This window comes from Paraburkholderia sediminicola (assembly GCF_046026855.1).
GTDB classification, from domain to species: Bacteria; Pseudomonadota; Gammaproteobacteria; order Burkholderiales; family Burkholderiaceae; genus Paraburkholderia; species Paraburkholderia sediminicola_A.
Genome location: NZ_JAQQET010000036.1, coordinates 1 through 57,671 on the forward strand (window position 1 = coordinate 1; position 57,671 = coordinate 57,671).

Annotated in this window: 24 protein-coding genes (1 of these 24 running past the window's edge); 8 read left to right on the forward strand and 16 right to left on the reverse strand. The window is 63.7% G+C overall.

The genetic code is table 11. From position 1 onward, the window contains the following. Positions 1–667: 667 nt before the first annotated feature. Both PQR40_RS31110 and PQR40_RS31115 read left to right on the forward strand, forming a co-directional pair. A complete protein-coding gene (locus tag PQR40_RS31110; RefSeq protein WP_408510552.1) occupies positions 668–1,747 on the forward strand; it encodes a porin in 1,080 nt (359 codons plus the stop codon). A gap of 191 nt (positions 1,748–1,938) precedes the next feature. After that, the gene (locus PQR40_RS31115) at positions 1,939–2,949 is read left to right on the forward strand and encodes an AraC family transcriptional regulator (protein WP_408510553.1); all 1,011 of its coding nucleotides are present in this window, start codon (positions 1,939–1,941) and stop codon (positions 2,947–2,949) included. Here PQR40_RS31115 and PQR40_RS31120 read toward each other — a convergent pair. Together PQR40_RS31120 and PQR40_RS31125 are read right to left on the reverse strand one after the other, a co-directional pair. Further along, entirely contained in the window at positions 2,904–3,890 is a 987-nt protein-coding gene (locus PQR40_RS31120; RefSeq protein WP_408510554.1) for an alpha/beta hydrolase, read from the reverse strand. The two genes, PQR40_RS31115 and PQR40_RS31120, sit on opposite strands and share 46 nt — an antisense overlap. 42 nt (positions 3,891–3,932) lie before the next feature. Next, entirely contained in the window at positions 3,933–5,303 is a 1,371-nt protein-coding gene (locus PQR40_RS31125) for an MFS transporter (protein WP_408510555.1), read from the reverse strand. A gap of 228 nt (positions 5,304–5,531) precedes the next feature. Between PQR40_RS31125 and PQR40_RS31130 the strand changes: the two genes are divergently transcribed. The 3 genes from PQR40_RS31130 to PQR40_RS31140 all read left to right on the forward strand — a co-directional run bounded on the left by PQR40_RS31130 (position 5,532) and on the right by PQR40_RS31140 (position 8,064). Continuing rightward, positions 5,532–6,245 (forward strand): aspartate/glutamate racemase family protein, encoded by a 714-nt coding sequence (locus tag PQR40_RS31130; protein WP_408510556.1) that lies wholly within the window; start codon positions 5,532–5,534, stop codon positions 6,243–6,245. A gap of 198 nt (positions 6,246–6,443) precedes the next feature. Further along, positions 6,444–6,818, forward strand: coding sequence for a RidA family protein (locus PQR40_RS31135; protein ID WP_408510557.1), 375 nt, complete (start codon positions 6,444–6,446; stop codon positions 6,816–6,818). Positions 6,819–6,963: 145 nt separating this feature from the next. Continuing rightward, entirely contained in the window at positions 6,964–8,064 is a 1,101-nt protein-coding gene (locus tag PQR40_RS31140) for an IS5 family transposase (protein WP_408510605.1), read from the forward strand. Positions 8,065–8,227: 163 nt separating this feature from the next. Here PQR40_RS31140 and PQR40_RS31145 read toward each other — a convergent pair whose 3' ends face one another. The 3 genes from PQR40_RS31145 to PQR40_RS31155 form a co-directional block, all read right to left on the reverse strand. Further along, entirely contained in the window at positions 8,228–8,944 is a 717-nt protein-coding gene (locus PQR40_RS31145) for an aldolase (RefSeq protein ID WP_408510558.1), read from the reverse strand. Between the two features lie 4 nt (positions 8,945–8,948). Further along, positions 8,949–10,292 (reverse strand): MFS transporter, encoded by a 1,344-nt coding sequence (locus PQR40_RS31150; protein ID WP_408510559.1) that lies wholly within the window; start codon positions 10,290–10,292, stop codon positions 8,949–8,951. A gap of 101 nt (positions 10,293–10,393) precedes the next feature. Continuing rightward, entirely contained in the window at positions 10,394–11,281 is an 888-nt protein-coding gene (locus tag PQR40_RS31155; RefSeq protein WP_408510560.1) for a LysR family transcriptional regulator, read from the reverse strand. 318 nt (positions 11,282–11,599) lie between these two features. Between PQR40_RS31155 and PQR40_RS31160 the strand changes: the two genes are divergently transcribed. Continuing rightward, positions 11,600–11,797 (forward strand): hypothetical protein, encoded by a 198-nt coding sequence (locus PQR40_RS31160; protein WP_408510561.1) that lies wholly within the window; start codon positions 11,600–11,602, stop codon positions 11,795–11,797. Positions 11,798–12,092: 295 nt separating this feature from the next. Here PQR40_RS31160 and PQR40_RS31165 read toward each other — a convergent pair whose 3' ends face one another. Further along, entirely contained in the window at positions 12,093–12,572 is a 480-nt protein-coding gene (locus PQR40_RS31165; RefSeq protein ID WP_408510606.1) for a helix-turn-helix transcriptional regulator, read from the reverse strand. Between the two features lie 298 nt (positions 12,573–12,870). Between PQR40_RS31165 and PQR40_RS31170 the strand changes: the two genes are divergently transcribed. Further along, positions 12,871–13,293: a hypothetical protein gene (locus PQR40_RS31170; RefSeq protein ID WP_408510562.1), complete on the forward strand. Its 423-nt coding sequence runs from the start codon at positions 12,871–12,873 to the stop codon at positions 13,291–13,293. Positions 13,294–13,796: 503 nt separating this feature from the next. Here the strand turns inward: PQR40_RS31170 and PQR40_RS31175 are convergent. From PQR40_RS31175 to PQR40_RS31205, 7 genes are all read right to left on the reverse strand, one after another. Beyond that, on the reverse strand, positions 13,797–14,621 hold the full coding sequence (locus tag PQR40_RS31175) for a 4'-phosphopantetheinyl transferase family protein (RefSeq protein ID WP_408510563.1): 825 nt from the start codon (positions 14,619–14,621) through the stop codon (positions 13,797–13,799). A 30-nt stretch (positions 14,622–14,651) separates the two neighbouring features. After that, the gene (locus tag PQR40_RS31180) at positions 14,652–17,111 is read right to left on the reverse strand and encodes a penicillin acylase family protein (RefSeq protein ID WP_408510564.1); all 2,460 of its coding nucleotides are present in this window, start codon (positions 17,109–17,111) and stop codon (positions 14,652–14,654) included. Between the two features lie 55 nt (positions 17,112–17,166). Then, entirely contained in the window at positions 17,167–18,897 is a 1,731-nt protein-coding gene (locus PQR40_RS31185; protein ID WP_408510565.1) for a cyclic peptide export ABC transporter, read from the reverse strand. Between the two features lie 65 nt (positions 18,898–18,962). Continuing rightward, a complete protein-coding gene (gene fhuB / locus PQR40_RS31190) occupies positions 18,963–20,981 on the reverse strand; it encodes a Fe(3+)-hydroxamate ABC transporter permease FhuB (protein ID WP_408510566.1) in 2,019 nt (672 codons plus the stop codon). Continuing rightward, a complete protein-coding gene (locus PQR40_RS31195) occupies positions 20,978–21,931 on the reverse strand; it encodes an ABC transporter substrate-binding protein (RefSeq protein ID WP_408510567.1) in 954 nt (317 codons plus the stop codon). The genes fhuB and PQR40_RS31195 overlap by 4 nt, the downstream gene beginning before the upstream one ends. Position 21,932: 1 nt before the next feature. Further along, positions 21,933–22,787, reverse strand: a complete 855-nt coding sequence (locus PQR40_RS31200; RefSeq protein WP_408510568.1) for an ATP-binding cassette domain-containing protein — start codon at positions 22,785–22,787, stop codon at positions 21,933–21,935. 18 nt (positions 22,788–22,805) lie between these two features. After that, on the reverse strand, positions 22,806–25,004 hold the full coding sequence (locus PQR40_RS31205) for a TonB-dependent siderophore receptor (protein WP_408510569.1): 2,199 nt from the start codon (positions 25,002–25,004) through the stop codon (positions 22,806–22,808). 256 nt (positions 25,005–25,260) lie between these two features. Between PQR40_RS31205 and PQR40_RS31210 the strand changes: the two genes are divergently transcribed. Further along, the gene (locus tag PQR40_RS31210; RefSeq protein WP_408510570.1) at positions 25,261–26,070 is read left to right on the forward strand and encodes an AraC family transcriptional regulator; all 810 of its coding nucleotides are present in this window, start codon (positions 25,261–25,263) and stop codon (positions 26,068–26,070) included. A 68-nt stretch (positions 26,071–26,138) separates the two neighbouring features. Here PQR40_RS31210 and PQR40_RS31215 read toward each other — a convergent pair whose 3' ends face one another. The 3 genes in view from PQR40_RS31215 to PQR40_RS31225 are tightly spaced (at most 45 nt apart) and all read right to left on the reverse strand, a layout consistent with a single transcriptional unit that may run on beyond the window. After that, positions 26,139–31,691 (reverse strand): non-ribosomal peptide synthetase, encoded by a 5,553-nt coding sequence (locus PQR40_RS31215; protein ID WP_408510571.1) that lies wholly within the window; start codon positions 31,689–31,691, stop codon positions 26,139–26,141. A gap of 16 nt (positions 31,692–31,707) precedes the next feature. Continuing rightward, positions 31,708–43,077 carry a non-ribosomal peptide synthetase gene (locus tag PQR40_RS31220; RefSeq protein WP_408510572.1) on the reverse strand — a complete coding sequence of 3,790 codons (11,370 nt, stop codon included), beginning with the start codon at positions 43,075–43,077 and terminating at the stop codon, positions 31,708–31,710. Between the two features lie 45 nt (positions 43,078–43,122). Further along, positions 43,123–57,671: the 3' portion of a non-ribosomal peptide synthetase gene (locus PQR40_RS31225; RefSeq protein WP_408510573.1), read on the reverse strand. It continues 2,866 nt past the right edge of the window; only the last 14,549 of its 17,415 coding nucleotides appear in the window; the start codon falls outside the window, past its right edge; it ends in the stop codon at positions 43,123–43,125.

Genomic DNA, 57,671 nt, shown 5'->3' on the forward strand with positions numbered 1-57,671 from the left:
ACATACTCGCCCACATCGCGAGCCATCAGATCAACCCCGTGCATAGAGTTGCCGCCGTGATGTGTCAATGTCTTACTGCGTCTGGCGCCAACCCGACCCAGACGCGCGTCGTAAAGTGTTGTCAATGAAGGTGCTCGACGCACCGGATTCTCTCAAACCGGCCACGCCGGTGACGAGTAGTAACTGCACTGAACAAGCTTTTACCTCACCGGCGGCATAGAGGCGTTGGCAGAGTCGCCTTGAGTTCGGTGTTGGGCGAAAACAAAGCGTGCTGGTTTATCCGTCTCCTTAAGCGCTCCGTAAAAATCTGACACGTGCGTTACTCAGCGCGTCCAGTTCCTCTACTCACTCGCAGCAAAAAAATGACTCGGCGTAGCGTGACTCGACAGTTCGATTTGTCTCGCTGCACAGGCGCTTGATTGGGTGTTACCTGCCAGAAAACGATGCTCTTCATACAGGTGCGCGAGTCACTAGCGCATGTTGACCAAGCTCGCCCTAGGGAAAACGTGCGTCACATCATGCAGCCTGGTTATATCCATGTGCTTTCCTACACACGGATCAGGATATTTGCCTTTGTAACCTGAGTTGGAGCATCCGTGGCAACGGAACTCGCACCTCGGCGCAATACTTACATCCTCAAAGCTAATAATTAAGGAAGGCAAGCAAGATGAAAAAGACGCTGGCGGTCTTGTTGTTATCCATACCGGCCTGTCATGTGTACGCACAGAGCTCCGTCACCCTGTATGGGATTGTCGACGAAGGTCTTACATACGTGAGCAATGTTAAGGGTCACTCGAATTACGTTCTTGACTCCGGAATCATACAGGGAAACCGATTCGGCCTTCGCACGGTGGAGGATCTGGGTGGGGGTCTATCCACTATCGCCGATATCGAATTTGGTTTCAATCTGGGAACGGGTGTGCAGGCAAGTGCATTTCGCCAGAGTTACGTCGGGTTGGTCAGCCAGAAATGGGGGCAAGTTAGCTTGGGTCGGCAATACGATCCAATGGCGGAGTTCATCGTCAATGATTCCTCGATTCCATATATCGGCATCTATACATCGACTGCGCTTGATATCGACCGGCTTGCCGGCGAGGCGATTCCTAACACGATAAAATATGTGTCTCCTGAGTGGGTTGGTGCGAAGATCGGCGCCATCTACGGGTTTAGCAATGCCGCAGGAGCCTTCGGCGGGACCACTAACGCTCCCCGCTGGGTGGGCGCCGCAGTGAGCTTCGACAACCATCAGAGCTTTGGTATCGCGACTGGCTTCACCAACGTCAACGGTTCTGGCGGGAGCCTGGCTCAAGCACTGACCGGTGCCAATGCACAAAAAGTATTTGACGTTGGCGCTCATTACACATTTGAGGCCGTTACGATCATGGGGACGTATACTCGCGCCAGTCTGGACGGCGTTCCGAAGCTGGGGACGATGCGGGCAACGGAATACAAAGGAATGGTTCTGTACCAATACAGGCCAGATACTGCGTTCGGCGTCGGTTACAACCATTCGGTATGGACGCAAGGGCGTTGGGGAACGTTTGTGGCGAACGTCGACTATCTTCTGTCAAAACGAACGGATGTGTACGTCATGGCCGCTTATCAGAAAAGCTACAGCGCAAATATCCACCCATCGATCATTGACGTGAATGGGGCCATTGGTGCTCCGGGTGCGCAGAACGAAGCAGGCGCGTCCTCCAACGGACGACAACTCGTCACCCAAATTGGTATTCGGACAAAGTTCTAAGTGATTGTGTTTGCCTATCTTCTGAGAAAAATTTGACCCAATTCCAACAGCATTTGCCTGGGAGTGAACCGTTCTCTGTGATCAGAGTGAACACGGCACCCTGAATCGATTTTGTCGAAGTAGAAATGTTTTCGTTCGACGCGATACTTATCTACGTACCAGCGTCACGAATGGAAGATAGAGGGGACGCCATGATTACACATCAGTTCGTTTCGCAATTGCCGTACGCACCGCAATTTCGTTCGCTGTTTTTGCCGTCGGGTTCAAGTTGGCCATGCGCTGAATTTTCATCATGCTCGATCGCGGACGGTAGTTTGTACGATGAAAATCAGTCGTTTCGCGGCATGACCGATGTCCTGTCATTCTCTCGGTTGATCGGAGGCGGTGCGATTGGTATTGCCCGCGCTGCGGCGCAGCAAATTGCGCACAATCCGGTGTCAGTTGACGCCGTTGGTGAGACAGATGTACTCGCCTTGGTAGTGCTGCAGGGCAGCGGATCCTTCACTCAAGACGGCATAGTCATGCAGGCAGGTCCGGGGGACATTGTCTTCCGGCATACGCGTGGACCGTCTTGTGCCCGGATAGACTCCACAATGAAAGCGCTCATTCTACGCATTCCGGATCACAGGTTATTTGGTGCTTATGTGGGGAGTCGCAAGCGCTGCGAACCCAAATTGATCTCACGTGATGCTCCGAGTGCTGCGTTAGCAGCAAGCGTCGCGTTGACCTCACTACGTCGGTTATCGATGATGTCGGTCTCAGAAATATACTTCACGGAGCAGGCAGTAATACGACTGTTTTCTGCCGCATACGTTAGCGTTTCGTCGGCAGTGGACTCGTGCAAGGAGGTGCCGCGTCGGTGGGATCATATGATCGGCCTGATTGACGCGGAAGCCTGTGACCCAGAGTTAACGCTCAAGCGAGTAGCGGAGAAAGTCGGCATCTCAAAACGTTTTGTCCATAAGCTTTTTCAACAGAATGGCGACCGTTTCGGTAACTACCTGCTGGCCTGTCGTCTTGAGCGCGCACGCGCTGAACTGGAGAACCCCCATCTCAATCACTTGAACGTCTCGGAAATCGCGTATCGCTCCGGTTTCAATGATCCCAGTCACTTTAGTCGAACATTCCGAATCCGGTTCGATGTCTCTCCGAGCACCTATCGGGGACGATTATTTGTACAGGAATCCCGAACAAAACAGTGAATCCGGTGATTTGCAGATTCCGCAAGCGGAGTTCCAACAAGGTTGAATCCGTGGAAACCACCTGGATAGATGTTCATCTCAGCGTCGACATTTGCGCAAAGTAGTCTCATATACAGGAACATATTGTCGTCGATTAAAGGGTCGATCGTGCCAACGGTTATGTGTGATCGAGGAAGTCGTCGCAAATCGGCATAGAGTGGATTTGACTGCAGGTCATGGCGTTGACTGCTATCGCGAAAGAGCCGTCCCATATGTAGCAAGAAGGTTGGGCGATCCAGGACCAGCGTGTCATCGGCATTCTGCATGCTTGGCGTCATGCGCAGATCGTAGCCCCCTTGGGAAAGGTTCAGACCAGCAAGACTTTCAAATCCGTGTCGATCACGCAGGCGTAAAGCGGTAGTCAGTGTCAAGTATGCTCCAGCGGATTCACCACCGAGTACGATTTGACTGGTGCCAAACTCTGCAGCGCATTGCTTGACGAGCCACCAGGCAGCGGCTTCCCCATCCGCAAGTCCTGCGGGATAGGGATTTTCTGGAGCTAGGCGATAGTCTAGGCTGAGCACGACAACACCCGCCTCGTGTGCCAGATTGCTCAGCAATCCATCCTGCCCCGCGGACGAACCAAGGCAGAATCCGCCGCCGTGAAAGTGAAGGTAGATACCGATTGGATCCGCATTTTGTTTTGGAATTAGCTTCCGAACGGTCAAGTCGCCCGCGGGGCCAGGAATCGAGAAGGTCGATATCTCGGTTGGCTTGTCACTCTGCGCGATTTTCAGCTTGCCGTTCCCAACAAGCCGGGTCCGCTCGATTTCGAGAGGAATTTCGGTACGGGCGGGTGCTTCACTGGATGCTGCGCGCAGGTCTTGATTGAATCTGACGATCCGAGGATCGGCAAACGTAGGATCAAAAGGGCGCGAGGGGAAGTGGATCGGTTCAATCATGGCGAGTCCGGTTGAGTTGAGAGCGTTCAGGGAGTGGTGTTTCTAGCTGTTAGTACGGATCTTTGCGCACATTGGATTAGACTGGTTACCCACTATCGCGTGTCGCGCAAAGATGAAGAGAACCGCCGCAATCACGGCGAATAAAGAGCATGTTGCGGAGAGCGAAGCGCTTACGGCAGTTTGTTGATGGAATACGTGATCCGCCAACCAGCCGACGGAGAGTGGGCCACCACTACCGCCGAGCAGGCTGGAAACAAGGGCGAACAGACTTACTGCCTTGCCGCGCATCCGATTTGGCACACCGAGTTGCAATGGAACTGACAGCGCGGCAGTAACGATGCTGGATAACGCAATCAATACGGCGTAACAAGCAAGCATCTGCGAAACGTTGTTTGCGCACGCCAGCAGCAAGGAGACGGGGAGCATAAGAATGCTGGCCCCTGCCATGATCGTAAGCACCCGTAGGTTCACGGCATCGTCCGAGAGACCGGAAACCAGTAGTTGCGAAAGTAACGTGCCAACTATTCCCGCACCCATCAGGACAGGACCAGAAAGATGTCCTGCAACAGACGGAGTCAAGTGAAACTGACGCACAAGAGACGTTGGAAACCAAGTCGCACATGCGTAGAACATTCCGACTACAAAAACGAATGCTGTGAAATAAAGAGGGAAAAATGCCGATTTCGTAAGCAGAAAGCGGATCGTTTCCCCCATGGTCGGCAATTCTGTGTAATCAGGCGCGCTGTCCGGCGTACCGCCATCGGATTGGAACAACGTGGGTTCGCGACGAGCGGGTTCCTTGAGGACAAGAAGTACCATGATGGAGAGGAGAAGGCCCGGTGCGCCAATGGCTACGAACACCGCCTGCCATGGGAGTAGCCCAACTGTCGAAAGCCAGGGCGATGACGAGAAGAATCCAAGCACGCTTCCGGTTATAACCAATGCCAAGCCGCCGCCAAGGTACGGTGCCAGCACGAAGATTGCACTAACTCTCGGCAACATGCGTGGTGGGAAAAAGTCACCGAAGAGCGATACTGCCGCAGGCGGCAGGCCTGCTTCTGCGACAGCCGTTCCTGCTCGAGCGACGAGTAGTTGACCAAACGATGAAGCAGCACCGCATAGCGCAGTCGCACAGCCCCAGACGAGTACGCAAGCAGCAGTGACCTTAACGCGGCTGCTGCGATCGACTAGCCATGCTAATGGCAAACCCGCTACGGCATAGCAGAGCGCGAACGCAAAACCTTGGAGAAGACCGATCTGCGTGTCGCTTAAGTGCATGGTTTGCTTCATCGGTTCGACCAGTACGCTCAAACTCAATCGATCAACGTACGAGAACATGTAGCAGAGCAGCAGGAGGGAAACTGCGATCCAACCACCTCGCAACGTCGGATGTTGTTTGGAATCGTGGCGCATTGACATTGTGAGGTGAGCCGAGAGGGTAGGTGATGCAAAGAATAAAACTGTTATTGTGAAATCGACTTGACTGATATGTCCGCGTTTTGACTGAGAGCGTACTTCAATCGAAATCGCATTCCGTGCGCATAAGACATAGTCGGGTTCGTTTGTGTGCTATCCATCTCGCTCAACGTCTCGTAGCCTGAATGTGCGGCTTCGACGGAGCATTCATTAAGGAAATTTTTGATGAAAACAAGAATTCAGAAGCTCATTCCCGGGTTAATTGGAATGGCCGTGCAAACAAACGTCGTCTATTACAGGGAAATGTATGCAGCGGCTGCGTTTTTGGGTGGGGTTGAGGAGTCGCTTCACTCGATGATGACGACGATAAATTTCTCACTTTGCGTCGATGCGTTCCGGGCGGCCGATTGGTCAGGATTTTCGAACCAGCTCGCAGACGCCGCACGCTCGCTGGAACGCGGCGGGGCCGGATTCATTGTAATTACATCGAATACCGGTCATACGGCAGCCGAAGCGATTCGTGAGGCAATAGCGTTGCCGGTGCTCGACATCGTAGACGAAACATGCCTGCATCTCGATGCGCGGAAATTTCGCAAGGTTGGTCTCCTGGCAACATCGCGAACATATCAGTCAAGGATGTATCCACGTGCTGCCGAGGGCTCAATTGAATTCGTGGAACTTTCGCCGACCTTGAGTGGGAAGGTCGATCAGGTAATCCTCAACGAACTAATTTTCGGAAAGGTGTCGAAAGAAGGGCTTGATGTTCTGGGAAGTGCGATGCAAAGCCAAGTGGAGAAAGGCGCAGAGTGTATTGTTTTGGCGTGCACGGATCTCACCCTCATTAGAGCGCAGCTCGGAGAATTGCAACCGCTGCCCATCGTCGATACCACTCAGATACATTCAATGGCGGCGGCACGAATGTCATTCGAGGGCTATTAGAATATCAATAGCAACACGTTCGGAACGTTGGAGTCATTGGCAGAGCGCGGGCGGGTTTGAAGTTGATGGTATCGCATACCACAAATGGTCTATGACCGGAGGCGCTCGGGAGAGCTGCATCTTAGACGAAACTCACCTCAAGCCTGTTCTGCTCGACGCCTATAAGTTATTTGAAATCAGATAAAAATGGAGATTTCGATGTCTCACACTTTGGATAATCACTCAAGTCCGATTCCATTGACATTCTCACGCGCTGTACGCGCAGGTGAATGGCTCCTGTTATCAGGGCACATCCCGCTTGACGAGCAGCGGCGACCTCTACGGGGCGACATCCACGCCCAAACCCGAAATGTTATGGATAGCGTTGGAGTGACGCTGGTTGAGTTCGGATCATCGTGGAAAGATGTAGTCAAGGTTACTGTTTGGCTTCAAAACATGGAAGAGCTCGACGACTTCAACCGGATATATCGCACATATTTTGAGGAATTTCTTCCAGTTCGAAGTCTGGTTCAAGCTCGGCTTGCGTACGACGTCGGGGTTGAAGTTGAGGTTCAAGCTTGGCAAGCCAAGTGATCGTGATCATTGGAAATCGCTCAAGGTGTATACCGTTGAGTGATTTGGTCGCCTAGCAGGCCGGTGAAATACCTCGCGGAACGGTCATCCGGGACGCAGGCGTAAACGTTGAAGTGATGTTATCAATGAGAGCGAGATGGAACGGATGCGTGGGCCAGATGGTTTTACCGAGTCAATGTTCACGGTGTTGAAGCTGGACGATTTTGTGCCGAAGGACCATCCGTTGCGTCCGATTCGCACCTGGCTCAATGACGCGCTTAAACGCATGGACGATGTGCTCGCGCGGATGTACGAGGCTGACGCGAAAGGAGGTCGGCCGAGCATCGCGCCGGAGAAGCTGGTGCGAGCTCTTTTGCTGCAGGTGCTGTACTCAGTTCGTAGCGAGCGCATGCTGGTGGAACAGATTTCCTACAACATGTTGTTCCGCTGGTTCGTCGGCCTGCCGATGGACGGGAGCGTGTGGGACCACTCGACGTTCAGCAAGAACCGCGACCGGTTGCTCGAACACGATGTGCTGGTGTTGCTGTTCAACGAGACAGTCGAGACCGCGCGCGAGCGCGGATATCTTTCTGGGGAGCACTTTAGCGTTGACGGCACGTTGATTCAGGCATGGGCCGGGCACAAGAGCTTCGTGCCGAAGGCAAGTCCAGACGAAGACGACGCGCCTCCTGACGAACCGCCCGCGCCGAACGACAACTGGCACGGACAGAAACGCAGTAACGAGACGCACCAATCGACGACGGACGAGCAGGCGCGCCTGTTTCGCAAGAGCAAAGGAACCGGAGCGATGCTCTGTTATATGGGCCACGTGCTGACCGACAACCGGCATGGCCTGGTGGTCAACGCGCAGGTGACGCTGGCGACGGGCACCGCCGAGCGCGACGCGGCCGGGCGGATGCTTGCTGATGCCGCGAGTGTTGGGCCGCGCGCCATCACGGTCGGCGCGGACAAGAACTACGACACCGCCGGCTTCGTCGCCAATTGTCGCGCGAATCGTGTCACGCCGCATGTGGCGCAAAACGATGGACGTCCAGGAGGCTCAGCAATTGACGAGCGAACTACGTGCTGGCCGGGTTACGCGGTCAGCCAGCAAAAACGTAAGCGCATTGAGCAGGTGTTCGGATGGGGCAAGACGGTCGGACGAATTCGACAGGCGATGTATCGAGGACTTGAACGCGTAGACCAGCTCTTCGTGTTGACGCGGGTCGGCTACAACCTGACGCGTATGCGCACACTTGCCGGTTGAGGAGCAGGAAGCAATGGATAACACCGATATGGCGAACCCGCGAGCAACGTCGAATGCCCGCAAACGTGTTCCGCGTTTCAAAAGTGCGAACCGAGCATCCGTCGTAATGCACCTGAGCGCATCAATGACGGATATTTCAACGGCCTGCTAGTGTTGTGCCTCTTCAGGCCTGTTCGGCCCAGTATGAGAAGGTTGCATTGACGATTGCTGGTTGAAGCAGAAAATCATGCGCCGCTTGAGCGAATTTGGGACGAACCGGTTTGATGGTCCCGGCGGCCATTGCCAGCAAAGCCAGCTCGGCGGCGTTTTCCATCGATACCGCAAGGTAAACGCTCTCTTCAATCGATGCGCACGCACAGATATAGCCGTGATTGACGAGTAGTGCGGAGCGGTTTTCACCCAACGCTGACGTGATGAGGCGACCTTCCTCATCGTCGATCGGCACACCAGGCCATTCATCGAGGAAGCCGCAATCGTTATGGAACATGCAGGCGTCCATGTGCGCGACGGGTAGCGGTATGCCCAACATGGACAAAGCACTGATGTTGCGAGGATGCGTGTGCACGATCGCATGAACCTCCGGCCGATGGCGATACACCCATGCGTGAAATCTGACCGCCGGGTTCGGTACCCCGGCACCTTCCAGGACATCGAGTTCGTCGTTCACCAGCACCATCGATGAGGCCGTCGCCTCCGCGAAATTCGTGCCGAGGGCCGGCGTCCAGTAGCCGCGCCCCGACGTATCGCGCCACGTGATCTGACCGGCAAGACTCGCCATATGATCCTTTGAATAAAGAATGTGGCAGGCGTCCGCGAGCGTGTCGAGCGGAGTGGACGCTCTCGCGTTTCCAATGCCGGTTAAGGTTGCGCGCTGTTTCATAGGGTTATTCTCCTTGCGGGTGGATCGGGGCTTCTGTTGGCGCGACGGCTTTCATCAGGCGGGTGCAAAGCACGGCAAGCGCCGCGAGTGAGCCGACGTAAATGGCGATCGATTGCAGACTGTGAAAGCGCGCGACCAGCGTGGTCGCCACGATCGGCGCCATTCCACCGCCGATTGCCGCGGCGAACTGGATGCCGATGGAGATGCCGGAGAAGCGCACGTTGACCGGAAACTGCGCTGCAAATAGCGCCGACTGTGGGCCGAATAGCAACGCGTAGTTGAGCCCAAGAGCGATCGCTACCGCAATTTGCAAGGCCATCAGGTTGCCGCTATCGATCCAGCGTAGCAAAGGCACGACGCATAGCGCCATTGCAACAGCGCCGAACAGGTAGAACCGGCGCACGCCCACGCGATCGGCGAGCAGGCCGAACAGGGGTAACGTGACGATCTGGATGGCCGCGCCCATCATGACGGCCTGCAGAACGTCGCTGCGACTGAAGCCCAGCCGAGTCGAGGCATAGGACACCAGAAACACGGTGAGCACGTAGTAGAGCGTAACTTCTGGAAGCTTTGCGCCAATGGCCAATAGCAACGCTTTCTTGTGACGAGCCAGCAGTTGCCAAAGCGGAACGTCGGCGCGCGTTCGTCCGCGCACGGCTATTTCGAATGCAGGGGATTCGCCGACACTGCGCCGGACAAACGCGCCAAGCAGAACCAGTACGATGCTGGCGAGAAACGGCACGCGCCATCCCCAGCTTTGAAAGGCCTGCTCGGGGAGGCGGGTCAGGAGACTGAACGCGGACGTTGCCAGAAGGAGGCCGATCGGCGGTCCTATTTGCGGCAGGCTGCCGAACAGTCCCGCACGGCTCGACGGCGCGTGCTCGACTGCCATGAGAACGGCGCCGCCCATTTCGCCGCCCAGCGCAATGCCTTGCAGAATGCGCAACAGAACAAGCAATACCGCGGACCATGTGCCGATCTGTGCGTAGTTCGGAATCAGACCGATCGCGATGGTGGAAAACCCCATCAGGAACAGGGAGAAGGTCAGCATCGACTTGCGCCCGATCCGATCGCCGAAGTGGCCGAACAGAATGGCGCCGAGCGGCCTCGCGAAGAGACCGGTCGCAAAGGCGCCGAATGACGCAAGCGTCGCGTTGGTGGGATCGAGGTTAGGAAAGAACTGCCGGTTGAAAACGAGTGCCGCTGCGGTGCCATAAGCGATGAAGTCGAAGCCTTCGATGATCGATCCGGCGGTGGCCGAGATGACGGCCTTGTAGCGGGCGGGGAGCGCGGGTTTGGAGCTTGTTGTCGTATTCACGCGTTCGAGCGCGGAAAAGTGGTCGTTCACGAGGTGTCTCCTGACTCCGGTGGTCGGCGGAAGGCGGCCGAACTGGCGTCAGTATTCGTCGGGTGAGCGGGACGAGATATGCGCCCAGAAATAACTCTGGATTAACCGGAGGTTATCGCACTCCTTGCGCCGACACTCGAGGCAATCTCCAGTGCTTTGTCTAACGTTCGCGATTGGCCGCGCGTGCTGCGCGAAAGTGCTACAAGCCGGCGTGGCTGGATGGCAGTCAGCGGCTCGCGACGCAGTCCTCGATCCTCGACCATATCGCGAGGCATGCCGTCCGGAAGGACGGTCACGCCGTCGCATATCGACACGAGCCGCAGGCTGAGTTCGAGCGAGTCGCATTCGATATACGGCTGCACGCTGTAGCCCAGCACCCGTTCAACTATGCGGCGCAATGCGTAAGGTTTAGGCGGCAAAATGAGTTTCAACGCAGCCAGATTCAACAACTTGTCTGAGTTGGTGTCACAGTTGGCCCGCGTGTAAAGCGCAAGCCGTTCTTCAAAAAGCGGCTCGCTGATCATATTCAGCCCGTCGACTGCTGTCTCGTAGACAAATCCGATATCGGATTTGCCGCGTTCCACACTTTCGACGACGTTCGCCGAACTGTCGCAATGAATGGTAAGGCGGATGCTGGGATAGACGGCAAGCAACTGGCGACTGAGTTCCGGGATGAACCCAGGGACCAATGTTTGAACAGTTGCAATGCGCAGAGTACCGCCGTGACTCGATTGATGAGTGGCTAGAGCGACCGTCGTATCTAGCGAGTTGAACAGGGGTTCGACCTTCAGAAAGAGCTCATGCCCACCGGGCGTCAGCTGCATGCCCCTTCCATGGCGAAGAAACAGTGCCTCACCCAACGTCGACTCGAGCGCACGAATCTGCTTGCTGAGTGCGGGTTGGGTTACACCGAGGATCTCAGCAGCCTGGCGTAACGAATTCGCCCTCGCAACGGCGATGAACAGGCGTAGTTGGTGGTCTTGGCTCACCGGTGTGTTCATAGCAATGATGGATCACCGAGAAGGTGGAAAAACGTATATGGTACGCCGTGTCGACGTGGATGATCCCAGAAAGAAAAAACAGAGAAGTGGATTGTTCGGATACTAGTTATACAACCACCTAGGGTGCGGCGTGACTGCAGATTGACATCCGACGGAGACCCGATACCCTCCCCATCATGGAGGACCATCTCCCCCAGCACAAGCATTGATGCACGTGTACTACTCGATAATGATGCGGGGAAAACGTCGCTTGTCCGCTGCACGGCGAGCGCTCTCTTTCGCGCGTCCTGGCGAGGATTCAAAGTCATGAACTCGATCGTCGTTTCGGTCAGCGTTAGCAAGCCAGAAACATTGATTGTCAACGGAATGGAAGTATCGACATCGATCGCTAAGCTGCCGGGTGAGGATCCAATCTACTTCGACCTCGACGGCCCGACTGGCAACGAGACAGCGGAGCACCCAGAAGTGGGCTACGCTTTTCTGGCCGAACGGTACGATTTCTGAGCACACCGTAAGTGTCACACATGTTCTGCACATCAAAAATATCACGCGGATGCTGATCGCGAGAGAATTTTCAGTCAGGAACTGAGGCTGAACTCTGTGGAGGGCGGACCTTACGGCGTCGTGGATGCCATCCATTGGACGGCGAATTGCCAACGGCAAGACCCAGGTATCCGGTTTCGCCCGAAATCTGACAAACGAACGATATGAACTATACGGTTCCAGTCTAGGGGGAGTGCCAACAGTGATGGTGGGGCGCGGTAGGATTGTGGGAGCCTCCGTGACTGAATATTTTCGACTACCCTTGCTCATTCTCGCTGTCGAAGCCTACTGCTGGTAGGCTTGACGCATATTGCGTTGGATTCCTTCTTACGATTCGCTGGAACATGGCAATAAATGCGCTCGAATGTTGATACCCGAGAGCCGTGTCAATGCGCGTGACGGGGTGTCGTGCTGCTAACCATTTCAGAGCGAGACTCATCTGAAAATGACGATGCCAGGTTCCAAAGGACATGCCTGTCTCCACTTGAAACAGACGGCTGAGCGTGCGGTCGCTTGCGCCTATTCGTTCGCCCCAGTCGCGCAATGACAGTCGTTGAGCAGGATCCGCATAGAGTAGTTCAACGAGTCGTTGTAGCCGACGGTCGGAGGGCATTACAAGACGAAATATAAACTCCGGTGAAGAAGCTAGTTCGTCAAGCATAGTTCGCGAAAACCGCGCCTCACGCGGTGCTTCAGTGCGGCGAAGCGCTGTGCCTTGCAAGAGGCGCAAGAGCATTTCCCGCAGCGGCGGATCCACCTTGAGCGTTCGGCAAAGGTTAGGCCCTTGGCAGACGGGGTCCTCGCCAGGTTCGAAATATAAGAGCCCGATAGCAGCGAGTGCGGACGTCAATGAACGGTGTGGAACGTTAGCTGGTCCGCATGAGTCGGCATGCGGCCAGTTTGGGAAATTCGAGTGGCTCGGATAGATCGTCAGCAACTGAGCATCTCTGGAAATTATCGCTCGAACGCGGGCTAATCGAGAATCATCGACGCTGTCTTGTGCTTGCGCCGCGCTTACCAGTTAAGGGAAGAAAATGAACTCGACGCTCGCGGTTTTCTTTGTCAACATTCTTGCAGTGACCGTACTCGTTGGTTGCCCAGACTTTCCCCACATATCCATCGATTATTCCAGTTTGGGGCAGACGCGGCTCGATAGTGAACTAATGACTCACTGGCAGACCGGCACCGAGCCCCTGAGGCGCGATGTGCAGAAAATAGTCGACTCGTATAACGTTCAAGGTGACAGAGTCTCAGTTGAGACTCTGGAAGCGATGGGTGCACACTGCCTCTCGGTCTCTCAGAATCGGTACCAATACACGGGGATCATCCGCTATAGGCTGTTCGGCTTGCCAGATGCTTCAAAGGATGGGAAGTTGACGACGATCATCTATCACATAGACATTCAAAGACAGATGAGAGCTGCAAACGTAACAGTGGAAAGGAAAGAGATCGAGTAGGTTGACGACTTCGATGTCGGGATCCCACTGGTATCGTCAGCGATGCGGCGTTGTCGGCTTACTGTCCCGAATTGTCCGGGACGGTGTAAAAACGTCTGAACCGGTACCTGTCCGGTAGAGAGGTATCTGGGCCATTGATATCACCCGGCGCTTGTTGCACGTACGGAGGCCCGGAACCAATTTTTGCAAGAAACGGGAACAGTTTGCTGCAAATCGACGCGACGGATTAAAGGTGCGAATCAGGGCATGCTGCTGCAAACACATTCTACTAAAAATCAATGACTTGGCGGGACTGGACCGCAGTCGCCAGCAGTCAGGAATAGTTGCGCGCAGTCCCATCACATAGCTGAAATCGAGCGCGAAACACAGGCGTTGCGCGGTAGGTGCGGTCGTAAAACGCAACAGGTCTGTCGATCCGGAATGCTTGTAAAGGCTGAGTTCCACGGCACGAGTTGACAAGTTTATTTCCAATCCGCGCGACGGCAGACGCGATCAACACGGTGTCAGCTTTTCGTCCACCCGAATGCCTGAATCGTCGTGATGGGGTGCGCAACGGAAACCGCTGCGCGAATTTTGCCGGGCATCGGCACATCGACGACGTGCCACCGTCCAGCCGCCAGCAGGTCGACGAAGCTTGCCACGGCGTTGTCGCGCAGGGCCTGCAGTTCGACATCGATGGAGGGGCGCTTCAACGCGTTCGACAGACTGCTGTAACGCGCAGACTGAAGCGACTCGTCAGCGTAGCGGAATCGGTCCGGGCGACGATCCGGCGCGCCAGTCGGCCAGATGCTCGCACGTGCTTCTACCGGTACGATGTTCTCGCTGCCGGGCCTCGGCATCTCGATGCCGAGGCCGAGCGCCGTCGACGCGATACCGATCACGATCCAGATACCGCCGTACGCGATGTCGATCGTGACAGGGCAGCCGCCGGGCTGGATATGAACACCCGGTTGCTCGGCAGGGCCGTTGACGAACTTCACTTCGTGCGGTGCCGAGTCGAGGAGATTCGCGATGATCCAGCGCAGCACCACGCGTGCGGCAACGAAACGCTTGCGCAGGGCGGAGTTTGGGTTGAGCCTCGCCCGCTCACGCTCGGTCTCCGAAAGCCATCGTTCGCCTTCGTGGATTGAGACAGGCAGCCATCCGCACCGAAAGCGCCACAGATGCAGCTCACCTGGACGCGGCACGTCAATCCAGGACGGATACCGCCGTGTCATCCGATGCGCGGCAAATGTGATCTCGCAGGGATCGAACATGGTGTCGCAGGAACCGTCGCCCGGGGTGCCATACGCCCGAGCGGGGGACGTTTGCATGAGTTGAATGGGCATGCGCAAAACTCCTCCATGCCAGTTTGGCGTTCAATGCGTTTGTGCGTCAGGCGAACTCAACGTGCGACGGGTCAGCGCAGGATCGCGCGAGATCGAAGTCTCGGAGAACGGGATAGTCAACCAGTGTTGTGCGGCGTAACTACGCGTACCGTCCGCGTAATGAGACGAAGCCGGATCGTCGGATTCCGACGGCGCGATGAGCGTCCGTGCAAGCACCTCATCCCCGGCGAACGACACGATCTGCAGATAGCTGTTGCCGTTCGGATTGACGTTCATCGAATAGCCACGGGCGTCGAACGGGTGTGCCGCGCAAGCGGCCGTGAAGTAGCCGCCCGCGTCGCAGCCACCGAACAGGGCGATGCGTTCGTCATTGCGTTGCACATAGAGCGCCGCGCTGCGGGGCGCATTCATCGGGATGCCGGCTTGTTCGAGCGCTGCGATGGCGTCGTGCAGGGTGGCGGCGAGCCTGGCGGGGTCGGCCGCGATACCCGCGGGCGTGGTCAGCGGCCGGGCGGGGTCGAACGGCACGGCATACATTTGCGCGGGCGGAATCAGCAGAAGACGCCGCCACCATTCGTCCCAGAGCGTCGCTCCGACCGCATTTGCCGAGGCGGTGTTGTCCCACGCGGCGAGTACGGTGCAGGCCTTGCGCAGTTCGTCGGGATTCGCTCCGGCTGGCTGGCCGCCGTTGCACAGGCGATCGAGCGCGGGCTGCTTGAAGATGATTGCCGACATCGAACGGCTGTCCAGCGCGGCGCGGCTGAGCGCGTCGGCGGAAACACCGGCCGGATTGCTTTGCAACTGCGTGGCGATCGTGTGGCCGAGACGGGTGCGCAGTGATTGCGGTCCGCCCGTTGCGCCGACCACCTGCGCAAATCCGGTCAACGGCGCGGCGGGGTTGCTAAGCCAGTAACTACCGTTGAAATTGCCAACGTAGTCGCGCCTCAACAGGCTCGGCATCTGTGCGACCGGCAATGCGCCGCGCAGAATTGAGCCGTCTTCGACACGCCAGTCGCAATTGCTGCGTGAACCGTCGAGGAACGGTACGCCCGGCATCGCGTGGGCAAGCGCTTTACCGACCGGCGGCGTGCAACGCTGGGCAAGGTCGTCGGGCACGTTGGGGACCGCGCCGATGTCCGCGTACCACACGCGCGGGTCGTCGCGACCGATGGCAAGCGTATTCACCCACGGGACCGCCGCATTCTTCTTCTGGATGCGGATGAAGTCGTCGAGCGAAGTCGCCTGGTCCCATTCGAGGAAATTTTCGAAGACGCGGAAATTGTCCGCGTTGATGTCGCGCAGCGCGAACGCCTGTTGCGCATTCCATGCGAGCGCCGGCGACATCGCGCCGAGATTGACGAGCGGCCCGAAGCGCGAGCGATACAGGGTGCGCGAAACGGCATGAATCGAACCGTCAGCCGCGCGCACTTCGACGCTCACGCGCGTGGGCTTCATCGCCTCAGCTTTGCCGTCGACCTCGTACGTGGTCGACGAGCCCGCTACAAGGTTCAACTTGAACAGGCCGAAGCGCCTGGCGGTGGAGACCGTATGCGTCCACGCGACATTCTGGTTGAAGCCCATCACGATCAACGGCACGCCGAGGAAGGACACGCCGCTCACATCGAGCTTGCCGGGAATGGTGAGTTGCGCCTGATAAAAACGGTCGGGACCGTTCCAGAACCAGTGTGGATTGCCGAACAGTATCGCGCTGCCGCTGCGAGTGGCATCCGCGCCGAACGCAAGGCCGTTGCTGCCGATGCCGGCATGGCCGCCGATGTACGCGAGCGGTGTGTCTGCGGCGAGCGTGGCCGTGAGCCCGTGCTCGTGCACCGCTCCTTGTTGCGACGGCCGGGTAGTCGCGGGCGGTTGCGCGGTGGCGATCGCCGCGACGAAGCGGGTTTCGCCGCCCGCGAGGTTCGCGGCATACAGACGCCGGTAAACATCCGCCACGTTGATCCTGCCCACCCAGGGTGTCGCACGGCATGCCGCGTGCGCACCGGGAAAATCACCGTGCGCAAGATCGCCGACATACCGGTTGTAGCCAGCGACGAAGCCGTCGATCAATGCACGCATCTCGGCAGTTTGATTCTTGCGATAACGCGCGATGGCCGCATCGTCGTCGACGAATCGGAAGAAGAAATCCGCGTCGAGATTGGTCGGCTGTCCGAAGGTAGCTTCGGAAGTCGGGCGCGCGTCTGCGCCGAAGTAGCGCGAGCGTTCGCCACGATAGGTGACGAATCCGTCCGCCATCGTGCACAGGTTGTCCTGCGCCTGCACGTAGCCATAACCGTAGCCGAGGCTGCCCCAGTCGTCGGCTTTCAGATGCGGAATGCCGAGTGTGGTGCGACGGATTTCGACCTGATAGGGTCCCGTGAGCGCGGCATGATCGGCGCTCGGGCTGAGACAGCTTTGCAACCCGAGTGCGACGGGCAGGACAGTGAGCAGACGGGCAAAACGACTGCAACGGTTCAGGAAATCGGTCAGAGGCATGGGATATTCACGGACAGACTGTTATCGGTGACGGGAACACGGCCGCTGTGCCGCGTCAGGACGCGTTGGCCGCAACCTGCGCGGCGGCCGTCACGCGCACGGGCCGAACTTCCTCGACGATGTGGCCGTCTTCGAGCCGGATATAGCGGTCGGCAGCGCTGAAGTAGCGGTCGTCGTGCGAAATCACGATCAGGGTCTTGCCCTGGCGTTTCAGGTCCGGAAGGATTTCGGTGTAGAAGATGCGCCGGAAAGTCGGATCCTGATCGGCGGCCCACTCGTCGAGCACCATCACCGGTCGGCGTTCGAGATAAGCGTGCACGAGGGCGAGCCGCTTGCGCTGTCCGGTCGAGAGATCGGTGGTCGTAAACGCGCCGTCGCGCACCGATACCTTGTGCGCGATCTCGAGGCGTTCGAGATACTTCTGTGCTTCGGAGGTGAGCGTGGCTTCGCCGGGGATCAGCGTGTCGAACAGGTAATAGTCGGAGAACACTGCCGAGAAAAGCTGACGGTAGTCGTCGAGATGTTCGTCGCGAACGGGTTCGCCGTTGAGCAGCAATTGCCCCGCATCAGGCTGATAGAGTCCGAGCAGAAGCTTGATCAGCGTGGTCTTGCCGCAGCCGTTCTCACCGACGATAAAAAGCGTTTCCCCACGTTCGATCGTGAGGCTGACCGGTCCGAGTTCGAAGCCGCCAACCGTGCCGCTAGTGCCGCTTGTGTCGCTGCCCGCGGCAGGGGTGTCGCGGTCATCCTGCGGCTTGGCGAAGCGATAGTGGGCACCGGCAAGCGCGATCGTATCGAACACATCGGCGAGACGCTCGGGCGAGCCGGTTTCGTGGCCGGCGACGAGCGACGGCTCACGGGTCGAAAACCGTGCGGATAGTTCGGCGATGCGCTGAAACGCAACTTGCGCGCGGCCGATCGACGGCAGCGCGCCGACGATCTCCTGGATCGGCCCTTTCATATACAGCAGGACCAGCACGAAGCCGGTGATGACCGTGCGATCCGCGCCCGGCGACCACGTCTGCAACGTCAGCATCAGACCGACCACGATAAAGAACAGCAGCGAACCGAACGCATTCGCGCTGACGAAGACGTTGGCCGCGCGCACGCGCAGCCGGAAGATCGCCTCGATGGTGCCGGATAGTTCGTGTTCGAAGACGAAGCTACGCCGCTCGCCGTTCAGGCGCAGCTCCTTGGCGCCTTCGGTGATCGAACGATAGTGTTTCTGCAAGCGGTCTTCCGCTTCGCGCGCCGCACCGAAGCGGCGAATCCCCACGCGCCGCGCCAACGTTTGCACGATCGAACCGAGTGCGATGGCGACGAGCGCGATGACCAGCAGCAAGGGCGACAACACGAACAGATAACCGAGACAGCCGACGATCGTCGCGGTGGCGATGGCGAGGCTCGAGAACATGAACGAAAACGAACTGATTGTATCGATGTCCTGATTCAGCGCGGTGATCAGCCGATGGCTACGAAACTGTTCGATTTGACCAATCGGCGCAGCCATGATCTTCTCGCACAGATTCTTGCGCAGCATCGCGATGACGCGCTGGCCGACAAGGTTGTTGCCGATGTCCGAGATGACTTCGCCTGCGAGCGCCAGCACGCACAGGCCGGCGAAGCTCCACAGCAGAGTGGGCAAGGCCGCGGCGCCGTCATGCAGCGTGCGATTCGTCACCGCCAGCAGGGCAGCGGTGGCGATGCCACTCACGACGCCCATTGCCGTGGCGAGTACGGTAATCGGCCAGAGTCGCTTGAGCAGTCTGAGCAGTTCCGCAAGCATTGTATTCTCCTGGAGTGTCTAAAGTTCTAGTGCAAAAGTGTGGATGGTGGGCGCGGCAGCGGGGCTTAGCGGCGCCGGCCGAGCAGCCACATCAGATAAGGTGCGCCAATCAGCGTAGCGACGAGGCCCGCCGGCAGCTCGCGCGGCATCAGCAACGCACGGCCGAGCCAGTCGGCGGCGACGATCGTCAACGCACCGATCGGCGCGGCCAGCAGCACCTGCTGCAGTGGCCGGCGCGCGCCGAGAAGGCGTGCGAAATGTGGCGCGGTCAAGCCGACAAAAGACAGCGGTCCGACGACCAGCGTGGCGGCTGCGGTCAGCAACGCGATCAGCAGCAACAGCGCGAAGCGGGCGCCGCGCGTCGATACGCCGAGCGCGCGTGCCGATGCTTCGCCAAGCGGCAGGATCTGCAGCCAGCGATTGCACAGTGGCGTCAACGCGCACAACACAGCGCACAGGACGAGCGCGAGCGTCGCATCGATTGGAGTGATCGTGTAGGTGGAGCCGGCGAGCCACTGCAGTAGCGTGGTCGCTCGCTCGCCGCCGCTCGCGATCGCCACCGCAACCACGGCCTGGAACAATGCGCCGATGGCAATGCCCGCCAGCAGCACGCGATCGGGCGCGAAGCGTGAGCGCTGCGAGAACCAGAGGATCGCGAGCAGGGCGGCGAGTGCGCCGGCCGCGCTCGCCGCGACCTGGGCCGTGTGACCTGCATCGCCGATTCCGATGACCAGCCCGATCAGGCCGAGCGCAGCGCCGGCGCTCACGCCGAGCACTTCGGGACTCGCGAGCGGATTACCGGTCATGCGTTGCATCAGCGTGCCGGCTACCGCGAGCATCGCTCCGGCGGCAAGCGCCGCGACCGCGCGCGGCGCGCGCCAGATCGCCACGCGAGAAAACTCGTCGAGACTGCTGAAATGCCAGCCATACGGGCCGTGGCCGAAATCCAGCGCCAGCGCAAAGGCACAGAGCGTCAGCAACGCAATGCCGATGAAACGCCGGCGCACTGAAGCCGCGCTTGCCGGGTGGCTGCGGGCTTCCTGGTCACTGCCGGGCAAGCGCGTGGCGCGATGCATGCGGGCGAGCAGCATCAGCATCAACGGCGCACCGAACAGCGCGGTCGCCGCGCCGGCCGGAATCAGATCGCCCATTGAGCCGGACAACTGTTGCACGGCTTGGTCCGTGAGCCACAGAATCAGCGCACCGCACAGCGGCGCGACGACCAGACGCTGCGACAGGCGGCGCGCGCCCGCCATCTGCGCAAGCGTGGGCGCCGCCAGTCCGACAAAGCCGATGACACCGACCGCGCTGACCACCGCTGCGCTCAGCACGACTGCGAGCGCGAGCGCGACGAGCCGCATGCGACGCAGCGACAGGCCGAGGCTGCGGGCGTTGGCGTCGTCAAGGCCGAATAGCGTCATCGGTCGCAGCAGCAGGAACGCGATTGCGCCGCCAATCACGAGGCGCGACGCAAGCATCGTCACGTTGCTCCAGTCCTGCTGAATGAGCGAGCCGCCGCCCCAGATGAACAAAGCCCGCAGATACGGTGCGTAAAACAGTTGCAGCGCGACGCCGATCGATCCGCAATACAACGTGACGACGAGTCCCGCCACCGCAACGGTGACGGGTGCGAGTCCGCTGCGCCAGGACAGGCCGAACACGATGACCGCGGTGATCAGCGCGCCGCCGAGCGCAACCCACTGGCCGGCGCCGCCGAGCAGCGCCGGCGCCCAGAGCGTGGCGACCGTCAACGCAAGTTGCGCGCCGGCCGAGACACCGAGGGTCATCGGTTCGGCGAGCGGATTGCGCAATACCTGCTGGAAGACTGTGCCGGCGAGTCCGAGAATGGCGCCGCACAGCCAACTGACCACCAGACGCGGCAGCCAGCTATCGTGGACGATGACCTGCTGGATGTCGTGCGTATCCGGCGACCACAGCGCGTGCCACCACAGCGACGCCGGCAGAATCGCCGAGAGACTGTCGATACTCAGCGCAATGGCCGTGGCGAGCGCAAGCAAGGTGAGCGCCGCGGGCAGCCACGGGCGAATGACGAAGTGCTGCGCGTGTGTGCGAACGGTATTCATAGAAGTGTCTGCGTTCCCACGGCGGCCTTTGCTGCGGAGTCGCGCGTGAGCGCCGCGGTCAGCGCATCGGCAAAGCGTGCAGCCGATGGCAACATGCCGAAGCCCCAGAACGGCGGCAGTGCTGCGACGCGTCCCGAGGCAACAGCTGGCAGCGCATGCCACAGGCGGTTCGAGGCCAGCGAACGCGCTACACCGCTGGGCAGCGGATCGAAATAGAGCACGTCCGCCGCCGGCGATACGGCGAGTTTCTCCAGACCGGCGACGCCGATGCCCCAATAGTCGGTCGGACCATGCCAGGCATTGGCGACATCGAGCGCGTCCATCACGTCCTGGAACAGACTGCGCGCACCGTACACGCCGATATGCCGGCCGTCGAAGAAGCGGATCAGATAGAGCGGCCTCGGCGGATTGGGTGCTTGCATGCGGGAGCGCAGCGCGGTGATTTGCGCGCGGCTTCTCGCGAGTGCGCGTTCGGTTGCGTCGATCAGCGCCTGGCCCGCGCTTTTTCGACCGCATAGCTCGGCCAGTTGCAGCGTGATGTCCTGCGAGCGGCGGTAGGGCGCGCCGGCGTCGGTATAGACCGCGAACGCACGCACCGGCGCGATACGCTCTAGCATCGCACGCTGTGATTCCTGGCTCGAGTTGATAAGAATGAGATCGGGCGCGAGTTGCTGTAAAAGTTCGAGGCTCGGCGCGAGGCGCAGCCCGACATCGGGCACGTGTGCCGGCACGAGCGGGGCGATCACGCTGTCGTTATAGGCGTCGGTTTCGGCGACACCTACCGGTGTGATGCCGAGCGCCAGCAGGGTTTCGACGAGGCCCCAGTCGAGCACGACGAGGCGCGGCGCGGGCGCGAGCGTAACGACATTCGCAGCCGCGCGCGCGCCGGCTAGCGGCGTGCCGAGCAGGGGCGCCAACGCGGCGGAGCGGAGAAAATCGCGGCGTCGCATATCAGCGCGCCACGCCGAGCCGGCTGCCGTTATGCGGATGCACAACGATATCCATCGGAATGCCGTAAATCGATTCGAGCACATCGGCGCGCATGAGCGCTTCGGGCGTGCCGCTCGTCAACAGGCGGCCGCTATGCAGTGCGATCAGTTCGTCGCAGAAGCGCGCAGCCAGATTGATGTCATGCAAGACGATGACCACCGTCAGCGCGTGGCTGTCGGTCAGTTTGCGCAGAAGCCGCAACACGTCGATCTGATGTGCGATGTCGAGCGCGGACGTAGGTTCGTCGAGCAACAGGCACGAAGCGCCTTGCGCGACCAGCATCGCAAGCCAGACGCGTTGTCGTTCACCGCCCGACAGATGATCGGCCAGTTGCGACGCGAAACGCGTCGTGTCGGTGAGATGCAGCGCTTCGTCGATTTTTGCGTGATCCGCCGCGCGCAGGCGGCCGAGCGCGCCGTGCCATGGATAGCGGCCCAGCGCGACCAGTTCACGCACGGTCATGCCAGTGCCGGTGGGCGGATTTTGCGGCAGGTAGGCCACCTGCCGCGCGAAGTCGCGTGCCGGCCACGCGGCGACGCCGGTGCCGTTCAGGCGCACCGTGCCATGCGAGGGCGCCTGTTGACGCGCGAGCAGCTTGAGCAAGGTGCTCTTGCCGGAGCCGTTGTGGCCGATCAGCGCGATCATGCGGCCCGCGTTCAACGAGAGGGTGAGCGGTTGCAACAGGACCCGGCCGTCGGCTTCGAATGACGCGCCGTCAAGCTGGTACAACGCGCGGGGCGTTGCCGGCCCGGCGTTGTCGTGGTTCATCAGGCTCGCCGGTCGCTGTTCGAGTTGCTGCTGGGTCATGTCGTTCAACACGCTTATCCTGTTTGCTTACCAGCGGTAGCGGGCGGTGGCGAGGACTTCGACGCCATCGCCGAAGTGACAGATGCCGTAGGTCTGGCAGGACGCCACGTAGGTGCGGTTGAACAGGTTCTTGCCGTTCAGCGAGAACAGCCAGTGCTTGCCAGTTTCGTAGCGGACAGCCGCGTCGATCAGCGTGCGCGAGCCGACATGGATCGTGTTCGTCTGGTCATAGCTCGCGCCCACGTAACGCACACCGCCGCCGAAGCTCAGGCCGCGGAAGGTGCCCGCATGCAGCGTGTAGTCGAGCCACGCCGATGCCACGTTGCGCGGAATGCCCCACGTTTGCAGGCCTTGCAGCGAAACCGTCGAGCCGTTGACGGTCGTGCCGGTCAGGTTCGTTTCCGTCGATACGCTGCTTAGATACGTGTACGAAGCGATCAGGTCGAGGTTGTCGGTCAGCGCCGCATGGCCTTCGAGTTCGACGCCGCGGGCGCGCACCTGGCCGATCTGCACGCTATAGCCGAAGTGGTCCGGGTCCGAGCTCGACACATTGCGCTCGGTCAGGTCGAACAGCGCTGCGGTGACAAAGCTGTTGAAGCCGGGCGGCTGATACTTCACGCCGATTTCGTACTGGTCGGCCGTGGTCGGGCGCAGCGGCGCGCCGCTGTAAGTCGCGCCGATTTGCGGATTGAACGACTTCGAGTAGCTCGCGTATGGCGCGATGCCGTTATCGAACAGATACACGAGACCGGTACGCCACGTGAACGCGCGATTCGATTGCTGGATGTCGTAACCCTGGAGCGGATTGTTGTCTTCGGAACGCGCCCAGTCTTCACGCACGCCTACCAGGAAGCGCCATTTGCCGTAAGCGATCTGGTCTTGCGCGTAAGCGCCGAATTGCGACATGCGGTCCATGTCGTCAGAGGTGGTCTTCGTGCCCGAGATCGGCAGGTAGACCGGAGCAAACAGATTCAGGCTCGGCTGGACGAAGTTCGAGCCCACGGTCTCGTTGTACAGCACGCGCTGAAAGTCGAAGCCGAACAGCACGGTATGCGACAACGGACCGGTCGAGAATTTCGCCTGAGCCTGGTTGTCGACGGTGAAGAACCTGGCCGTTTCCTGGTTCGTGAACGAGTAACGGTTGACCGTGCTCGTCGAGCCCGTGACATAGCCATTCGGGTAGGGGAACACGTTCGCGAGGTCGTCGCTGACCACCGTATAGCGCATGTTCTGACGGACCGTCCACGTCTGGTCGAAACGATGCTCGAACTCGTAGCCGAGCGAATATTGCGTGCGCGTGTGGTGATCGTAATCCGTGTCGCCGACGTTCGTATGGCTCGAAATCTGTCCGTTCGGATTGAACAGAACGCTGCCGCTCGCCGGCACGTAGTTGTAGTAGCCGACGTCCGGGTCGCGCTGGTACTTCGCGAGCACCGTGAACGTGGTGTTTTCGTCAGGCTTCCAGGTGATGGCCGGCGCGATGTAAAGGGTTGACTGCTTTACACCGTTCACCTGGGTCTTCGCGTCGGAGGCGAGGCCGGTCAGGCGATATGTCAGCTTGCCGTCCGAGGTCAGCGCGCCGCCCATATCGAAACCGAATTCGGCGCGGTCATGGCTGCCGGTGGTCACGAAAATTTCGTGAAGCGGGTCGGCGGTCGGACGCTTGCTGACCAGGTTCGCGATGCCGCCGGGGTTCGCCTGACCATACAGCACTGACGACGGGCCATGCAGAACGTCGATGCGCTCGAGCCCGTACGCGTCGAAGCTCGGCACGGCGTAGCCGAAGGCGGAGGTGCTCGGCAGGCGCGTGCCGTCCAGGTACTGTTCGAGGAGGAAGCCGCGGCTGTATAGATACGGGGCGGCGGAGGTCGAATCGCCCTGCTGCTCCGAGATCACGCTGGAGGTGTAGCGCAGCGCTTCGGCGACGTTGTTCGCGCCTTGCATCGTCATCTGGTCGTTCGTGACCACGGAAACCGACTGGGGCGTTTCGATCAGCGGCGTATCCGTTTTGGTCGCCGTGACCGCGCTCACCGGCACGATGCCATCGGCGGAACCGACCCGCGAATTGTCGCGTGAGCCCGAGACCTTGACGGGCGGCAAGCTGGACGAGTCGGCTGTCCCGCTCGCCGGAGCGTCCGACGATGTTTGTGCATACACCGCCGAGCTTCCGCTCAGCAGACAGAACAGCAAGCTCAGCGCGGTCGATCCGCGCACCCCGGTACTCATGTTGATTCCCCAATTGACTGTTAATGATAGTGCGAATGATTCTCAATAAACTTCTAACTGCTGTTTTGGCTAGCTCTTGATGGCTATCGATACATCTTTAAAACGGGTGGGGGTGCGACGGAAGCGCGGGCCGTTACGCAGGCCGCATAGCAATATAATCTGATAGCCTGTCGTCAGTCAGGACAACATTGACATAAAAGTGGACAAAATTGGCTGATTCAATGTGTTAACAGAGAGATAGGTATTTTAATAAGCCATGACTCAACCCAAATTGCAAACTTTCGGCGATGGTTTTGCCGCCCGAAAGGTGATTGCGCAGGCGATCGACTACGGCGACGGGACGCATGAAATCGCCCACATTCACCATCGCGCGCAACTGGTCTACGCAACCAGCGGCATCGTACGTGCGATCACGCCGCTCGGTCTGTGGATGCTGACGCCCGGCAACGCCCTGCTGATCGGATCGCAGATCGAGCATGAATTGCATATGGTCGGACAGGTTTCTATGCGCACGCTGTACATCGAGCCGGCTTCGCTCGCGCCGCAAAAGCAGGAGTGCCGCGTGATTCCGGTCGGCGATCTGTTGCGTGCAACGATTCTCGGCATGTTCGACGCTGCCCCCGACGAAGCCGGCGAGAGCCGCACGGCCCTGATCGTGCCGTTGATCCTGCGTCTTCTGGAGGACGCAGCGGACGGCGCAGATGGTGCGCGCACCGCGCGCCTGCCACTGCCTGCCAATGTCCGCCTGCGGAACATCTGCGAAAGCCTGATCGCGCAACCCGCCAGCAACGACACGCTGGAATTGTGGGCGGACCGGGTCGGCGCCAGTTCGCGCACGGTCGCCCGGCTGTTTCGCCAGGAAACCGGCATGAGCTTCGGGCAATGGCGCGAACAGTTGCGGCTGGCCGAGGCGATGTCCAAACTGTCGGTCGGCCATGCGGCGAGTCAGGTTGCGCAAGACCTGGGTTATGCCGACGTGCGCACCTTCACCGTGATGTTCAGGCGCGCGTTCGGCAGCACGCCCCAGCAGTTCCGCCAACAGTTCCGCGAACCGCTCGCCATTTGACCTGGCGCGGGAGCGCGCTGACGTTACGCCGACGCGCGCAACGCGGGTTCTCGGCAGCGGGCGCGACCTCATTCGAATAGTCCGCGTACGCTGTCGAGCAGCATCGGGTGATGCATGATGCTGGTGTGTCCGGCGGGGATTTCCGCCAACACGGTTTCGCTTGTACCGGTGCGCGCGGACCAGTCGCGCGGTTTGCCGCTGTCGATCGATTCGGTCGACCACCAGAGCGAGAGCGGCGTGCGCAGCGCCGGCATCCGGAAGGTATCCACAATACGGCCGTGCTCGAGAATCACGTCGCAGGCATCTTCGAATAACGCACGCTCGGCGGCGTTCACACCGCGCGCGGCATGCTGCGCAATCCAGATCCGCAACGCGCGGACTTCGGCCTGCACGTCGTCGTCGAGATCGCGATCGGGTAGCGCGTCGATGAGCCCGGCGAGCGCGAACTGTTCACCGCAGCGTTCCAGTTGCTCGACCATCGACATCACCACCCGTCCGCCGAACGACCAGCCGAGCAACCGGTATGGGCCACGCGGTTGCACCGCACGGATACGCGCGACGTAATCGGCTGCCATGTCGTCGAAGTTTTCCGCATACCAGTTGCTGTCGCTGAGCAACGGTGCCTGCAAGCCGAACAGCGTCGCCTTGCCGTTCAGCGCTCGAGCGAGCGACCGGTATTCGGCCACCAGGCCGTGGCCCGCATGAATGCAGAACACCGCGTGGGGAGCGCTCAGATCGTTGAGCGGGACAAGGCCTGCGGGAAGCGGTCCGAACCGTGCGGCATGATCCCCCGCAGCAGACGGCGACAGCGATACGAGCTGTGAGCGCGCGAGGGTGCCGAGCGTGACCTCGAGACGAACGCGTTGCATCCACAGCGCGAAGACCGCGCGATCCTTTTCGACTGCTTCGGGCGAGTCCTGCGTGCTCGGCTGGGCGGCCTCATGGGCCGCTGGTTCGCCCACGTCGGCACGCACCGATGCATTGTGCGATTGAGCGGGCGCGGCACCGGCACCGGCGTCGATCAAACCGAGCAACACGTCCTCGAAGCGGCGCGTGAGCCGAGTCACACTTGCCTCGCTCAGCACGCCAGGGCTATACCGCCAATGAACGCTCAGGCGGTCAGCGGAGATCAGCGCGCCGATATCGAGTGCGTGATCCATCGTGTCGCTATCGTCTGCTTGTGCGCCGGAGCGCTCGCCGGCAAAGCCGAAGGGGCCACCCGAAGGCAGCGCCTGATCGAATCGTCCAAGATAGTTGAAGCGCAACGATGCGGCTGGCAGTGCGGCAATCGCCGTGCGGCTTGCGTCTTCGCCGAAGTACTTCAGTGCGCCCCACGAAAAGCCTTTGTCGGGCACCGCGCGCAGTGTATTGCTCACCATGCCGAGCGTTTGCGCCGGGTCGGCATGATGGGGCAAGGCGAGCGGATATTGCGTCGTGAACCAGCCGACTGTGCGGCTCAGGTCCACCCCGTCGATCAGATCTTCACGCCCGTGGCCTTCGAGATCGATCAGGAGGCGCGATGCGCCGGCCCACGGCCCGAGCGTTTGTGCGAGCGCGGCCAGCAAGATTTCCTCGGTGCGCACGCCGTCCGCGCGCGAGCCGCGCTGCAACAGTCGCTGGGTCGCGTCCACCGTCAACTTCACTGAGACCACGCGGCTTGCCGACAGACGCCGGTCGCCTTCGCCTTCGAGCGGCAGCGCGGCGCTCGCGCCATGCAGCATGCGCTGCCACCACGCCAGCTGCCACAAACGTTCGGCTTGTTGCGCATAGTCGGATTGACGCGAGGCCCATACGCTCCACGGCGTCGTAATAGCCGGCAACGCGGCATCCGGTCTTTCATACAGCGCTTGCAACTCTTCGAGCAGAACGCGCCATGAGACGCCGTCGACAACAAGATGATGAATCACGATCATGAGACGCCGTTGCGTGCCCGAGTCGAAATACGCCGCGCGCAGCAACGGCCCGTGCTGCAAGTCGAGGCTGCGATGCAGCGCCGCGCCGGCGGTGGCGAGGTCGGCCTCCCATGTCTGCGGCGAGAGCCGGACGTGTTGCAGCAAGGCAGCCGTTTCGGTGGGTGCGACGCGTTGCCGCCAGCGCGGCGCGCGATTCGCGCTGCCGTCCGGCACTGCGGCGTCGCGTTCGAACCGCAGGCGCAGCGCGTCGTGCCGCGCGATCCACTGTTGCAGCGCGGTTTCCAGCGTGGCGGGATCGAGCGCGTCGCGCACTTCCAGCAGGACCGCCTGATTCCAGTGCGCGAGCCCTTGCGGATGCTTATCGAAGAACGCGGCCTGGATTGGCGTCAGTGGTTGCGTGTCGTGCAATTCGGTGGCGGCGGACTGCGCGTCTCTATCGACGTCGCGTGCCACTTGCGCCATTTGCGCGACGCTCGGATGTTCGAACACCTGCTTCGGCGTCAGCACGAGACCCGCGGCGCGCGCGCGCGCCAATAGTTGCAGACTCAGAATCGAGTCGCCGCCGGCCGCGAAGAAGTTGACAGTCACGCCACCGACCTCGCACCCCAGCACCTGTTCCCAGATATCCAGCAACACCTGTTCGCGCGGGTTGCGTGGCGCAACGCGCTCCGCCATCGGCGTTGCCGCCGGTGCGGGTGCCGGCAAGGCGCGGCGATCGAGCTTGCCGTTCGCCATTGTCGGCAGACGGTCGAGTGTGACGAAGGTGGCCGGCACCATGAAGACCGGCAGGCGTTCCGCGAGCGCATCCTGCAGCGCGCCGGCCCGTGCGTTGCCGACGACGTAGGCCACCAGTTGCTGCTGTTCACCATTCGCGTGCAGGACGACGGCTGCTTCGGTCACCTCCGCGCAATCGCGCAACGCCGCTTCGATATCGCCGAGTTCGATGCGCTGGCCGCGCAGTTTGACCTGCTGGTCGAGTCGACCGAGAAACAGGATCGCGCCGTCCTCGCGGACGCGGCACAGGTCGCCGCTGCGATAGAGACGTGCCCCGGGCGCCCCGTCAGGATCCGGCACGAAGCGCTCGGCGGTCAACGCCGCGCGGCCGAGGTAACCGCGCGCCACGCACGCGCCGGTGATGCACAACTCACCTGCGCCGCCGTGCGGCATCCGGTTGCCGTCGGGATCGAATACAACGGCGCCGCGTCCCGGATAAGGGCGGCCGATCGGCACGACCGCCTGGGCGGCATCCGCGCTGCACGTGGCATGACGCAAGGCCGCGATCGCGGTTTCGGTCGGTCCGTACAGGTTGTCGAGCGCGATGTGCCGTAGCGGCCCGCCTTGCCAGCGTGCGAGTGCGTCGCCCGGCAGGGCCTCGCCGCCCACAGTGATCCGGCGCAACTCGCGCAGCGCTTCGGCGGACGGCGCACTGCGTTGCCATTGTTGCCAGAGCGCCGTCGGAATGCGTGCGAAGGTGACCTTGCCGTCGACGAGCGTCGCATTCAGCGTGTCGAGCGTCCACGCTTGCGGCCCGCGCATGTGTACGGCGCCGCCGGCGAGGAGTGCCGGCAGGAGTTCGTGCAACGCGACATCGAAATTGATCGTCGACGATTGCAGCATCACGTCGTCGGCGCCGATGCGGTAGGCGTCGCAGAAGTCGCGCAGATGCAGGCTCAGCGCTTCGTGATCCAGGGCGACGCCTTTCGGGCGACCGGTCGAGCCCGAGGTATAGAGCACATAGGCGAGTTGGCGTGGATGCACGGGCTCGTCCCAACCGGCAGGATCTTCATTGGCGACGTCGTCGATATCGATCTGTGGGCGGCCGGCGAACAGTTCGCCGAGTGGGTCACCGTGTTGACCACCGTGGGCGCAATCCACGATCACGGCGACGACGCCTGCATCGTCGAGCATGTCGCGCAGACGCTCACTCGGATAATCGGGGTCGAGCGGCACGTACGCACCGCCCGCTTTCCACACCGCGAGCAACGCGGCGGGTAGTCCGACCGAGCGGGTCATGCAGACGCCGACGCGGGTGTCGGCTCCGACGCCCGCGCTTTTGAGGCGGCGCGCAATCCGGTTGCTCCACTGATCGAGCTCACCGTAGCTCAGCATCGCGTCGCCGCAATACACCGCGGGCGCATCGGGCTGCGCCGCCGCCCGGGCGACAATACGCGGCACCACCGGCACGAACGGATAACGCAGTTCGGCCTGCGAAGCGAGCGTCGCGCCGGACAACGCGATGTCGCCGGGCTTGAGCATCGGTTCGCCGACGAGTTGTTCGAGCACTGCGCGATAGTCACGCGCGAAGCGCTCGATGGTGGCGGCGTCGAACATGTCGCGCGCGTAGCTGAAAATCGCCCGCAGGCTGTCAGGTGCTTCGATCACGTTCAGTGTGAGATCGAAGCGCGCCGTGCCCGCGTCACTGTCCACCGGTGCGGTACTGAGGCCCGGCAATTCGATGCGCGCGGCCGGATCCGCGTAATCGAGGTTGAACATCACCTGAAACAGCGGCGCGTGAGACAGATCGCGGCCAGTCTGCAAGCGGTCGAGCAGATGCGCGAACGGCAGGTCCTCGTGTGCCTGGGCATCGAGCACCGTATCGCGCAGCGTGCGCAATTGCTGCTGCGCCGACAGCGACGGCGAGATCCGGCTACGGATCACCAGCGTGTTGACGAAAAAACCCATCACGGCGTGCGTCTCGGCGCGTTGACGTCCCGCCACGGGCACGCCGACCCAGATATCGGTTTCGCCGCTATAGCGATTCAGCAGCAGATTGAACGCATGCAGCAACGTCATAAACGGCGTCGCATCGTTGCGGCGCGAGAGGTTTTTCAGTTGGGTGGCGAGCGCCGCGTCGAGATCGAGCGCGTGACGCGCGCCGCTGCCGTCGCGCAGCGCCGGTCTGGGCCGATCCGCGGGCAGTGACAGCACGGGCGCGGTGCCCGCCAGTTGATTGGACCAGTACGACATCTGCCGTGCCAGTGTGTCGCTGTCGATCCACTCGCGCTGCCATCGCGCGACGTCGCTGTACTGGAGTGCGGGTCCTGGGGACGATATGGCGTGGCCGTACTGCGTCTCGCCGTAAAGCGAGACGAAGTCGCGAATCAGGATGCCCATCGACCACGCGTCCGAGACGATGTGATGGATCACGATCTGCACCACATGCGACGCGTCGCCGACTCGCAACACGTCGAAACGCAGCAGCGAGTCACGTTCGAGGTCGAAGGGCAGCGAGGCGTTATGCAAGAGCCGTGCGCGTAGCTGCGCCTCGATGTCTTCCGCGCCTGTGTGGTCCGCCGTCGCGCGCAGATTCTGATAGACCGCATGCATGCTCGCGTCCGCCGTGCGGGCAAACTGGAACGGCACGCCGCCGTCTTCTCCGAAACCCGTTCTCAGCACTTCATGGCGTTCGACGAGCGCCGCGAGCGCGGCATCGAGTGCGGCCGTATCGAGCGGCCCGTCGATACGCAGTGCGCGCGAGATGTTGTACGCGTTGCTGGCGGGGTCGAGGCGCCACAGGAACCACAACCGTTCCTGGGCATGCGACAGCGGCGCACGTGCCGGCCGGATCGCGAGCTGCACGATCGGCAGGATCGAACCGTCGATGCCATGCTCGCGCAGCCGCGCCTTGAAGCGGGCCCGCTTGTCAGCGGGCAAAGCGGCATAACGTTGCGCGATGTCGAAATTTTCTTGACTTGCGTCGATAGGCATGGGGTGTCTCAAGGTCTCAATCCAGTTCGGCCAGCAGCTGTTTCATCGTGTCGCGTTGGGCGGCTTGCGCCACCTGGGTTTGCGCTTCTCCATCGGACGCCTCGCGCAGCGACTCCGCGAGCCGCGCGACGGTGGCTTGCGCGAGCACGGCGGCGAGCGGCACGGTTTGCTGCAAGGCGCGCGTGAGCCGCGCGGCGATCTGTACCGCGAGCAGCGAATGGCCGCCGAGGGCATAGAAGTTGTCGTGCACGAATACCGTCGGCACGCCGAGCACGTCCTGCCAGATCTCGGCGATCGTCTGCTCGACCGGATTGCGCGGCGCGATCGCGGGCGCGTCGGCCGGCGGCGCGGGCGGCGGCAACGCGCGGAGGTCGAGCTTGCCGTTGGGCAGCATCGGCAAGCGCTCGAGCATGACGAAGGCGCCCGGCATCCACGCTTCGGGCAAGCGTGCGCTCAGCGCCTGGGTGAGCGACTCGGTTTCGACCGCGCCAACCACATAGGCGATCAGGCGCTGATGCTCGCCTTCGCCATGCAGCGCGACGAGTGCCTGCGTGACGCCCACGCAACTGCGCAGCGCGGCTTCGATCTCACCGGGTTCGATACGCTGGCCGCGCAGCTTGATCTGCTGGTCGATCCGGCCGAGAAACTGCACCGTGCTGTCCGCGCCGAAGCGGCACAGGTCGCCGGTTCGGTACAGACGCGCGCCGGGCGAGCCGTCCGGATCGGGCACGAACTGCGTGGCCGTCAGACCTGGCCGCCCCAAGTAACCGCGCGCGAGACAGTCGCCGCTGATGCACAGTTCGCCGATGCCGCCGTGCGGAACCCGCAACCCGTCGTCATCGAACAGTGCGACGCCGCGCCCCGGATAGGGACGTCCGATCGGCACGATCACGTGCGCCTCGTCGGCGGCGCCGGTGCGGTGATAGAGCGCCGCGACCGCGGTCTCCGTCGGACCGTAGAGGTTGTCGACGCTAATCGCCCCGAGCGGGCCGGCGCGCCAGCGGGCGAGCGTATCGCCGGCCAGCGCCTCACCGCCGACGGTGATCTGCCGCAAGGCCCGCAACGCTGCGGCGGGCGGTGCCGCGCGCTGCCATTGCTGCCACAACGAGGTGGGAATGCGCGCGAACGTGACACCGGCGTCGACGAGCGTCGCGTTCAGCGTATCGATGTCCCACGCGTCAGGGCCGCGCATTTCGACACGACCGCCTTGCAGCAGCGCGGGCAGCAGCTCGTGCAACGCGACGTCGAAATTGATCGTCGACGATTGCAGCACAACGTCGCCGGCGCCGATCCTGTAGACGGACTGGAAGTCCGCCAGATGCAGGCTCAATGCACGGTGACTGAGCGCGACGCCCTTGGGCTTGCCGGTCGATCCGGAGGTGTAGATCACATAGGCGAGTTGCTCCGGCTTGATCGGCTGATGCCAGCCGGCCGGCGCCGTGTATTCTCCACTCGTGACGGTGTGGTCCGCTTCGGCAGCGTCGGCGGCATCGATGCGGATCACCTCGCGTCCGGCGAACAGCGCGCCCAATTGTGCGATGCAGGCGGCGTCGGCAACTACGTGGCGCACGTCGGCATCATCGAGCATGCCGGCCAGACGCTCGCGCGGGTAGGTCGGATCGAGCGGCACGTACGCACCACCGGCCTTCCAGATGCCGAACAGCGCAGCCGGCAGACCGACGCCGCGCGTCACGCACACGCCGACGCGCTGATCGCCGCGCAGGCCGGCGTGCTTGAGCCGCGCGCCGATGCGGTTGCTCCAGTCGTCGAGCTGGCGGTAGCTCAACGTGGCGCCGCGGCACGCGAGCGCGATGGCGTCCGGCTGGCGGGCGGCGCGTGCGCTGAAGCGCGGCATGACAGGTTCGAAGTCGTAACGGCGTTGCGGCTGCGAGTCGAGCGTCTCGCCGGACAGCGCGATGTCGCCGAGTCGTGCGGTGCGACGGCCATGCGCCGGGTCGTGCGCATTGTCAGGACCCACGACGGCGGCGGTCAGTTGCGTCAGGATCCGCTCGTAGTCCACGGCGAGCCGTTCGATCGTCGAGCGGTCGAAACGCTCACCGTCCCACGCCCATTGCAGATCGAGCCGCTCGCGTGGCAGCACGGCGAGCGTCAGCGGGTAATGCGTGCGGTCGGCGCTCTGCAGGGCGCGAATCGTCAGGCCGTCGCCGTCCGCTTCAAGCGCGCGATCGAGTGGATAGTTTTCGAATACGAACAGCGTGTCGAACAGGTTGTCGCCACTGCGGCCGGTCCATTGCTGGATGCGCGTGATCGGCGTGTGCTCGTGCTCGCGCAAGGCATGGTTCAGCGCATGCAGCTCGCGCAGCCAGTCGGTGATCGGCGCGTCGGCGGGGGCGTCGACCCACAGCGGCACGCTGTTGATGAACAGCCCCATCATCTGCTCGACACCGGGCAGGTCAGCCGGACGGCCGGACACGGTCACGCCGAAGGCGGCGCGATGACGGCCGCCGTAGCGTGCGAGCAGGATCGCCCACGCGCCTTGCATCAGCGTGTTCAAGGTCACCTGGGCGTGCTGCGCAGCTTGCAGCAGTCGGATGCGCAGGCTGTCGGCGAGGCGCGTCGACCAGTCATGTGAGCCTGGCTCGCGCTGTTGCGGACGCCCGAGGCTGGGCGCGAGCAAGGCCGCGTCGTCGGCGTGGCTCGCCAGGGTGCGCCACCAGTCGGCATGATCGCGGGTGGCGGTGTCGTGCGCGAGCCAGCGGACATAGTCGCGATAGGGGGCAACAGGCGCAACCGGCGCGGTGGAAGCGCTGGTCGCGAGCCGCGTTGCGCTTGCGCCGCGCTGCGTGCGGGCTCGATAAGTTTGCGACAGCGCGTTGAGCAACTGCGCGCTGCTCCAGCCGTCGAGCAATGCGTGGTGGCTGGTCCACACCAGATCGTGCGCAGCGTCGGGCCGTGCAAACAGCGCGACGCGCATCAACGGCGCGCGGCCCGGATCGAAGTCACTGCGTAGGTCGGCGGCGAGCCATTGCGCGAGGCGCGTACCGTAATCCGCAGCGTGGGCGCGCCAGTCATGCGTCGTGAACGGCACGTCGGCATGTCGATGCACCACCTGAAGCGGGCCGCTTTCCTGGCCGAGTTCGAAATGCGTTCGCAGCACCGGGTGCTGGTCGAGCATGTCCTGCCACGCAGCGAGTAACGCGCGTGGATCGAGTGCGCCGTCGAGCGTCAGCCGCAACTGGTTCAGATACATGCCCGCGCCGGCCGTCAGCAGGCTATGAAACAGTAGGCCTTGCTGCAGCGGCGTCGCCGGATAGATGTCTTCGATGTCGCTGAGCGGCAGCCGCATCGCCTCCAGCGTGCGCTGGCCGATACGCGCGAGCGGGAAGTCAGCGGCGGTGGCGCCGGCCGGTGAATCGACGCAATGTGCGATGAGTTCGCGCAGCGTCTGCGCGGTGCGTGCGGCGAGGCGTTCGACTGCGGCCGCGTCCAGCACGTCAGGGCTGAAGCGCCAGTGAAGATCGAGCACGCCGTCCACCACCAGCGCGGTGATGTCCAGCAGGTGGTCCATCGTGTCGGCGCCCGCGAGCGGCGCACCGGCAGAGTCGTGAGAAAAGTGCAGACGTGGGGCGCCATCCTGTGAATTCGTCGCGTGACTGCCGGCGAGCGCCTGATCGAACTGGCCGAGATAGTTGAAGCGAACCTGAGCGCCTGGCCAGGCCACGAGTGCCGCCTGGCACTCGGCGCCGGCCGTGCCGTCGAGCGTGCCGTTTCTGCCGGCCTCGCGCAGACGGCCGAAATTGAGCCCTTGCTCCGGCACGGCGCGTAACGTTTCTTTTACCGCGATCAGTGTCGCCGCCGGCGTCTGTGCGCGCGGCAAGGCGAACGGATATTGAACCGTGAACCAGCCTACCGTTCGGTCGAGATCGACTGTGTCGAACGACGTGCTGCGGCCGTGTGCTTCGAGATCGATCAACACCGGCGTGTCATTGTTCGACGACGCGCCGAGCGTTTGCGCGAGCGCCGCAAGCAGCAGATCGTCAGGACGGGTGCGGTATGCGTGCGACGTGTGTTGCAACAGACGGCGCGTGCTGTTTGCATCGAGTTCGATGCTGACCGTGCGGCTCGCGGCGAGACTGCGATCGATCATGTCCGGGGCGCGCTCGCGGACGAGGCCATCCGGCAACGCACGTTGCTCAGTCGTGAGCGTGTGCGCCCAATAGTCGAGTTCTGCGGCGGCCGGTGCGGGACCGTTCGCCTGGGCGTCGACCCACGCGCTCCAGGGCGTCGTGAGGGAGGGCAACGGTTGGTCGGCGTAGAGCGCCTGCAGGTCATCGAGCAGAACACGCCACGACACGCCGTCGACGGCGAGGTGATGAATCGCGATCAGCAGACGGCGACTTGAGCCCGCTTCGAAATAGCCTGCGCGCAACAGCGGACCGTGCTCGATGTCGAGACTTTGCTGGATCGCCGTGCCTTGCTGCGCCAAAGCGTTGTCCCAGTCGGCGGGATCGAGTGCGATGTGGCGCAGCAGTGCAGCGTCCTCGCGAGCGACCACACGCTGTTGCCAGGCTTGGGCGTCGCCGTCGCGTGTAAAGCGCAGTCGGAGCGCATCGTGGCGCTGGACCAGCGCGGTGAGCGCATCGCTGAGGCGGTCGGGGTCGAGCGCCTCGGCGGCGTCGAGCAGCACGGACTGATTCCAGTGCGACTCGCCATCCGGACGCTTTGCGAAGAACGCTGCCTGAATCGGCGTCAATGGCAGCGCGTCGTGGCGCTCGGCGGCGCGGCTCGTCTCATCAGCGCAGGCGGTCATGAGCTGGGCCTGTTGCGCGATGGTCGGATGCTCGAAAATCTGTTTAGGCGTGAGATGCCAGCCGGCGCTGCGTACGCGCGAAATCAGTTGTAGGCTCAGGATCGAATCGCCGCCGGCCTCGAAGAAGTTGACGGTGACGCTGGCCACGGGATGGCCGAGCACGCTCTGCCAGATCTCGAGCAGGGTTGCCTCGCGCGGCGAGCGAGGCGCGACCACCGGCGTGTCGTCGTCCTGCCATACGGGTTCAGGCAGCGCACGCCGGTCGAGCTTGCCGCTGGGCGTGAGAGGCAGCGCAGCGAGCGTGACGATCGCCGAGGGCAGCATGTGCGCCGGCAACGAACGGGCGAGCTGGGTTCTTAGCGTGCTGGTATCCGCTTCGCCGGTGATGTAGCCGACCAGACGCTGCTGCGCGCCTTCGCCCCGGATTGCAACAGCGGCGTTTTTCACACCGTCGCATGCACAGAGCGCGGCTTCGATCTCGCCAGGCTCGATCCGGTAACCGCGCAGCTTGACCTGCTGGTCGAGCCGGCCGAGCGGTTCGGGACGGCCGTCGTCGCGCAGCCGGCAGAGGTCACCAGTGCGGTAGAGGCGTGCCCCGGGCGGGCCGTCTGGATCGGGCACGAAGCGCTCGGCGGTGAGGCCCGGACGGCGCAGATAGCCGCGCGCGAGATTGCTGCCGCCGATGCACAGCTCGCCGAGTCCGCCGTCAGGTACGGCGAGTCCGTGCGGGTCGATCACGCGCAGCACCGTTTCGGGCAACGGATCGCCGTGGGTGATGGGCTGAGCGGTGAAGACCTGGGCGCCGGCCGAATAGATCGTGGTCTCGGTCGGGCCGTACAGATTCCACAAGGCCACGCCACGCGCGATCAGCGCAGCGGCGAGATCAGGGTGCAGCGGTTCGCCGCCGCTCAGACCGAGCAGCGGACGGTGCGGCACGGACAGATCGGCCCGCCAGCCGGCTTCGAGCAGCATGCGCCAGCCGCTGGGGGTGGCCTGGAATACGGTGGCGCGGCTGGCCTCGAGGCGCGCGGCGAGTGCGATGCCGTCACGGGCGGTGTGCGAGGAGACGAGTTCGAGCGGCACGCCACGCACGAGCGGCAGACAGAACTCGAGCAGCGAGATGTCGAACACGGGCGCCGATTCGCTGAGCCAGAGGTCGCCATCGCGCAGGCCGGGTCGCAGATCGATACTGGCGACGAGACGGTCGAGCGCACCGTGGGTGACGCCGACGCCTTTGGGCTTGCCGGTGGAGCCGGAGGTGTAGATGACGTAGGCGAGCTGGTCGGGGTGGATGGGGGGGAGCGGTTGCGCGCTGCGATCGGAATGGGAGCGGGAAGTCGGAGCCGGAGCCGCAGAGACAGTCGAAGCAGAGCGGAAAGCAGAAACAGAAGCGGAAGCCGCGTCGCTCCGCACTGCGGCCACGTCCACCACCTCACGCCCGGCAAATGCCGCACGCCTGTGCTGATCGGCAACCACACCGGCACCGGCAACCGCACCTGGATCGGCATCGGCCACCACATGCAGCACCTGCGCGTCATCGAGCATCGCGGCGATGCGTTCGGCCGGATATGACGGATCGACGGGCAGATAGGCTGCGCCGGCCTGCCACACGCCGAGCATCGTGGCGAGCAGCGCGGGCCCACGCGCGACGCAGACGGCCACGCAGGCATCGCGCCGCACGCCGTTATTCACGAGACGCTGGGCGATGGCCGAAGCCCAGTGAAGCAGTTCGCGATACGTGAGACTTTCATGCTCACCGGTGAGCGCAACGGCATCGGGCCGTAGTGCACCGGCCTGCACAATACGCTGGACCACCGGCACAAAAACATGACCCGCCAGCGGCATCGCGTCGCGTTTCGACGAACTCAAGCTCAACGAACGCAATTCGATCTCAGGCTGCGCAATCACCTGATCGACCAGTTCGACGAAGTGGTCCGCCATCCGTTCGATCGTCGACGTCGCGAAAATGTCGTCGGCGAAATCGAAGTGCAGACGCACATGATCCGCCGCGCCGGTGACGTCGAGTTTCAGATCGAACTGCACCGCATCCGCTTGCGCATCGCGCGCCTCGATCCGCAAGCCGGGCAGCGCTTGCGTCGGCGCTGCCGCCTGCTGATAGTTGAACATCACCTGAAACAGCGGCGTTGTGTTGCGTTCACGGTTCGGCTGCAACGCTTCGACGAGCCGCGCAAACGGCAGGTCCGCGTGTGCATGCGCGTCGAGCGAGCGCTGCCGGACGTGCGCGATCAGCGCGGCGAACGTGTCCGCGCGGCTGACGTCCGCCGTCATCACCAGTGTGTTCACGAAGCAACCGATCATCCGTCCAGTCTCGACTTGCGTGCGGCCCGTGACCGGCACGCCGACGCGGATCTCGTTCTGTCCGCCATAGCGTTGCAACAGGACGTCGAGTGCCGCGAGCATCACGATAAAGAGGCTGGCCAGCTGCGAATCGGCGAGATGACGCAGCGCCTGCATCCGCGCGGTGTCGAGTGTGCGGACGGCGCGGCCGAGTCCTCGCCGCCGTTGTGCCGAGCGCGGCTGTTGGAGGGGCAGTTCAAGTACGGGATCGGTTTCGCCGAGCAAGTCGCGCCAGTAGCCGAGCTGGCGCGCGAGCGCTGTGTCGTCGGCATGCAGTCGTTGCCAGCGCGCGTAATCGCCGTATTGCACGCCCAGTTCGGGCAGCACGGCGTCGGTGTCGGCGTGTTCCAGCGCCGCGCGATACAGCGTGATCAGTTCGTCGATCAGCAGATCGACCGACTCGCCGTCAGCGATGATGTGATGCAGGGCGAGATGCAGCACATGGTGCTCGGCGTCGATGTGAATCAGCGTGACGCGCAGCAGCGGATCGCCAGTCAGATCGAACGGCGAACGCGCGGCATCGCTCAGTAACGACGCGACACCGGACTCGCGTGTGTCCGGCGCACGCGCACGCAGATCGTGCGCCGTCCATGTGTAGCGCGGCGCGGCATGAACCTCCTGATAGCCGACACCATCCTCTTCGCCGAACGACGTGCGCAATGCCTCGTGCCGCAGCGACAGCGCGTCGAAGGCGCCATGCAACGCGATGGCGTCGAGCGCCCCGTGCAGATTCACCGCACACGTGATGTTGTAGGCGGTGTCCTGTGGATCAAATTGCCAGAGGAACCAGAGTCGTTCCTGGGCATGCGAAAGCGGCACGCAGGTCTGCGCAGCCGGACGCCGCACGAGCGGTTGTCGCAGCGGCTGCCCGTCAGGATGCCCGCTGGCAATCGCCGCTTCCAGTTGAGCCGCGAGCGTGCCGAGCCGCGGATGATCGAAGAAGATGCGCAAGGGCAGTTGCACGTCGAAGGCCTGTTCGATTCGTGCCGCAAGCTTGACCGCCAGCAACGAATGACCCCCGCGGGCAAAGAAATCGTCATCGGCATCGACATGGGCGACACCGAGCACCTCGCGCCAAAGGTCGGCGAGGCGTTGGCCGGCCGGCGATAGCGATGGCAATGACGCGTCGGCGTTCGCACCGTCAATCGCACGGTTGGCGCCGAATGCCGCGTCGTCCGGTGCGGGCAACGCGTGGCGATCGAGTTTGCCGTTGATCGTGAGCGGCAGCGCGTCGAGCACGACGTAGGCCGACGGCACCAGATGCGCGGGCAAATGTGCGACGGCATGGTCGCGCGCGGACTGACGCAGCGTATCCGCACTGCGGCGTGCGACCAGATACGCGATCAACTGCGCTCCGAGTTGCGGATGCTGGCGCGCGATCACTTCAGCTGACGCGATATCCGGATGGCTCAGCAACGCCGCGCGCACTTCGCCGGGTTCGATACGAAACCCGCGCAACTTCACTTGCGCATCGTTGCGGCTGAGATAGGCGAGGTCGCCGTCCGGCAGTCGCCGCGCAACGTCGCCGGATCGATACAAACGCGTGCCGGGCAGGCCGAACGGATTGGGAACGAAACGCTCGGCTGTCAGCGCGGGACGATTCGCATAGCCACGCGCGAGGCCGGCGCCGCCGACATACAGTTCGCCCTTCGCGCCTGGCGGCACCGGGTTCAGGTCGGCATCGAGCAGATGCAATTGCAGATCGTCGAGCGCGCTGCCGATGGGGCTCAAAAGCGCCTGCGTCGTGCCGTGAATATCGCTATCGCGCAATACACGATGCGTGACGTGCACGGTCGTTTCGGTAATGCCGTACATGTTGACGAGCGCCGGCGCATGCGCGCCGCGCGCGCGATGCCATGCGGCGAGCGCCGCGGGTTCGAGCCGTTCGCCGCCGAATACGATCACGCGCACATTTGCGAAGGATTCGGAGGCTGCGAGGTCGGCCTGCATCAAGGCATCGAAAGCGGACGGCGTCTGGTTCAACACCGTCACGCGTTGTTCACACAGCAGGCGCTGCAGCGCAGCCGGTTCGCGCGTTGTCCAGTACGGTACGACGACGAGCCTGCCGCCATGCACCAGCGCGCCGAACAGTTCCCACACCGAGAAGTCGAATGCGTGCGAATGGAATAGCGTCCAGACGTCGTCGGAGCCGAAATCGAACAGCGCAGCCGTGCTGTCGAACAGGCGCGCCAGATTCACGTGCGTGACGCCGACGCCTTTTGGCCGCCCGGTCGATCCGGACGTATAGATCACATAGGCGAGTTGTTCGGGATGCGGCGCCGCTTGCAGTGGCAGGGCCCCCGCGTCGGTGGCTTCGAGGCCTTGTAACGCCGCCGCGTCGACGATCGCCACGCCGTGCTCCGCAGCCCATGCGCCGAGCGACACGACGCCCTCGGCATCCGCGACGATGCAGCGTACGTTCGCATCGAGCAGCGTGTCGTGCAGGCGTTCGGGCGGATAGCGCGGATCGAGCGGCACATAGGCCGCACCGGCTTTGAGAATACCCAGCGCGCCTGCGACGAGCGCAAGCGAGCGGCCCGTGCAGAGGCCGATGCGGACATCGGGCGCGAGCGTCGTGCCGGTTCGTTCGGCGATGCACCGGCCAATCCGGTTCGACCAGCTATCGAGTTCGCGGTAAGTCAAGGCGCCGGTCTCGCCAGTCACGGCCTCTGCATCGGGCCGTGAGCGCACGTGGTCGGCGATTCGCTGCAAGACATCGCGCGGGGCGTGAGCTTGCTGCGTGGTTTCTGTCGCCGGCGTGGGTAGTGACGTCTGCGCAGTGTCGCTTAGGCACAGGTCGGCGATGCAAAGACTCGTGTCGCATGCCAGTTGCCCGAGCAGTTCGACATAGTGGTCGGCGAGGCGTTCGATTGTCGCGGCGTCGAAGCGGTCGGACGCATAGACGATGTTCAGCCGCGCGCCGTGATCGTGTTCGACGACGTTGAACGACAGGTCGAATTGCGCGGCGCCGGTTTCGATTTCGCGCGTCGTGATGCTCAAACCCGGCAGCGACAACAATGCCGCGCGATCGCTGCGCTGCATGCTGAACATCGCGTGAAAGAGCGGAGTGTCGTCGTTGTGCGAAGTCTGCAGCGACCGGACCAGGCGCGCGAACGGCAGAGCGCGATGCGCCTGGGCGTCGAGCAAGGTCTGACGCGTCTGCGCGAGCAGCGAGCCGAAGGGCAGGTTGCCCGCCAACTGCTGGCGTACTACCAGTGTGTTGACGAAAAAGCCGATCAGGTTTTCGGTTTCGACACTGTCGCGTCCGCTCGACGGCACACCGATGCGCAGATCGCTCTCGCTGCTATACCGGTACAACAGCGTGCCGAAGGCTGCCAGCAGCGCCATGAAAAGCGTCACGCCTTGCGCGGCCGCTTGTGTCTGCAAGCCTGCTAGCAGCGCCGCGTCGATCTCGCGCCGTACACGGCCGCCCGCCTCGCTCGGCTGATGCGCGCGCGGGCGGTCGAACGGTAACGGGGAAGGCGGCGTGTGCATGCCGAGTTGCGCGCGCCAGTAGTCGATGTGCGTTTGCAGCGCGTCGCCGTCGAGCCATTCGCGTTGCCATGCGGCGCAGTCGCGAAATTGCAGCGTGGGCGCGGCGGTTGGCGCTAGCCCTTCGCTCGATGCCTGCCGATAGGCGTGTGCCAATGCGCGGATCAACACGGTCATCGAATGCCCGTCGGTGACGATGTGATGCAGGGTCAGCAGCAGGACGTAACGCGTGGGGCCGATGCGGAACAGGTCGGCTCGCAGCGGCGGACCGGCTTCGAGGTCGAACGGTTCGACGGTTGCTCGGCGCAGCGCGGCATCGAGTGTTGCATCGAGCGCGGCGGGGTCGGTGCCGCGCAGATCATGCAGGCGACAAGCGGGCCGTGGCGCGCCTTCCGCCGTCTGTCGCAGTTCGCCATCTGCGCGCTGGAAGAAGCGCGTGCACAGACTCTGATGTTGCTGCGCGACGCTGGCTAGCGCGTGATCGAGCGCTGCGGCGTCGAGTTCGCCGTCGAGTTCGATCGCGCCCGGCATGTGATATGCCGGGTTGTCCGGTTGCAGTTTCCACAGGAACCACAGGTGCTCCTGTTCGAACGACAGCGGCGCATCGTCGCCGGACGCGGCACTTTGCGCGATGGGCACGATCGGCAACGCCGCCGGATCGATGTGCTGTGCGGCCACACGTCGCCGGAAAGCGGCGCGCCGCTCGGGCGGCAGCGCGGCGTAACGGAGCGAGATGGCCTGCATCTGCGGAGTCGGTTGGGTCATAAAGTCAGAATCGGTGTCGGGTCGGTGAGCCATGGCGTTCCTCGGTTACTCGAGGTCCGCCAGCAGTTGGCTTAGGGTGGCGGCGTCGGTTTGTGTCGCGTCGACTTGCGCGTCATCGGCGTCGAGATAATCGGCGAGCCCGCGGATTGTTGGATGACGGAACAGCATGGCAAGCGGCACGTTGCGCGCGACCATCTTGTTGATGCGTGCGGCGACGCGCACGCCGCTGATCGAATCGCCGCCGGCTTCGAAGAAGTTGACGGTGACGCTGGCCACGGGATGGCCGAGCACGGTCTGCCAGATATCGAGCAGGGCGGCTTCACGCGGCGAACGCGGCGCGACCACCGGCGTGTCGTCGTCCTGCCATACGGGTTCAGGCAGCGCACGCCGGTCGAGCTTGCCGCTAGGCGTGAGCGGCAGCGCGTCGAGCGTGACGATGGCCGAAGGCAGCATGTGTGCCGGCAGCGAACGGGCGAGCTGCGTTCTCAGCACACTGGTGTCCGCTTCGCCAGTGATGTAGCCGACCAGACGCTGCTGCGCGCCTTCGCCCCTGATCGCCACGGCGGCGTTCTTCACACCGTCGCATGCGCAGAGCGCGGCTTCGATCTCGCCGGGCTCGATCCGGTAGCCGCGCAGCTTGACCTGCTGGTCGAGGCGGCCGAGCGGTTCGGGACGGCCGTCGTCGCGCAGCCGGCAGAGGTCGCCGGTGCGGTAGAGGCGGGCACCTGCCGGGCCGTCTGGATCGGGCACGAAGCGCTCGGCGGTGAGCCCGGGACGGCGCAGATAGCCGCGTGCGAGATTACTGCCGCCGATGCACAGCTCGCCGAGTCCGCCGTCGGGCACGGCGAGTCCGTGCGTGTCGATCACGCGCAGCACGGTATCGGGCAACGGATCGCCGTGGGTAATTAGCTGACGGGTGAAGACCTGGGAGCCGGCCGAATAGATGGTGGTCTCGGTCGGGCCGTACAGATTCCATAAGGACACGCCCCGTGCGATCAGCGCGGCGGCGAGATCAGGGTGCAGCGGTTCGCCGCCGCTCAGGCCGAGCAGCGGACGGTGCGGCGCGGACAGATCGGCCCGCCAGCCGGCTTCGAGCAGCATGCGCCAGCCGCTGGGGGTGGCCTGGAAAACGGTGGCGCGGCTGGCTTCGAGGCGCGCGGCGAGTGCGATGCCGTCACGTGCGGTGTGCGAGGAGACGAGTTCGAGCGGCACGCCACGCACGAGCGGCAGACAGAACTCGAGCAGCGAGATGTCGAACACGGGCGCCGATTCGCTGAGGCAGAGGTCGCCATCGCGCAGGCCGGGTCGCAGATCGATACTGGCGACGAGGCGGTCGAGCGCGCCGTGAGTGACGCCGACGCCTTTGGGCTTGCCGGTGGAGCCGGAGGTGTAGATGACGTAGGCGAGCTGGTCGGGGTGGATGGGGGGGAGCGGTTGCGCGCTGCGATCGGACTGGGAGCGGGAAGCCGAAGTCGGAGAGACAGTCGAGGCAGAGGGGGAAGCAGCGTCGGTCCGCACTGCTGCGACCTCCACCACTTCACGCCCGGCAAACGCCGCACGCCTGTGCTCATCGGCAATCGCATCGGCATCGGCCACCACATGCAGCACCTGCGCGTCATCGAGCATCGCGGCGATGCGTTCGGGCGGATACGACGGATCGACGGGCAGATAGGCCGCGCCGGCCTGCCACACGCCGAGCATCGCAGCGAGCAGAGCCGGCCCACGCGCGACGCAGACGGCGACGCACGCATCGCGCTGCACGCCGTTATTCACGAGACGCCGGGCGATGGCCGAGGCCCAATGAAGCAGTTCACGATACGTGAGACTTTCATGCTCACCGGTGAGCGCAACGGCATCGGGCCGTAGTGCACCGGTCTGCACAATACGCTGCACCACCGGCACAAAAACATGACCCGCCAGCGGCACCGCATCGCGCTTCGGCGAACTCACCGTCAGCGAGCGCAAGTGACGCGGCGCGGCATCCGCCTCCGCCTCGGCACACGTCGCCAACTGATCGAGCAACTCGACATACCCCCGCGACAACCGTTCGACGCCAGGCTGATCGAGCCGCAAACCGTCCCATTCCCATTCGAGCTTAAGCGCGGGTTGCGGCACGACCATCAGCGTAAGCGGATAGTGCGTGCGGCCGACCGACTGCACTGCGCTCACACGCAAGCTGTCGCCCGCATCGTGATCGCCGGCCACATTCAGCGCGTCGAGTGCGGCGTCGAGCGGATAGTTCTCGAACACGAACAGGCTATCGAACAGCGCATCGCCGCTGCGCCCGACCCAGCGCTGTAATTGTGCGAGCGGTGTGTGCTCATAGCGGCGCATCTCGACCGACTGCGCCTGCATGCGGCGCAACCAGCCGCCGACGTCCTCGGCGCCAGGCACGCTCGCCCACACCGGCAAGCTGTTGATGAACAGCCCCAGCATCTGTTCGGCGCCGTTGAGCGATTCGGGCCGCCCGGACACGGTCGTGCCGAACGCCACCTGTTCGCGATTGCCGTGTCGCGCGAGCAGCAGCGCCCACGCGCCCTGCATCAGCGTATTGAGCGTGACGCCGAAAGCGCTGGCGGCCGCGCGCAGACGCGCGTCGCGTGCCGCACCCAGTTCGCGGTCCAAACGATAGGCGCCATTCTGGGGAACTGAGGGTCCCGCGACGGAGGTCGTCAGCAGCGCCGGGTCCTCGCTAGCCGCCGCGGCTGCGGACCACCAGGCGCGGGCGTCAGGTTGAGTCGCGAGCCATTCGACGTAGGCACGATACGGCGTAGCGCGTTGCATCAGTTCGGCGCGCGAGTTGTCCAGCGACGTACCCGACACACCCGACTCACGATACCCTTCACCAATTTCCGCGAGTAACCGCGCGGCGCTCCAGCCGTCGATCAGCGCATGGTGAGTGGTCCAGACCAGATCGTGCGCGCCATCGGGCCGCGCGAACAGATCGACGCGCATCAGCGGCGCACGCGCCAGATCGAAGCCGCCTGCGAGGTCGTCGTGCATCCAGGCGGCGAGTCGCGTTTCGTATGCCGCAGCGGTTTCTTCTCCCGCGCCGTGCACGCCGAACGGCAACTCTACGGCTCGCTCGACGACTTGCCATGCAACGTCGTCGCGCCATTCAAAACGCGTGCGCAGGATATCGTGCCGCGCCACCGCGCGTTGCCAGACGGCCCGCAAGCGCGCGATGTCGAGCGTGCCGGCCAGCGTCAGCCGCCGCTGCGTGACGTACATGCCGCCGCTTCCACCGTTGCCATTCTTGCTGTCGAGCTGGGCCATGCTGTGGAACAGCAGACCCTGCTGCATCGCCGTGGCCGGATAGGCATCCTGAACCTGCAGCGGATCGAAGCCGAGCGCGGTGAGGGCGTGCGCATCGAGCGGCACAACGGTTGCCTCCGACGGTTCGCTGACGCCGGCCGAGCCTTCCCGCACGACCGCGCAGAGCGCGCGCACGGTCGGCTGCGCAAACAGCTCGCGCGACGTGAATACAAGACCCGCACGGCGCGCCTGAGCGACGACCTGAAACGCGCTGATCGAATCGCCGCCGGCCATGAAGAAGTTGTCGTCGATACCGAGCGCCGGTTGGCGCAACACCTGTCGCCAGACATCGAGCAGCGCGTGTTGCAAGGGTGTTTCGGGTGCTGCACTGGCGTCCGCGGACAGATGCTCCACCGGCTCGGGCAGCGCCGCGCGATCAATCTTGCCGTTGCGCGTCAACGGCAACGCGTCGAGCAGACAGATGGCTGCCGGTACCAGCGCGGCCGGCAAGCGGGCGGCAAGAGCCTCACGCAGTTGCTCAGCATCGAGCGTGTCGCCGACCGCATAGCCGATCAGGCGCATCCGCTGCTGCGAATCCGTGCGGCCGATCACCACGGCGTCACGCACACCGGGCAGCGCGCGCAATTGCGCGGCTACTTCGGCGGGTTCGACACGATAGCCACGAATTTTCAGTTGATCGTCGACACGGCCGAGGAATTCAAGCTGACCGTCGTCGAGCCGGCGTGCCTGATCGCCGGTGCGATAGATGCGTGCGCCGGGCACGAACGGATCGGGCACGAATCGACCGGCGGTGAGCGCCGCTTGCCGCCGGTAGCCGCGCGCCAGCGCGACACCGCCTGCGTGGATTTCGCCACGGGCGCCCGGCAGGGCGGGATGACCGTCGGGGTCGAGCAGATAGACGCGTGCGTGGTCGAGCGGGCGGCCAAGCGGCAACCCGCCATCGGCGCCGCGTTCCGACGTCATGATGCCGATGGTCGACTCGGTCGGTCCATAGTGGCCAAGAATGATGCACTCGGGTTGCAGCAGCGAGACGCGCTCGAGCAGTGCACGGGAACTTGTTTCGCCACCCAGCAGCAACGCGCGCTTCGGCAATACCGCGTGCGCATCCGCCGCGTGAAGCAGACCTTCGAGATGGGTCGGCGCGATCTTGAGCAGATCGGCCGGATGCGCGCGGCACCAGTCGGCGTAGGCGTCGGCATCGAAGGCACGCTGATCGTCGATCAACTGCAAGGTCCAGCCCGACCACAACGCCGCCATCAAGGTCGAGTGGCCGAGATCGGCGGCTGGTGTCGACAGATACGCGGCGCTGCGAATGCCGTCGGGCAGGCGTGCGAGCAGCGCCCCGGTGTATGCGGCAAGCGAGCGGTGCGAGACCAGCACGCCCTTCGGCGTGCCGGTCGAGCCGGACGTGTAGATCAGGTAGGCGGCGAGATCGGCGGGCAGGGCGGCCAGCGCCGGCAGCGTGGCCGATGCAACGTGCTCGTCAGGCGTGGAATCGCACTCAGGCGTGCATGCCACCAGCGCCACGTCGCCTGGCCGCCAGTCGACATCGGCGTGAGCGATCAGGCAGTGCGCCCCGGCATCGCGGATTTGCCAGCCGAGCCGCTCGCCTGGCGCGACCGGATCGAACGGCGCATAGACGCCGCCCGCGCGCCACACGGCGAGCATGGCGACGATCAGTTCCGCGCGGCGCGGCAGCACGACGGCCACGGTTGTTTCGGTGCGCACACCGGCTTCGACCAGGCGCGCGGCGAGGGCGCCGGACCGACGCCAGAGCGTCGCCCAGTCGAGCGCATTGGCTTCATCAAGCAGTGCGATCGCGGTGGGCTGGCTGTGCGCATGTTGGGCGATGCGCTTGAGCAGGCCGCCGTGCCATGCTGCAGATGCCGCCGTCTCTGGCGTCGACCGCACCGCCGTGACGTCTTTCGCGTTCCCGGTGACTTGCGCGTCGCTGGGCAGATGCAGTGCGCCGAGCGTGCTTGCGGCATTGGCCGTGAACATCGCGAGCGCTTGCTGCAACTGCGCGAGCAGACGCCGCACGGTCGCGCCGTCGAAACGCTGCGATTGCGCGGCGAGCGTCAGCGTCAATTCATCGCCCGGCACCGCGATCAGACTCAGTGGGAAATGATTGCGGCCGTCGTGAGCATGACCGTCCGCGCCGGTGGCGAGCCGTTCGATCGCGAGGCCATGCACGAGTGGGGCGCGCAGTGACGCATCGAGCGGATAGTTCTCGAATACGAAGATGCTCTCGAACAAGGGTTCGCCCGCGGCGCCGGTAATCTCGCGCTGCAATTGCGCGAGCGGCGTCTGCGCGAGTTCCTGCAACGCGAGATTGCGCGATTGCAGTGCCGCCAGCCAGGCGTGCACCGTCATAGTAGGCGGTAGTTCAACTGACAGCGGCAAGGTGTTGATGAACAGGCCCACCGTTTCGCCGGCGCCTGGCCAGCCGTCGCCGCGGCCCGACACGGTGACGCCGAACGAGACCTCGCGCCGGTTCGCATGACGCGACAGAAGCCATGCCCACGCACCCTGGATCAGCGTGTTCAACGTGACACCGGCAGCGCGAGCGAACTGTTCGGCCTGCCCAGTTAGTGCTTGCGGCAGCCGCACGGTGTGTTCGAGCGGCTGCCCGTGGTCGACGCTGTCGGGCAGGCTAGCGTCAGCGTGTGAAGCGTGTGGCGTGCGTAAAACGTGCGGAATGTGCAACGAGGCCGCCAGCGGCAGCGGCGTGCGCGACCAGTCCGCGAGCAGCGGACGCCATTGCGCCAGCGCATCGCCTTCGCGATTCTGTTGTTCGAGCCAGCGCACATAGTGGCTGAATGCGGGCGCGGCGTTTGACGTGGGCGTCGAGGAGGCGCGGCTCAGTGCGGCGTCGTACGCTTGCAGCACATCGCGCAGCACGAGCCCGATGCTCCAGCCGTCGAGTTGCGCGTGATGGAAACGCCACACGAACCAGCGGCATTGCGTGCCGCGCTCGATCAACAGCAATTGCGCGTGCGAAGCCTGCGCAAAATCGAAACCGCGTGCCTGCACCTCGCGCCATTGCGCAGCCAATGCGTCGCGCGCGTCGCCTTCAGTCAGATGAAGCCAGTCGAGCGACTGCACGTCGACGGCCGCGTGTTTGCGCACCAGTTGCACGGGCGCGTCGAGGCCGTCCCAACGGAAATCGGTACGCAGCGCGGGATGCCGGTCGATCACGCTTTGCCACGCGGCGGCAAACGCGGCGGCCGCGAATGGCCCGTTCAATTCGAACACGCGTTGCAGATAGTAGGGGTCGCGCGCCGAACGTTGAGCGAGCGATACCAGGCCTTGCTGCAGCGGCGTCGCGACACACAGGTCCTGCAGCGCCGCGCGTTGAGTTGCCGTCAATTGCAGTGCGTCGCTCAATGCGGCATCAAGTGCTTCGTCAAGCGACGCGTTCCCGGGCGTAGCGACAGGGTTCGGCGCGCTTGCAGCCGCGCGGGCGACAGGCATGGCGACTCGCGCCAACTGCTCGACGGTCGGGTTCTGGAACACCTGCTTTGGTGTAAGCGCAAGGCCTGCGTCCAATGCGGCCCCGACCATCCGCAGACTGACGATCGAATCGCCCCCCGCGGCGAAGAAATCCGTCGTGACACCGAGCGCAGCGGACGGCAGCAGCGTGCGCCAGATCGTCAGCAACTGCGCTTCGAGCGCATTGCGCGGCGCGATCAACGCGGCGGCATCGGCGGCGGGCGCGGGCAGGCTGCGCCGATCGAGCTTGCCGCTGGGCGTGAGCGGCAGCGCATCGAGTACGACCCACGCGGACGGAATCAGCGGCGCCGGCAGACGCTCGGCCAGCGCGCCACGCCATTGCGCGTGATCGGCCACGTGACCGTCTGCACAAACTACATACGCGACCAGATGCGGCGTGTCACCGTCGTGGCGCAAGACCACGGCTGCGTCGCGTACCTCGTCCAGCGTGCGCAGCGCGGCTTCGATTTCGGCCGGCTCGATCCGGTGTCCGCGCAATTTCAATTGCTGATCGAGGCGGCCCAGATAATCGAGACCGCCGTCGTCGCGGCATCTGCACAGGTCGCCGCTGCGATAGAGCCTTGCACCTGGCGCGCCGAACGGGTCCGGCACGAAGCTCGCCGCGGTCAAGGCCGCGCGGCCGAGATAACCGCGCGCGAGGTTGTCGCCGCCGATACATAACTCACCCACTGCGCCGGATGGCGTCGGCAAGCCGTCCTGATCGAGTACGCGCATCGCGGTATTGTGCAGTGCCGCGCCCAGCGTGATGGGCGCGGCGGTTGTTACCGGCGCCATGCTCGACCAGATCGTCGTCTCGGTTGGGCCGTACATATTGGACAGGGTCACACCGCGTTCGAGCAGCGCGGCGGCCAGGTCGGCCGGCAGTGCCTCGCCGCCGCATAGCGCCTGCAGCGGGCCGCGCAAGACGTGGCCGGCGCGCGCTTCGCTGTCGAGCAGCATGCGCCAGCCTGCGGGCGTCGCCTGCATGACGGTGGCGCCGCTCTGCTGTACTAACCGCAGCAGGCGGGCGCCGTCGAGCACGGTGTCGCGCGAGGCGAGTTCGACGCGCGCGCCGCGCGTGAGTGGCAGATGCAGCTCCAGTCCGGCGATGTCGAACGACAACGTGGTCACACTGAGCCAGACGTCGCTGTCGTCGAAATCGAGGCGCGCGGCGACGCTCGCGAGCAGGCGATCGAGACTTGCGTGCGTCACGCACACGCCCTTCGGCTCGCCAGTCGAGCCGGATGTGTAGATCACATAGGCGGCCTGCTGGGGTTCGATCGGCTGCGGCCAACCCTGCGACGCTTCGCCTTGCACGTCGCTGACGCGCACCAGCGTGCGGCCGGCGAGGCAATCGGCGAGGCGGGTGGCGCTGGTGTCGTCGGTGACGACGAGATCGACGCCGGCATCGTCGAGGATGCGGCGCAGACGGTGCGGCGGATGATGCGGGTCGAGCGGCACATAGGCGGCGCCCGTTTTGGTGATGCCGTACAGACCGGCGACCATCGCGTTCGAGCGTTCGACGCACAGGCCGATTCGTTGCTCCGCTCGCGCGCCGAGTGACTTGAGGCGGCGGCCGATGCGGTTCGACCAGGCATCGAGCGCGGCATAGCTCAGCACGTCGCCTTCGCAACCGAGGGCGGGTGCCGCCAGTTTGCGTGCGGCCTGCGCGGCGAGGCGCGCGCCGATCGGCTGGAAGCGATGGCCGGCGACGCGGCGCAGCACCTCACGCGACGCCTCGGCGGCCGCGTTGCCGCGCGGCATGATGTTGCCGACTGCCGGGTCGTCGGCATCGCTCAGTGCGGCGAGCACGTCGCGCCAGTCGTCGGCGAGTTGCGAGAGTAGCGGCGCGGCGATCCGCGCGCCATCGGCGAGCCAGACGACACGGCCTTGCGCGTCGTTCGAAACCAGCATGGTCAGCGGATAGTGGGTGCGTTCGGTCGATTCGACCGTGCTCACGCTCAGACTGCCGAAGCGGCCGCGCAGCGCGGCGTCGACCGGATAGTTTTCGAACACGAGCAGGCTGTCGAACAGCGCGTCGCCGCTCTTGCCGCTCCAGTGCTGCAGATCGGCCAGCGACGTATGCTCGGCCTGGTGGCGCTCCGCCTGCGCGGTATGCAGCGTGGACAACCACGCCGATACGCGTTGCGCGGCCGGCACTTCGATCCATGTGGGCAAGCTGTTGATGAAGAGGCCGACCATCCGGCCGGCGCCCTGCAACTGCGCGGGACGTCCCGCGACCGTGCTTCCGAACGCGACGTGGCGGCGATTGCCGCGCCGCGCGAGCACGAGTGCCCAGGCAGCCTGCACCAGCGTATTGACGGTGACGCGATGGCGCTGCGCGGCTTCACGCACCCGCGCGACGAGTGTCTCGCCCAGTTGCTGCGTAAGCGTCAGCGAAGCGCCGTGTTCGCGCGTGGCGCCGGCTGCCAGCGGCTGATGCTGCAGCAAGGTCGCCGGTTCGGGATGGCGGGCGAGTTGCGCCAGCCACCAGTCGCGTGGCGGCGTCTGCGCGGACAGCCATTCCACGTAGCGGCGATATGGCAAGACTTCGGGCTGCGGCAACGGCTGCCCGGCGACGCGCGCGACGTAATCGTCGGCGATCTCGCTCAGCAGTTGCGCGCTGCTCCAGCCATCGAGCAACGCGTGATGAATCGTGCGGACCAGATCGTGACGGCCGTCCGGGCGCGTGAAAAGCGCAAGACGAAGAAGCGGCGCGTGGGCTGGATCGAAACCGCGTTGACGGTCGGCGTCGCACCAGGCTTGCAGGTCGCGCTCATAGTGCGCCGGCTCGCAGGCGGACCAGTCGCATTCGACGAATGGCAGCTCGGCGGTGCGCTGCACGAGTTGCAACGGATCGGCGCCGGCGGGTATGACGAAACGCGTGCGCAGAATGTCGTGACGCGCGAGTGCGGCGGCCCATGCCTCGCGCAGTGCGTCACGATCAAGCGGGCCGTCGAGCGTCAGCCGCAACTGATTGACGTAGAGGCCGTGGCCGCCGTCCATCAGCGCGTGAAACAGCAGGCCCTTTTGCAAGGGCGTGGCCGGGTAGATATGCTGGACGTTTGCGGCGTCGAGCCGGAGCGCATCGAGCGCGGGCTGATCGAGTCGCGCGAGCGGGAAGTCGGCGGCATCGAGCGGTACGTCACCCTTCATGCTGCGCGCAGCGAGTGCGACGAGTTGCGCCTCGAAATCGGTTGCGAGCCCATGTGCGACGTTCGGCGCGATCTGCGCGGGGTCGTAGCGCAGTGTGGCCGTCAAACGGCCATTCGACACCCACGCATTGATATCGAGCGCATAGTCGAGCGGCGTGTGGCCGGCAATCGCGGCGCCGAGCGGCTCGTCGAGTGCGAACGAAAGCAGACCCGCGAGCGCGCCGGTTTGCGGCAGACTCTGATCGAAGCGGCCGAGATAGTTGAAGCTGATCCGCGGCTTGGCGAGCACTTCGGCGAAACGCTCGCGCACGTGGTGCCAGTTCACGCCGCGTGACGGAATGGCGCGCAAGGTGCGGGTCGCCGCGACGAGCGGATCGCTCCGCAGATCGAACCATGCCGGATAGCGCGTGGTGAACCAGCCGACCGTGCGGCTCGTGTCGTGCGTGGCGTTGCCGCTTTCATGTGTGCCTGTCTGGACGTCGTGCGGATCGCTACTGTGAACCTCGCGGCCGTGGCCCTCGAGTGACAGCAAGGCGCCGTCTGCACCGCTCCATTGACCGAGCGATGCGGTCAACGCGGCGAGCAGTAGCGTTTCGGTGGTAGTACGTGCGGCGAACGGCGCGTCGCGCAGCAGCGTAGCGGTGAGTTCCACGGACAATTGCAGCGTGTGCGTTTCGCTATCGCGAACCAGCCGCTGCTCGTCCGGCTGCTTTGACTGGAAGACCGACGAACTACTGACAAGCGCCATTTTTTTGTCATCCGGCAGCGCGGTTTCACGCGAGCATGACGCTGCCAGCATGCGTTGCCATGACACATATTCCGCGTCGAGCGTCGCCGCCTCGGGTGCGCTCTGCTGCAACTCGACCCATGTGCTCCAGGGCAAGCCGCCCGACAACGCGGTGGGCTGTTTCTCAGCAAGCTGTTCGTAGGCCACCTGGAACGACTCGAGCAGCACGCGCCACGACATGCCATCGACGGCCAGATGATGGATCGTCAGCAACAGACGGCCTTCTCCGTGCAGTCTGACGTACGCGGCTTTGATCAGACGTCCGGCTTCGATATCGAGGCTTTGCTGCAAAGGCGTGCCGATCGCGAGCAGACGCTCGGGCCACAGCGGCGACTCGACGGGTCCGTCGAAATCGATCACGTCGAGCAGCGCGCTGGCGTCCGGCACCGAATCGGATGCTTGCACCTGTTGCTGCCAGCCGTGAGCGTCGCGGAAGAATTTGAGGCGTAACGCATCGTGCGCGACGACCAGGGCGCGCAGCGCCTGGCTGAGCAAGGCTGCATCGAGTTCGCCCTGCACCCGCAACGCGACGGTCTGATTCCAATGCGATTCGCCGTGCGGAAAACGCTCGAAAAACCAGGCCTGAATCGGCGTGAGTGGCAAGGGCTCATGCCGCTCGGCCGCCAGCGCAAGCGCACTCGTGCCGCTTGTTGCGGCGTCGAGCGCCAACTGGGCGAGTCGTGCGATCACCGGCTGCGCATAGAACTGCTTCAGGCTGAAATGCATGCCGCGCTGCGCGGCCCGTGCAACCACCTGCAGACTCAGGATCGAGTCGCCGCCGATCGCGAAGAAATTGTCGCCGATGCCGATGGCATCTGTGCCCAACACGGCGCGCCAGATCGCCAGCAATTCGGCTTCCTGCGGGTTGCGTGGCGCACGGGCGGCAAGCTCGCCCTCGCCATGCACGCTGGATTCCTTCGGGTCGGGCAAGGCGCTCCGGTCGACCTTGCCGTTCAGCATCAGCGGCAGCGTTTCGAGTTGCATCAGCACGGCCGGCACCATGTGAGCCGGCAGGCGTGCTTCGAGCGTATCGCGCAGCACGCCCATATCGAGCGAAGCGGCGCAGGCCACGTAGCCGATCAAACGTAGATGGCCATCCTTGCTGCGTGCTTCGACGGCTGCATCGCGCACGCCTTCGCATTGCCGCAGCATGGCTTCAATCTCGCCGGGCTCGATGCGAAAACCGCGTAGCTTGATCTGGCGGTCGATCCGCCCAAGGAAATCGAAGCCGCCGTCCGCGCGGCGGCGGCACAGATCGCCGCTGCGGTAGCAGCGTGAACCAGGTGCGCCGTGCGGGTCCGGCAAGAAGCGCTCGGCCGTCAAGGCCGCTTGTCCGGCGTAGCCGCGCGCGAGCGTCGTGCCGCCGATGCAGAGTTCGCCCACGGCGCCGACCGGCACGGCATTGCCGTCGGCGTCGATCACCTGCGCACTGCGCGACGGGAAGGGTACGCCGATCTGCACGATTGCCTGTTCGGCATCGGCCGGGCCGGTGCGGCGGAAGAGGCAGGCCACCGTCGTTTCGGTCGGGCCGTACAGATTGTCGACGTGAATCGCGCGCAGCGGGCCGGCGTTCCAACGCGCCAGCGCGTCACCCGGCAGCGCCTCGCCGCCGACGGTGATCTGCCGCAATGCACTCAGGCTCTCGCGCGCAGGCGGCGTTTGCAGCCACTGCTGCCAATAGGCGGTCGGCATGCGCGCGAACGTGACGCGCGAGTCGATCAGACGCTGGCTCAAGGTGGCAAGATCCCACGCCTGCGGACCGCGCATGACGACGCGGCCGCCCTGCATCAGCGCGGGCAGCATCTCGTGCAAGGCGACGTCGAAATTGATGGTGGACGATTGCAACTGGCAATCGTGTTTGGTGATGGCGTAGGTGGCGATAAAGTCGGCGAGATGCCGCGTCAGTGCGCCATGGCTGATGGCGACGCCTTTCGGCATGCCGGTCGAACCGGAGGTGTAGATGACGTAGGCAAGCTGTTCCGGATGCGGGGCCGCTAAATGACGCGCGGGCCGCGCCGGATCGAGATTCGGCGCCGCATCGATGTCGAGTGTCGCGCAGGCACTGAAGACGTCGGCGAGGCCGGTCAGGCAAGCGCTGTCGCCGACGACCATGCGCACTCGCGCATCGTCGAGCATGTGGCGCAGGCGTTCGGCCGGGTAGACCGGATCGAGCGGCACGAATGCCGCGCCGGCCTTCCAGATGCCGAGCAGCGCGGCGACCATGGCGGGCGAACGTTCGACGCATAAGCCCACGCACGCGTCGCTGCCGATGCCGATGCCGGCTTCCAGCAGGCGCTGCGCGAGTTGGTCCGACCAGCAGTCGAGCGCGGCGTAGCTCAGTTGCTGCGTGTCGCATTCGAGCGCGATCCGCTGCGGGTGAGCGTCGGCCGCGTGGGCGAATTGGACGGTGACCGGCAGCGGCACAGCTTGAGCTGCTTGGGCTGTTTCTGCGACGAGTGTGTCCCGCGAGTCGGCAAGTGTGGCGGCCGGCTCGTGCAAGACGAAATCGCGCACGTCAAGGCGCGTGCCTTCTACCGCCTGCATGACGATGGCGAGATACGCATCGGCCACTTGCTCGACGGTTTCGCCGTCGAACAGATCGACCGGATAGTCGAATGCGATCTGCACGCCGTTATCGTCGCGCGCGAGATTCAGCGCGAGATCGAACGGTGTCGCCTCGGCGCCGTGCTCGAAGCGCTGCAATTGCAGCGTCGTCGAATGCAGGGCGTCGCGCCAGTCGACCTGGTCGAAGTTGAACACGGTCTGGAACAGCGGCGTTTGCCCCTGTTCGCGATGCGGCTGCAAAGCCGCGACCACGCGATGGAACGGCACGTCCTGATTCGCTTGCGCGTCGAGCAGAGCGTCGCGCGTGCGGCGCAACAGGTTGTCGAAAGACAGCGCGCCCGCGAGCGCAACGCGCACCACGGTCGTATTGACGAAGTAGCCGATCGTGCGTTCGGCGGCGGTATCGCGCCGGCTATTCAGCGGCACGCCGATGCGGATATCCGTCTGCCCGCCGTAGCGATAGAGCAGCGCGGCGAACGCGGCCATCAGCGTCATCGGCAACGTGACACCATGACTGCGTGCAAGGCGGCCGACGCGCGCGACGCATTCGGCCGACAGACGCCGCGTGACGCGAGCACCGGCCGAAGCGCGTGTCGCGGCGCGGCGGGCGCCCGACAGGATGATTTCCGCGCGCGTGTCGCCGAGTTGCGCACGCCAATAGGCGAGTTGTTCGTCAATCCGCGTGGCGCTCAGGACACGACGTGCGTGCTCGATGCTTGCGAAATACGTGGAAGGTTGGGCGTCGGGGGACGCCTCGCGTCCTTCGTAGCATTGAAACAGCGACTCGACGACCAGCGCGAACGACCATGCGTCGGCGACGATGTGATGCATCGTCAATTGCAGGACGTGCTCATCCGGGCCCACACGCACGAGCGTGGCGCGCAGCAAGGCGTCCTCGCGAAGATCGAAGGGTGCGTGCGCAACCGCGATCAGATGGTCCTGGAGATGCGCCTCGCGACTCGCGGCATCGAACGACGAGACGTCGGCGACGTGCCAGTCGAAGCGTGGCCCGGCGCTGCAAACCTGATGCGGCACGCCGTCGCGCTCGTCGAAGCGGACCCGCAGCGCGTCGTGGCTCGCACAGACTTGCGCGAGGGCGTCGTGAAGCCGCGCTGCGTCGAGTGCGCCGCGCGCCCGCAACGCGCCCGACACGTGATACGCGGTGCTCGCCGGATCGAGCTTCCACTCGAAGTAGAGACCTTCCTGGGCCGGCGACAGTGGGAACGTCGCGCCAACCGCGACGACGCTGCAGTGAGTGCCGGCGGTGTCGGTGTGCGTGAGCGTAGCCGCCGCGGCGGCGTTCACGCCTTGCTGTGCCA

What these genes read in the sequence shown, in the direction of transcription:
- PQR40_RS31110 (WP_408510552.1), top strand. Translation starts at nt 668, where the DNA reads ATGAAAAAGACGCTGGCGGTCTTGTTGTTATCCATACCGGCCTGTCAT.
- PQR40_RS31115 (WP_408510553.1), top strand. Translation starts at nt 1,939, where the DNA reads ATGATTACACATCAGTTCGTTTCGCAATTGCCGTACGCACCGCAATTT.
- PQR40_RS31120 (WP_408510554.1), bottom strand. Translation starts at nt 3,890, where the DNA reads ATGATTGAACCGATCCACTTCCCCTCGCGCCCTTTTGATCCTACGTTT.
- PQR40_RS31125 (WP_408510555.1), bottom strand. Translation starts at nt 5,303, where the DNA reads ATGCGCCACGATTCCAAACAACATCCGACGTTGCGAGGTGGTTGGATC.
- PQR40_RS31130 (WP_408510556.1), top strand. Translation starts at nt 5,532, where the DNA reads ATGAAAACAAGAATTCAGAAGCTCATTCCCGGGTTAATTGGAATGGCC.
- PQR40_RS31135 (WP_408510557.1), top strand. Translation starts at nt 6,444, where the DNA reads ATGTCTCACACTTTGGATAATCACTCAAGTCCGATTCCATTGACATTC.
- PQR40_RS31140 (WP_408510605.1), top strand. Translation starts at nt 6,964, where the DNA reads ATGCGTGGGCCAGATGGTTTTACCGAGTCAATGTTCACGGTGTTGAAG.
- PQR40_RS31145 (WP_408510558.1), bottom strand. Translation starts at nt 8,944, where the DNA reads ATGAAACAGCGCGCAACCTTAACCGGCATTGGAAACGCGAGAGCGTCC.
- PQR40_RS31160 (WP_408510561.1), top strand. Translation starts at nt 11,600, where the DNA reads ATGAACTCGATCGTCGTTTCGGTCAGCGTTAGCAAGCCAGAAACATTG.
- PQR40_RS31165 (WP_408510606.1), bottom strand. Translation starts at nt 12,572, where the DNA reads ATGCTCTTGCGCCTCTTGCAAGGCACAGCGCTTCGCCGCACTGAAGCA.
- PQR40_RS31170 (WP_408510562.1), top strand. Translation starts at nt 12,871, where the DNA reads ATGAACTCGACGCTCGCGGTTTTCTTTGTCAACATTCTTGCAGTGACC.
- PQR40_RS31175 (WP_408510563.1), bottom strand. Translation starts at nt 14,621, where the DNA reads ATGCCCATTCAACTCATGCAAACGTCCCCCGCTCGGGCGTATGGCACC.
- PQR40_RS31180 (WP_408510564.1), bottom strand. Translation starts at nt 17,111, where the DNA reads ATGCCTCTGACCGATTTCCTGAACCGTTGCAGTCGTTTTGCCCGTCTG.
- PQR40_RS31185 (WP_408510565.1), bottom strand. Translation starts at nt 18,897, where the DNA reads ATGCTTGCGGAACTGCTCAGACTGCTCAAGCGACTCTGGCCGATTACC.
- fhuB (WP_408510566.1), bottom strand. Translation starts at nt 20,981, where the DNA reads ATGAATACCGTTCGCACACACGCGCAGCACTTCGTCATTCGCCCGTGG.
- PQR40_RS31195 (WP_408510567.1), bottom strand. Translation starts at nt 21,931, where the DNA reads ATGCGACGCCGCGATTTTCTCCGCTCCGCCGCGTTGGCGCCCCTGCTC.
- PQR40_RS31205 (WP_408510569.1), bottom strand. Translation starts at nt 25,004, where the DNA reads ATGAGTACCGGGGTGCGCGGATCGACCGCGCTGAGCTTGCTGTTCTGT.
- PQR40_RS31210 (WP_408510570.1), top strand. Translation starts at nt 25,261, where the DNA reads ATGACTCAACCCAAATTGCAAACTTTCGGCGATGGTTTTGCCGCCCGA.
- PQR40_RS31215 (WP_408510571.1), bottom strand. Translation starts at nt 31,691, where the DNA reads ATGCCTATCGACGCAAGTCAAGAAAATTTCGACATCGCGCAACGTTAT.
- PQR40_RS31220 (WP_408510572.1), bottom strand. Translation starts at nt 43,077, where the DNA reads ATGACCCAACCGACTCCGCAGATGCAGGCCATCTCGCTCCGTTACGCC.